Origin of the sequence: Pedobacter ghigonis (assembly GCF_903166585.1) — a bacterium.
Taxonomy (GTDB): domain Bacteria; phylum Bacteroidota; class Bacteroidia; order Sphingobacteriales; family Sphingobacteriaceae; genus Pedobacter; species Pedobacter ghigonis.
The window spans coordinates 1-57,671 of sequence record NZ_CAESCM010000003.1; the positions used below are offsets into that span (position 1 = coordinate 1).

The 57,671-nt window shown below is 39.9% G+C and carries 45 protein-coding genes, 1 tRNA gene and 1 other RNA gene (1 of these 47 running past the window's edge); 28 read left to right on the forward strand and 19 right to left on the reverse strand.

Going from position 1 to position 57,671, the window contains the following annotated elements; genetic code table 11:
* Positions 1-251: 251 nt before the first annotated feature.
* From HWV58_RS05595 to HWV58_RS05625, 7 genes are all read right to left on the reverse strand, one after another.
* Entirely contained in the window at positions 252-2,402 is a 2,151-nt protein-coding gene (locus HWV58_RS05595) for a xanthine dehydrogenase family protein molybdopterin-binding subunit (protein WP_175633151.1), read from the reverse strand.
* A 26-nt stretch (positions 2,403-2,428) separates the two neighbouring features.
* Positions 2,429-3,013 carry a nucleotidyltransferase family protein gene (locus HWV58_RS05600; protein ID WP_175633152.1) on the reverse strand — a complete coding sequence of 195 codons (585 nt, stop codon included), beginning with the start codon at positions 3,011-3,013 and terminating at the stop codon, positions 2,429-2,431.
* Positions 3,010-4,116 carry an XdhC family protein gene (locus HWV58_RS05605; protein WP_175633153.1) on the reverse strand — a complete coding sequence of 369 codons (1,107 nt, stop codon included), beginning with the start codon at positions 4,114-4,116 and terminating at the stop codon, positions 3,010-3,012. Before HWV58_RS05605 ends, HWV58_RS05600 begins: the two co-directional genes overlap by 4 nt.
* A gap of 55 nt (positions 4,117-4,171) precedes the next feature.
* Positions 4,172-4,810 carry a hypothetical protein gene (locus HWV58_RS05610; RefSeq protein WP_175633154.1) on the reverse strand — a complete coding sequence of 213 codons (639 nt, stop codon included), beginning with the start codon at positions 4,808-4,810 and terminating at the stop codon, positions 4,172-4,174.
* Complete coding sequence (locus HWV58_RS05615) at positions 4,807-5,280, reverse strand: (2Fe-2S)-binding protein (RefSeq protein ID WP_175633155.1); 474 nt, start codon at positions 5,278-5,280, stop codon at positions 4,807-4,809. The genes HWV58_RS05610 and HWV58_RS05615 overlap by 4 nt, the downstream gene beginning before the upstream one ends.
* A gap of 319 nt (positions 5,281-5,599) precedes the next feature.
* Positions 5,600-6,709 (reverse strand): acyltransferase family protein, encoded by a 1,110-nt coding sequence (locus tag HWV58_RS05620; protein ID WP_175633156.1) that lies wholly within the window; start codon positions 6,707-6,709, stop codon positions 5,600-5,602.
* Positions 6,710-7,400: 691 nt separating this feature from the next.
* Positions 7,401-8,147 (reverse strand): sulfite exporter TauE/SafE family protein, encoded by a 747-nt coding sequence (locus HWV58_RS05625; RefSeq protein WP_175633157.1) that lies wholly within the window; start codon positions 8,145-8,147, stop codon positions 7,401-7,403.
* 390 nt (positions 8,148-8,537) lie between these two features.
* On the opposite strand from HWV58_RS05625, the gene HWV58_RS05630 reads away from it, so the two are divergent.
* Positions 8,538-10,139 (forward strand): hypothetical protein, encoded by a 1,602-nt coding sequence (locus HWV58_RS05630; protein WP_175633158.1) that lies wholly within the window; start codon positions 8,538-8,540, stop codon positions 10,137-10,139.
* Between the two features lie 373 nt (positions 10,140-10,512).
* Here HWV58_RS05630 and HWV58_RS05635 read toward each other — a convergent pair.
* Positions 10,513-10,585: transfer RNA gene (locus HWV58_RS05635), tRNA-Lys, on the reverse strand.
* 182 nt (positions 10,586-10,767) lie between these two features.
* Between HWV58_RS05635 and HWV58_RS05640 the strand changes: the two genes are divergently transcribed.
* From HWV58_RS05640 to HWV58_RS05650, 3 genes are all read left to right on the forward strand, one after another.
* Positions 10,768-11,886: a formylglycine-generating enzyme family protein gene (locus HWV58_RS05640; RefSeq protein WP_175633159.1), complete on the forward strand. Its 1,119-nt coding sequence runs from the start codon at positions 10,768-10,770 to the stop codon at positions 11,884-11,886.
* A 102-nt stretch (positions 11,887-11,988) separates the two neighbouring features.
* Positions 11,989-13,275, forward strand: coding sequence for a sugar MFS transporter (locus HWV58_RS05645; RefSeq protein WP_175633160.1), 1,287 nt, complete (start codon positions 11,989-11,991; stop codon positions 13,273-13,275).
* Positions 13,276-13,415: 140 nt separating this feature from the next.
* Positions 13,416-13,922 (forward strand): D-glycero-alpha-D-manno-heptose-1,7-bisphosphate 7-phosphatase, encoded by a 507-nt coding sequence (locus HWV58_RS05650; protein WP_175633161.1) that lies wholly within the window; start codon positions 13,416-13,418, stop codon positions 13,920-13,922.
* 184 nt (positions 13,923-14,106) lie between these two features.
* On the opposite strand, the gene fsa is transcribed toward HWV58_RS05650, so the two are convergent.
* Both fsa and ffs read right to left on the reverse strand, forming a co-directional pair.
* Positions 14,107-14,766: a fructose-6-phosphate aldolase gene (gene fsa / locus HWV58_RS05655; protein WP_175633162.1), complete on the reverse strand. Its 660-nt coding sequence runs from the start codon at positions 14,764-14,766 to the stop codon at positions 14,107-14,109.
* A gap of 91 nt (positions 14,767-14,857) precedes the next feature.
* An RNA gene (gene ffs, locus HWV58_RS05660) (signal recognition particle sRNA small type) lies at positions 14,858-14,957 on the reverse strand.
* A gap of 422 nt (positions 14,958-15,379) precedes the next feature.
* On the opposite strand from ffs, the gene gltB reads away from it, so the two are divergent.
* Together gltB and HWV58_RS05670 are read left to right on the forward strand one after the other, a co-directional pair.
* Positions 15,380-19,879 (forward strand): glutamate synthase large subunit, encoded by a 4,500-nt coding sequence (gene gltB / locus HWV58_RS05665; protein ID WP_175633163.1) that lies wholly within the window; start codon positions 15,380-15,382, stop codon positions 19,877-19,879.
* Positions 19,880-19,882: 3 nt separating this feature from the next.
* Entirely contained in the window at positions 19,883-21,349 is a 1,467-nt protein-coding gene (locus HWV58_RS05670; RefSeq protein ID WP_175633164.1) for a glutamate synthase subunit beta, read from the forward strand.
* A 329-nt stretch (positions 21,350-21,678) separates the two neighbouring features.
* Here the strand turns inward: HWV58_RS05670 and HWV58_RS05675 are convergent, their stop codons facing one another.
* Positions 21,679-22,881, reverse strand: coding sequence for a DUF763 domain-containing protein (locus HWV58_RS05675; RefSeq protein ID WP_175633165.1), 1,203 nt, complete (start codon positions 22,879-22,881; stop codon positions 21,679-21,681).
* Positions 22,882-23,176: 295 nt separating this feature from the next.
* On the opposite strand from HWV58_RS05675, the gene HWV58_RS05680 reads away from it, so the two are divergent.
* A complete protein-coding gene (locus HWV58_RS05680; RefSeq protein WP_175633166.1) occupies positions 23,177-24,280 on the forward strand; it encodes a metallophosphoesterase in 1,104 nt (367 codons plus the stop codon).
* Here the strand turns inward: HWV58_RS05680 and HWV58_RS05685 are convergent.
* Positions 24,266-25,387, reverse strand: coding sequence for a sensor histidine kinase (locus tag HWV58_RS05685; protein ID WP_175633167.1), 1,122 nt, complete (start codon positions 25,385-25,387; stop codon positions 24,266-24,268). The genes HWV58_RS05680 and HWV58_RS05685 overlap by 15 nt on opposite strands.
* A 153-nt stretch (positions 25,388-25,540) precedes the next feature.
* Between HWV58_RS05685 and HWV58_RS05690 the strand changes: the two genes are divergently transcribed.
* Entirely contained in the window at positions 25,541-27,007 is a 1,467-nt protein-coding gene (locus HWV58_RS05690; protein ID WP_175633168.1) for a glycoside hydrolase family 130 protein, read from the forward strand.
* Positions 27,008-27,119: 112 nt separating this feature from the next.
* On the opposite strand, the gene HWV58_RS05695 is transcribed toward HWV58_RS05690, so the two are convergent.
* Together HWV58_RS05695 and HWV58_RS05700 are read right to left on the reverse strand one after the other, a co-directional pair.
* A complete protein-coding gene (locus HWV58_RS05695; protein ID WP_175633169.1) occupies positions 27,120-29,390 on the reverse strand; it encodes a glycosyltransferase family 4 protein in 2,271 nt (756 codons plus the stop codon).
* 147 nt (positions 29,391-29,537) lie between these two features.
* Positions 29,538-30,656 (reverse strand): alpha/beta hydrolase, encoded by a 1,119-nt coding sequence (locus HWV58_RS05700; RefSeq protein WP_175633170.1) that lies wholly within the window; start codon positions 30,654-30,656, stop codon positions 29,538-29,540.
* 133 nt (positions 30,657-30,789) lie between these two features.
* Between HWV58_RS05700 and HWV58_RS05705 the strand changes: the two genes are divergently transcribed.
* The 3 genes from HWV58_RS05705 (at position 30,790) to HWV58_RS05715 (ending at position 32,231) form a co-directional block, all read left to right on the forward strand.
* Positions 30,790-31,158, forward strand: coding sequence for a SpoIIAA family protein (locus HWV58_RS05705; protein ID WP_175633171.1), 369 nt, complete (start codon positions 30,790-30,792; stop codon positions 31,156-31,158).
* 96 nt (positions 31,159-31,254) lie between these two features.
* The gene (locus tag HWV58_RS05710; RefSeq protein WP_175633172.1) at positions 31,255-31,407 is read left to right on the forward strand and encodes a hypothetical protein; all 153 of its coding nucleotides are present in this window, start codon (positions 31,255-31,257) and stop codon (positions 31,405-31,407) included.
* Between the two features lie 17 nt (positions 31,408-31,424).
* Positions 31,425-32,231 carry a mechanosensitive ion channel family protein gene (locus HWV58_RS05715; protein ID WP_175633173.1) on the forward strand — a complete coding sequence of 269 codons (807 nt, stop codon included), beginning with the start codon at positions 31,425-31,427 and terminating at the stop codon, positions 32,229-32,231.
* Here the strand turns inward: HWV58_RS05715 and HWV58_RS05720 are convergent.
* Entirely contained in the window at positions 32,228-32,605 is a 378-nt protein-coding gene (locus HWV58_RS05720; RefSeq protein WP_175633174.1) for a response regulator transcription factor, read from the reverse strand. The two genes, HWV58_RS05715 and HWV58_RS05720, sit on opposite strands and share 4 nt — an antisense overlap.
* A gap of 149 nt (positions 32,606-32,754) precedes the next feature.
* On the opposite strand from HWV58_RS05720, the gene HWV58_RS05725 reads away from it, so the two are divergent.
* The 4 genes from HWV58_RS05725 to HWV58_RS05740 all read left to right on the forward strand — a co-directional run bounded on the left by HWV58_RS05725 (position 32,755) and on the right by HWV58_RS05740 (position 36,418).
* Complete coding sequence (locus HWV58_RS05725; RefSeq protein ID WP_175633175.1) at positions 32,755-34,968, forward strand: ATP-binding protein; 2,214 nt, start codon at positions 32,755-32,757, stop codon at positions 34,966-34,968.
* Positions 34,969-34,970: 2 nt separating this feature from the next.
* A complete protein-coding gene (locus tag HWV58_RS05730) occupies positions 34,971-35,390 on the forward strand; it encodes a response regulator (RefSeq protein WP_175633176.1) in 420 nt (139 codons plus the stop codon).
* 79 nt (positions 35,391-35,469) lie between these two features.
* A complete protein-coding gene (locus tag HWV58_RS05735) occupies positions 35,470-36,054 on the forward strand; it encodes a biliverdin-producing heme oxygenase (RefSeq protein ID WP_175633177.1) in 585 nt (194 codons plus the stop codon).
* Between the two features lie 184 nt (positions 36,055-36,238).
* Positions 36,239-36,418 carry a hypothetical protein gene (locus HWV58_RS05740; protein ID WP_010602585.1) on the forward strand — a complete coding sequence of 60 codons (180 nt, stop codon included), beginning with the start codon at positions 36,239-36,241 and terminating at the stop codon, positions 36,416-36,418.
* Positions 36,419-36,862: 444 nt separating this feature from the next.
* Here HWV58_RS05740 and HWV58_RS05745 read toward each other — a convergent pair whose 3' ends face one another.
* The gene (locus HWV58_RS05745; RefSeq protein ID WP_175633178.1) at positions 36,863-37,906 is read right to left on the reverse strand and encodes an HmuY family protein; all 1,044 of its coding nucleotides are present in this window, start codon (positions 37,904-37,906) and stop codon (positions 36,863-36,865) included.
* 25 nt (positions 37,907-37,931) lie between these two features.
* Entirely contained in the window at positions 37,932-40,007 is a 2,076-nt protein-coding gene (locus tag HWV58_RS05750) for a TonB-dependent receptor plug domain-containing protein (RefSeq protein ID WP_175633179.1), read from the reverse strand.
* Positions 40,008-40,193: 186 nt separating this feature from the next.
* On the opposite strand from HWV58_RS05750, the gene HWV58_RS05755 reads away from it, so the two are divergent.
* Entirely contained in the window at positions 40,194-41,126 is a 933-nt protein-coding gene (locus HWV58_RS05755; RefSeq protein WP_175633180.1) for a helix-turn-helix domain-containing protein, read from the forward strand.
* A gap of 24 nt (positions 41,127-41,150) precedes the next feature.
* Here HWV58_RS05755 and HWV58_RS05760 read toward each other — a convergent pair whose 3' ends face one another.
* Positions 41,151-42,167 carry a LacI family DNA-binding transcriptional regulator gene (locus tag HWV58_RS05760; RefSeq protein ID WP_039482617.1) on the reverse strand — a complete coding sequence of 339 codons (1,017 nt, stop codon included), beginning with the start codon at positions 42,165-42,167 and terminating at the stop codon, positions 41,151-41,153.
* Between the two features lie 679 nt (positions 42,168-42,846).
* Between HWV58_RS05760 and HWV58_RS05765 the strand changes: the two genes are divergently transcribed.
* The 12 genes from HWV58_RS05765 (at position 42,847) to HWV58_RS05820 (ending at position 56,677) form a co-directional block, all read left to right on the forward strand.
* Positions 42,847-43,434: an RNA polymerase sigma factor gene (locus tag HWV58_RS05765; protein WP_175633181.1), complete on the forward strand. Its 588-nt coding sequence runs from the start codon at positions 42,847-42,849 to the stop codon at positions 43,432-43,434.
* A gap of 143 nt (positions 43,435-43,577) precedes the next feature.
* Positions 43,578-44,732: a FecR domain-containing protein gene (locus HWV58_RS05770; RefSeq protein ID WP_175633182.1), complete on the forward strand. Its 1,155-nt coding sequence runs from the start codon at positions 43,578-43,580 to the stop codon at positions 44,730-44,732.
* Between the two features lie 202 nt (positions 44,733-44,934).
* On the forward strand, positions 44,935-48,303 hold the full coding sequence (locus HWV58_RS05775) for a SusC/RagA family TonB-linked outer membrane protein (protein WP_175633183.1): 3,369 nt from the start codon (positions 44,935-44,937) through the stop codon (positions 48,301-48,303).
* Positions 48,304-48,330: 27 nt separating this feature from the next.
* Positions 48,331-49,887, forward strand: coding sequence for a SusD/RagB family nutrient-binding outer membrane lipoprotein (locus HWV58_RS05780; RefSeq protein WP_175633184.1), 1,557 nt, complete (start codon positions 48,331-48,333; stop codon positions 49,885-49,887).
* A 149-nt stretch (positions 49,888-50,036) separates the two neighbouring features.
* Entirely contained in the window at positions 50,037-51,131 is a 1,095-nt protein-coding gene (locus tag HWV58_RS05785; RefSeq protein WP_175633185.1) for an MBL fold metallo-hydrolase, read from the forward strand.
* A gap of 50 nt (positions 51,132-51,181) precedes the next feature.
* Positions 51,182-51,544 (forward strand): hypothetical protein, encoded by a 363-nt coding sequence (locus tag HWV58_RS05790; protein ID WP_175633186.1) that lies wholly within the window; start codon positions 51,182-51,184, stop codon positions 51,542-51,544.
* A gap of 53 nt (positions 51,545-51,597) precedes the next feature.
* The gene (locus HWV58_RS05795; protein WP_175633187.1) at positions 51,598-52,380 is read left to right on the forward strand and encodes a hypothetical protein; all 783 of its coding nucleotides are present in this window, start codon (positions 51,598-51,600) and stop codon (positions 52,378-52,380) included.
* Positions 52,380-53,300 carry a tRNA (adenosine(37)-N6)-dimethylallyltransferase MiaA gene (gene miaA, locus HWV58_RS05800; protein ID WP_175633188.1) on the forward strand — a complete coding sequence of 307 codons (921 nt, stop codon included), beginning with the start codon at positions 52,380-52,382 and terminating at the stop codon, positions 53,298-53,300. Before HWV58_RS05795 ends, miaA begins: the two co-directional genes overlap by 1 nt.
* A gap of 128 nt (positions 53,301-53,428) precedes the next feature.
* Positions 53,429-53,932 carry a hypothetical protein gene (locus HWV58_RS05805; protein ID WP_175633189.1) on the forward strand — a complete coding sequence of 168 codons (504 nt, stop codon included), beginning with the start codon at positions 53,429-53,431 and terminating at the stop codon, positions 53,930-53,932.
* Positions 53,933-54,084: 152 nt separating this feature from the next.
* On the forward strand, positions 54,085-54,627 hold the full coding sequence (locus HWV58_RS05810) for a porin family protein (protein ID WP_175633190.1): 543 nt from the start codon (positions 54,085-54,087) through the stop codon (positions 54,625-54,627).
* Positions 54,628-54,724: 97 nt separating this feature from the next.
* Positions 54,725-55,255 (forward strand): DUF3347 domain-containing protein, encoded by a 531-nt coding sequence (locus HWV58_RS05815; protein ID WP_175633191.1) that lies wholly within the window; start codon positions 54,725-54,727, stop codon positions 55,253-55,255.
* A 132-nt stretch (positions 55,256-55,387) separates the two neighbouring features.
* The gene (locus tag HWV58_RS05820; RefSeq protein WP_175633192.1) at positions 55,388-56,677 is read left to right on the forward strand and encodes a citrate synthase; all 1,290 of its coding nucleotides are present in this window, start codon (positions 55,388-55,390) and stop codon (positions 56,675-56,677) included.
* 230 nt (positions 56,678-56,907) lie between these two features.
* On the opposite strand, the gene HWV58_RS05825 is transcribed toward HWV58_RS05820, so the two are convergent.
* Positions 56,908-57,671 carry the 3' portion of a DUF3667 domain-containing protein gene (locus HWV58_RS05825; RefSeq protein WP_175633193.1) on the reverse strand. Its footprint extends 367 nt past the window's final position, so only the last 764 of its 1,131 coding nucleotides appear in the window; its start codon lies beyond the right edge, outside the window — the gene reads right to left on this strand; it ends in the stop codon at positions 56,908-56,910.

Consider the following 57,671-nt stretch of genomic DNA (forward strand, 5'->3'; position numbering starts at 1 on the left):
CTTTAATGTATTGAGAAAAGCTATTTTTATCCTGAATGAAGTCAAATGTTTTTTTTAGGAGCCACTTTATGTTGCTCCCCAATTTGGTTCAAAGAAATTATACTCATTTCAATCTTATTGTTTAATACTAAATATCGTTATAAATATTTGAATATCAAATATTTATGACGATAAGTTAATAGCATTGGTGGGGACACCAACCAGTAGATTGTCTTATTATCGGTTGGTGTCATCACCAACCGAAACTGTTATCAATCGGTTTTTAACTCAAAAGGCATTCTTCTGAACCGCGTTCCGCTGGCAGCAAAAATGGCATTGGCAAGGGCAGGAGCAAAGGGAGGTAAGCCCGGTTCTCCAACGCCTTTAACTTTTCCGCCATCGGCTAGTATATGCACTTCAACAACAGGCGCTTCGTTGATGCGAATCAGCGGATTATCGTAAAAATTTTGCTCTACCGTTTTCCCATCTTTAAAGGTAATGCCGGGTTTTATTGCTGCACCCAGCGCCATGATGATGGCACCCTCTACCTGATTTTTAACATTATCTGCATTCACCACCGCACCGAGATCAATAACGGCATGCACCTTATCAATGCTAATGGTTTTATCGGGGTGATGGGTTACTTCTACAACCTGTCCGGCGAGGCCGGCGAAAAAATCCCATACGGCAACACCGCGACCTTTACCCTGAGGTAGTTTTTGTTCCCAGTCGGATACTTCTTTTAGTTTAAGCAGCACTTTTTTGGTATCGGAAGGTTTCGTGAGCAGCTCCAGCCGAAAATCCATCGGGTCTTTTTTGGCTTTATAGGCCAGTTCATCAATAAAGCCCTCGTGTGCAAATGCGAGTGTTGAACTCGTAACCGAACGCCATGCAGCTACAGGAATATGTAGGTCGGCCCTAACATAGGTAGTTTTTAAATTGGGTATTTCGTAAGCCTGCTCCGCAATGCCCTCCATCATAATGCTATCTACTTTTGTGCGGTCGAAATTGGCCTGCATCGATTCAAAGTAGGAGGGGCTGATTACTTTGTGCTGAAAAGTGCTCAGTTTTCCATCAGTAGAAAAGCCTGCCGAAAGTTTCGAAAAAGTCATTGGCCTGAATGGCCCTTGAGTGGTAGTATCTTCTCTCGACCAGATTAGCTTTACGGGCACATCAACCAGTTTGGCCACATTTACAGCCTCAACAATGTAATCGAAATACAACCTGCGACCAAAACCACCACCAATAAACTGGTTATTTAACTTCACATTTTCGGGTGCAAAGCCTACTTGTTTGGGTAAATCGTTCGCACCGCTACCTGTCATAGCGCTGGCTACCTGGGTCGATGTCCATATTTCCAGTTTGTTACCTTGTATATGGGCAGTACAGTTCATAGGCTCAAGGGTATGGTGCGCCACCATAGGAGTTTCGTAAAAAGCTTCGAAGGTATTTTCGGGCGAAATCTGTACTGCTTCAACCGAACCGATGTTTTTGCCGGTTATTCCAGGTTCTGCCGCGAGTTTGCGCAAATGGTTTTCATAATCAACAGTATTAAATGTTTCATTACCATTGTTTTCCCAAACTACTTTCAGTTTTTTACGCGCCTGGCTAACGGTCCAATAGCTATTGCCGATAATGGCGATGCCCGTATATTTATATTTTCCAACAATACGCTCTATCGGTCCGACTGTTTTAATACCTGCAATTTTCATCACCGCTGTAGCATCGTAACTTTTTAAAGTGGCGCCAAAAACCGGACTTCTTTCTACAACAGCATACAACATACCTGGTAGCTTTACATCAATACCGAAGCCAGCCTTTCCATTTGTTTTAAGCGGGATATCCTGCCGTTTCGTTACTTTCCCCAAAATTTTAAAGTCTTTGGGATCTTTCAATTTTGGGTTTTTAGGTAATTCTATTTTCGAGGCTTCCTCAATCAGCTTGCCGTATGGAAGTGTTTTTTTACTGGCTTTATGAATTATTGTTCCGTTTTCAGCATAACATTCAGCAGTATCAACTCCCCAAATCCTGCTGGCAGCGATAATCAGTACTTCTTTGGCTGCCGCACCTACCTTACGCATGGGCAGATAGTTGGTGCGGATTGAGGCACTTCCACCTGCACTTTGACCACCGCCAAGCGCTTTTTCACCATTCGATTGCTTGATAATGATCTGATCCATGGAAACTTCAAGCTCTTCGGCAATTAATGCCGGAAAAGATTGCAGCGTTCCCTGGCCCATTTCCGGTTTGGTATTGAAAATGGTAATCTGTCCGCTGGATTCGATCAGGATATAAGGACTAAAATTGGCGGAAGCAATATCCATCACCATTAATGGATTTCCTTTTGCCGATAAACCTAGCCAAATTGCAAAGCCCGCAGTACCTGCGCTTTTAATGAAATGGCGCCTCGAAATTTCTTCCATAGTTGTATGTTTTAATTTTGTCCTTTTCAGGTGTGTTGTTGAGTTAAATTGGTATAATCAGCCATCGTATCTATATCTATATGCCCCATTTCGAAAGCTATTATAGCTACATCATTTGGGTTTTCGGCCATAATGGCCTTTGCACCGCTATTGCCCGTTAAGGCTAAAAGTTGTGCGAAATATTTTTGGGTAAATATTACCGGTGTACCCAGGGTGCTGGCATACTGGCTGGCAACAATTCCCTTTCCGCTTATTTGCTGCGCTTCAAAAAGGGTTTTAAATATTGCAGCATTGATGAAAGGCTGGTCGGACACGGATAAGATTACGCTATCCAAATCTGAATTCCTTTGCAACATCGCACTAACACCGGCTACAATACTGGTTGATATTCCTGCTTCCCATTGCTGGTTGATGATAAAATCTGTTTTCAGTTTTGCTGCAAGTTGTTTAGCGTGCCCGCCCAATACGGTTAGCACAGGTGAAAAACCACTTTCAATTGCTGCCTCTGTTACAATATCGATCAGCTGTTTCCCATTAAAGGTAAGCAACTGTTTAGGTTGCCCCAACCGGCTCGAATTTCCGCCTGCCAGAATAATGATTCCTGTTTTCATATGCCAACATGTTGATGTATGGGTAGGATTTTGTTTTTCAATGGTTCTTTTGCAGCACCGGAAAAGAAGGCCTTGATTTCGGCAACAATAGAAACGGCAATTTCAGCTGCAGTTTCGGCACCGATATCAAGTCCAACAGGGCCATGCACCCTGAGCCTGTTTGGTTCGGTATCTAAGCCCAGCTCATCCAGCATTTTCAGAAGTTTCTTTTTAGGCCCGAGCGAACCAATGTAAGGTGTATTGGTGGCCAGCAATCTGCCGAGCAGTTCTACATCGTAATTATAATTGTGGGTCATTAGTACAAATGCGGTGCGTGCATCGCTTTTCGTTACATCAACTTCACTTGCTTTGGCAACCAGTACCTGATCTGCCGTTGGGAAACGACCTTTGGTAGCCTGGGCAGGTCTGCCATCGATAACGGTAACCTGCCAGCCCAGTAAATGGCACATTTGAGCAAGTGGCTGGGCATCATTGCCGGCACCTGCAATAACCAGGGCAATCGGGGTACTGATAAATTCGAGAAATGCTGTAACTGGCTGATTATCGAAATTATAATCCTTAAATACTGAGGTGTTGCTTAGCAGCACCTCCTGAAGATCGTCTTCAATGCTGCTGTTTATTAAACCCGGGATATTTTTGAAGCTGGTATTGGCCTTTAAAAATAATTGTGTACCGGCATGTTGCTGCTGTTCTAAAGAAAACAGAACGGCTATAGCCGCATCCTCGCGTTTGCCGGCCACTTCGTTAAGTATCGCTATCGGATTGTTATCCGTATCTGAAGTTAAGGGCTCAAAAAGAATATATACAATGCCGTTGCAGCCCAGTTGTACACCAAGGTTTGCATCATCCTCATCGCTGGTATCGTAAGTAACCAGCCGGTTTTCCTGCAGGTGTATTGCTGCCAGCGCCTTACGGAGTGCATCTCCTTCCAGGCATCCGCCACTAATGGCTCCGGTAAGCTCACCGGTTTCCGTAACCAGCATCCTGGCACCGGGCCGGCGGTAAGAGGAACCTTCCACCTTTACTACTGTAGCCAGCGCTGTCCTGATATTCGCTTTACTCGCTTTATGGTAGGCTTTCAGGATCTCAGTAATTTCGTTCATATCTGCTCAAAGTTTATCGGTTTGATAGCCAGTGCTAATATTTTATTTTGAGTGGCTATTTAGCAGGTGCATAAGCTCCCGTTTTAAGCCAGATGGTCCATTGCTTTTTAAATTCGGCATGACTCAAAGGTGGTAACGTACGGCCTTCGCCCGGGTTCCAGCCCGATAGAACCAGACCATCATCGGCATGTTCGAGCAACTTTTTCAGGTCTTTATTCCCATTTTGTTTCGGATCTACCAATTGTTTGGCCAGCTGATTGGCTGAACGACCCTGAAAAATCATTTTCATGTTTGCCGGAGGTAAATGCCAGTTCGGATTGCCGGGTGGCGTATGTTTTCCGGCCGTATTGGTGGGTTGGTGACAGTTGGTGCATTTCATGGCATACACACCTTTGCCATCTACACCGCGGCGCGGACTCATGGTATGCAAATGGCTATCATCGCCCTGCAAAGGAATATCGCCACTGGGATGGCAGTTAATGCAGCGCGGACTCTTGAGCACACTGTACACTTTTTTGAAAGCTGCAACCGAGGCCACACTATCTTTAACCACAGCTGGCGTAACGATTGGTTTAACATCGTGATGAAGCGTAAAAGCCATAAGGGTTACCAATGAAAGGATTATCCCCATTACGGTTGCTATGCGCAGCGTACCCGCATGCCCTTTAGTAAAATTTGAAAACTTTTTCCTCATCCTTTACTTTCTCCTTTCTTTTGCAGCTCGGCGGCCAGGTGTATCGCTTTGCGTATCCGGAGATAAGTGCCGCACCTGCAAATGTTACCGGCCATGGCCTGGTCAATATCAGTATCGCTCGGGTTGGGGTTCTCGCGCAACAGTACCGCCGCCGACATTAACTGACCTGAATGGCAATAGCCACATTGTGGAACATTTACCTCATTCCAGGCCAACTGCAAAGGGTGATCGTTATTTTTAGATAAACCTTCAATGGTTCTGATTTTTTGCCCCTTGGCACGGCTCACTTTAGTAACGCACGATCTCACAGCCTCGCCATTGAGGTGTACCACACAGGCCCCGCATTGCGCTACCCCACAACCATATTTGGTGCCGGTTAAGCCAACCAAATCGCGGATGGCCCAAAGTAAGGGCATATCAGGATCGGCATCAATGTCGAAATTCTGGTCATTAACGTTTAATGAAATCATAAGATTCGTTTTATGTTTTGTTAATTATTGCAGTTGCTGCACAGCTTAACTGCGCCAGGATGCGGTAACAACAGTTAAACTTTGTTCAATGTTCTAATTTACAATTTTGTACTGTAAAAGTTTGCTGATCGGTAATTTTGGTAGAAAGACCAGTAATTTGGGTAGGGTTGGCTTGTAAATGAAGGATTATTTATCTACACAAAAGGCATCCCGAAGGATGCCTTTTGTGATATTGTTTTATCAGAATTGGAAATATTGATATGGTTTAACCAGTCATTTTAGCTGCAATTTTAAGCTATAATAAGATACAAGGCTCAAATTAGCCTAGTTTTTTCCTCAGCCATTTTCGTACAGGTTCATCATACCATTTCAAAGTGATGTAAGCCAAAATAATGCTGCCAATTAAAATTAACAAGGCATAAGGCCAGGCTTGCACAATGGTAGTGCCTTTGTTGTTACTGATCCACGCAACATAAAAATACACCAGTGGATAATGCACGAGGTAAAGCGGGTAGGAAATATCACCCAGAAATTTGCATATCCGGCTTTCTGTTTGGCTATGTATTACGCAACTGGCCCCCATATAAACGATGAGCGGAAAAACAAAGATGATACATACGGATTCATAGATTCCGTTCATCAAAAGATGCTCAGCACCACCAATGCGTGGCATATATAAAACAATGGCAACCAGTAAGCTACACCATAAAAAGGCGTGTTTAATGTGCGTGGGTTTCGCTATTCGTGAGAGTAGCAAACCTGCAAAGAAAGGAAACATTGTGCGCGTTATGCCAACACGAACCTGTTCTACGTTTAGTGTCCAGCCACCGCTAACATCGCCATTAGGACTGGTGATAGCCAGATGAGCCAGCGCTGCCGCTGCAATTAATACCAGGATACTTAATGCCGTTTTAGAAAATTTTCTGATACCGATGGCATACAGGATATTGGCTATATATTCGAAAAACAACGACCAGCCCACGCTGTTTAATGGATGCATTTCTTGCCAGCCCCGTATATCCTGTGATAGGGGAACGGGCAGTATGGTGTAACCTATGAGCATTACCAGTAGCATTTTCCACAGGGGAATGGTGTGTATGAGTGGCCAGATAGTTGAATCGGTAAAATAGAAACCAATTGCTCCGAGGGTCATCCCTAATACCACCATGGGTTGAAGCCGTTCTAAACGGCGCTTAAAGAAAGTACCCACAGTCATTTTATTCCAGCGGTCGTCGTAAGCATAGCCGATTACAAAACCCGATAAAAGAAAGAAAAAATCGACAGCAAGGTAGCCATGGTTAACCAGGATGTCGAGATGTCCGGTGCCTAGTGGTTCAGTGAGGTGAAAGGTTACAACAATAATGGCAGCTACACCGCGTAATCCATCGAGTATTGGATAATGTGGCTTTGCTGAAAGATTATCAGACATTGTGGTGGTTATGTTTTCGCTTATAAATGGTTATTTGTTGAATTTGTAAAATTAAATAAATCCATATTTTGCTTTCCACTTATTGTATCAAAATACCTGCAAATAGTCTCATTCTGTACAAGCATGCAAATGTGGCTACGGTACAAAAATAAAGTAGCTCAGACAGCTAAAAGCAATACAGTTTTGTTTAAGTACCCAAATTACCTTAATTTGGAGGAAACAAATCCACAATAAGCTGAATTTCTTTAAAAAATTACTGAGAAAGAAATCTCAAATCCTAGATGAGGAAAAACTACCTGAAAGATACCCGGAAAACGCTCAGGGAGATTTTTATGTAGAGAACCAGGTGTGCATTTGGTGCCACGCACCGGAAGCCGAAGCACCAGACCTGATTGATCATTCGAAGATTGAATATGGCCATTGCTATTTTAAAAAGCAGCCACAAACTCCCGACGAGTTAAATAGGGCCATAAACGCCATGCAGGTTTCTTGTATTGCAGGCCTTCGATACGGAGGTAAAGATGAGGAAATATTAAAACGCCTATACAAAGCCGGATTAGCGAATGAATGTGATCACAAACCTAAAGGTAGGTAGAGATTAATCTCATTTTGTATGACCATGGAGGCATGGAAGGCACGGATTTAAGGAGATATTTTTAAAGTTATAATCTTGCTGCGATAAAGCCCCAAATTATTTAAAAGCCGCGCTATTAGCAATTAACAAGATCCCCAGGCCAATTAGCACGATGTAACTATAGCTAAAAAACTGATCATCCTTCATCCGGGCATTTATAAACCTGCCCAACAATATGGCGGATATTAGCGCAGGCAGCGACCAGCAATAATAGCTGAATAAAACCCAGGTAAACAAGCCACTTATTCCATATCCTATTAACCCGACCATACTTGCGATTAAAAAATAAGCTTGCAATGTTGCCCTGAAATGTTGCGCGCTCCATCTGCGTTTCGCACCATAAACCACAAGAGGCGGGCCATTTATCCCATAAGCGCCGCCCAAAACACCCGAAAGGAAACCACAGCCAAAAAGCCAGCGTTGGTCGTCATTCCTGAGCTCTGTTAGTTTTTTGCCGGTTAACAGATAAATAGCGAACAAAATAATAATCAGTCCTAAAATTACCTTTACCAACGATTCCTCCACATGCACCAACAGCCATAATCCGGTGGGGATACCCATAATGGCATAAATAGTGAGATTACCAGCGCTTTTAAAGTGTATTTCTTTATGATCCTGAACAACCACGAATCCGGCAATGGTAACCGAAACAAGCACTGAAAGTGGCACTGCCAGATCAATCGGCATGAAAAGCGCCAGCAATGGTACCGCGACAAGCGACTCACCAAAACCGAAAGCTGAACGGAACACGGTTGCAAGAAAAATGATAAGGGAAACAGCGAAAATAACAGGACCGGCAGACATGACCAAAGACACTAATCAGTGCTTGTTTTACCAATAATCAGCCTGTTAATTGGTGTGTTAAATGCCGCTTGGTATTCCTTTAATATAATGTATTTATGAGGTTAGATCCTTAAATAAATGGCTGATTAAACATAAAGGCTTGTTACAATATTTTTTTGGTGATTATGAACGGATAAGATTAGACCTGTAATTATTCATGGACGGGATTGCAAATCGCGATCAACGGAGATTACATAAAACTATAATTACTTAGTTTCAATAGTATTATAAATTATTAGTAGTTTAACCTTATTTTATATAATAATGTATATATTACGGCGTCAAAAATAGTATTTTAAAATTAATAATTGCGCATTTTTAATAATACAAATCTTAATTAACAAACTTGGAATGAAAAAAAACTACCTTTATTGCTTAAGTATCTCACTGCTAGCTATCACATCCTGTAAAAAAAATACCTCACAGGATATCTTACCACTTTCGAAACCTAAACCTGTTGCCACCATAAATTTAATAACTGGAGTAAATAGTTGTTTTAATTGGGAAACCGGACCGTATGTAACCCTAACTAATGGTCAGACTCGTATTTTACCATGGTATAACGGTGCCACTACGCAAATTCCAAACTTTATTCTTAACGACTATAAGAAGGAAGATGGTTGGGAGTTATTATATAATTTTTTATCGGGTACAGAAAATGGTCAAAATTATTTATTTTTCTATAATAAATTCACAGGCATTATTCGTACGTATTATTTTTTAGCAGATGATGTTACGTTAGGAAGCAATGGTATGTGGGGCCTTGGTTTTACCAATGAACATGCATTATTGAATAATATTGGATATTTTGCAACACCGATAGATGAAATTAGTCAAGAGCCATTGGCTATATCAAGTAATTTAAGCCTGGATGCGAATACCAAAGGCATTGCGAGAGGTTGGAATGCATTTGATACGGAAATCACATATGATCCAATTGCTAAAGATAAAGCAATCAAGATGCGTGTGTTTTCAACAACAAGTAATATATCACAAGTGAGCTTATCTGGCGATGTGCAATTAAGTTCATCCGGAACAATTGTGAGCGTTGCAACTAAAAATGGTTTACAAGATGCAGCAAGCTCTGCAGCTAAGTCTGGGGGAGATGCAGCGAAAGATTACATTAAAAGTAAGGTTAAATCTGATAGCTCTTCTTTCATAAAGAAAATATTTGGTAGTGCTGCCAGTCTTGTAGTAGGCGGGGGGGTTAAAGAAATTATAAATGCTGGTATTAACTTATTGTTTGGATCATTTATAGGAAAAAAAACTGAGACAACGGCTACTAACCAAAAGATTGAATTTAAAACTAATGGTTCAATCAGTTTAAGCGGCACAATAAGTTCGAGCTCAGCAAATAATGTATCTTCGATTACAGGTCTTTACACGCCGGGTACACGTCCAGATTTAAGCAATTTCCTGCTTCCGTGTTTCGATAAGCAGCTTGGTGTTTGGAATTTAGAAACCAAACCAGTTGTACAAACATCTCAACACGCTTTTGGGGGGAACTTCATGCCGCCTTATGATGATGTCTACCAAAGATTTTATATGTTAGATCAAAGCTCAATTAAGGTTAAGGTAAATCCGGATTTAATACCTGAATTACAATCATACGAGGTTACCTCTGATTTGTTTTACTACAATAAATTTAAGGGAAATGAAAACTGGAACAATTCTATTGTTGGAAATAAAATAACAGGAGGTATTTTAGCTTATGAGGATAGCGCAAACAAGTTCTATCAGATGCTGAGTGGATCATTTTATGAAGATATTCACGGACCTATTCCTGCTCCTGGCAACCCGAATGAGGATCAGGAAATTCCAAGTATTCTTGTAAATGGTTTTAATAAGAACTTTGTGGTAAAGGTAACAGTTACTTTGATTCCCAAGGTTGGTTATGATCAAACACCTATTGTGATAACCCGATCTTATATACCGGATTATCAGTACTACTAGTGAATTAGAAGTGGAGGGGAGTTCTTATCTCCTCCACTTATTTCAAAGGCTCACAGCATTTTCTAATATCAAAATAGAATAGCTGGAAGTAAATACTGATCGTCTATTATTGCTGAAATTTTAATAATATAAATTACTCATTAGGCAATAAACTATATATAAATTCTAATAAGAACCCGAAAATCGATCGTCCGCGTTTGTAAGGATGATGGGCGGGATTATCGACTCTATCGCAATTTCAAGTTTATATTTTTAGAACTATTATAATGCATTCGAAATTGTGCGCCCCAACATGATCCCGCCCCAGACTGCCGCGAATGCTGTCAAAATTCTTTTAACACAAAAAAGCCCCACATTTCTGTGAGGCTTTTTGTGATCCCGCTGGGATTCGAACCCAGGACCACTACATTAAAAGTGTAATGCTCTACCAGCTGAGCTACGGAATCTACTTTGTTTAAAACGTTATCCGTTTCCTTTAAAGTGGTGCAAATATAGGGTTCTAACCTATTTCCTGCAAATAAAAAATCGTTAAAACTGCTAACTGTATTGATTTATAGGTGAATTAATTATTTACCTTCTCTTTTTTAAACATAATTGATATTTTTATCGCTCAATATTTAAGTCCAGCATGTACAAATCTTTCCGTTTATTCTTTTTTCTGCCTTCGCTCTTTTTATTTTCATGTCAGTCTAATCCATCAAATGAAGCAGCACTGGCCAAACACAAGCAGGATTCGCTGGCTTCTTGCGAGAAAAATATGCCCAGCCGTTTTGGTGCAGTAAAAGATACTTCGAGTTTTGCCAGTAAAGCACTCAGTCATGAGGGCATGGTGTTAATTCCTGCCGGAACGTTTGCCATGGGCGCCGGAGATAGGGAAGGCAGGGAAGACGAATATCCGCAACATCAGGTTAAGGTGTCTTCTTTTTGGATGGATGTTACCGAGGTTACCAATGCCAGTTTTCAGAAATTTGTAGATGCTACCGGTTATGTAACCACTGCAGAGCGTAAACCCGATTGGGAAGAAATGAAAAAACAGTTGCCTCCGGGTACACCCAAACCACCCGATAGTGTTTTTGTAGCTGCATCGCTGGTTTTTTATCAGCCTAAAAGCGTTACTAGTTTAAACGATGCCTCGCAATGGTGGGCCTGGATTAAAGGTGCCGACTGGAAACATCCGCACGGGCCAAAGAGCAGCATTAAAGGCCGGGAAAATTATCCTGTAGTACATATCTCATGGGATGATGCGATGGCTTACTGCAAGTGGTCGGGCAAACGCTTACCAACGGAGGCTGAGTGGGAATTTGCTGCACGTGGTGGCTTAAACAATGCGAAGTACCCCTGGGGTAACGAAGATATTGAAAAAGGCAAACCTAAAGCCAATACCTGGCAAGGTAGTTTCCCAATAAAAAATACCGATTGGGATGGTTACAATGGCCTTGCCGCTGTGAAATTATTTAAAGCGAATGGTTATGGCCTTTATGATATGGCTGGAAACGTTTGGGAGTGGTGCAGTGATTGGTATCGCCCCGATTATTATGCTAAACTTTCTGGAATTGCCAGTAATCCACAAGGACCGTCTGATAGCTACGACCCGATGGAACCAACGGTGCCTAAACGTGTGGTTAGGGGAGGTTCGTTTATGTGTAATGCTTCTTATTGTAAAGGTTATCGGGTAACTTCCAGAATGAAAACTTCTGCCGATACCGGCCTGGAGCATACCGGTTTCAGGTGTGTTAGTTCCAATTAAGCAGGAGCCTGTTAAATTGAAAATCACGCAAACGTTTGTTAAGTAAATTATTGAAATATTTGTTTAGTTTGGCGCTATCAAATTAAACCGAACCGAATATTTATGCAACAAACAACAAAACCAGGCCAAACGCAGGGGCCAAAACCGCTCATTATTATATGTGCCTTATTCTTTATTTTTGGCTTTGTAACCTGGGCAAACGGAACCTTAATTCCTTTCTTTAAGTTATCTTTTGGCTTATCAAATTTACAGGCATTCTTTGTAACCTTTGCCTCGTATATGGCTTACTTCTTTTTGGCTTTACCATCATCGTGGATACTGAAAAAAGTTGGTTTTAAAAATGGAATCGTATTAGGTCTGGTTATTTTAGGCTTAGGCTCCCTAATCTTTATACCGGCAGCTCAAACCCGTACTTTTGGTCTTTTCTTGACTGGTATTTTTGTTCAGGGGGCAGCTTTGGCTTTGCTTCAAACAGCTTCAAATCCATATTTAACTATTATTGGCCCAATTGAGAGTGCTGCAAAGCGTATCAGTATGGCTGGTATCTGCAACAAGTTCGCAGGTATGATTGTGCCATTGGTTATGGGTAGCCTGTTCTTAAAAAATGCATCGGAGGTTGAAAAGCAAATACAGGCAGCAACAGGAGCAGCGCACGAGCAATTGTTAAACGAGGTTTTAGGCCGCGTTAACATGCCTTATATTGTATTGGCTATTGTGTTTTGTCTGTTTGCGGTAGTTATTAAATTTACCGATTTACCAGAGGTCGAAGTTGAAGAAGATGTGGTGGATGAAACCAAAGGCGAAGTGGTAAAGCACAAAAGCATATTCCAGTTTCCGCACTTGTTTTTAGGCTCACTATGTATTTTTGTATATGTAGGTGCTGAAGTTATGGCCGGCGATATTATCGGAATTTATGGTCGTGAGTTAGGTATTAGCGCTGAGATTAGTGGGAAGTTAACTTCGATTACCCTTTTTAGTATGTTAATTGGTTATATTGTAGGTATTATAGCTATTCCAAAATACATCTCTCAGCAAAAAGCACTTAGAATTTGTGCTATTTTAGGTATCGTATTTACCGTTCTATCTTTTGCCATTTCGACCTGGTTTGCCGTTATTTTTGTAGCCTTATTAGGTTTGGCCAACTCATTAATGTGGCCGGCAATTTTCCCGCTGGGAATTAGCCACCTGGGTAAATTTACCAAAATAGGTTCAGCAATTATGATTATGGGTATTGCAGGTGGTGCTTTAATGCCTTTATTGTATGCTTTCTTAAACGAAAAATTACATGTGCACTTCCAGCTGGCTTACCTTTTAACGGTATTGCCTTGTTACCTGTATATTCTTTACTTTGCTATTAAAGGACATAAAGCCGGATTAAATTTAAAATAACCCAAACCAAATAAATTTTATGAGTTAAGCCCGGTCTGAAAAGATTGGGCTTTCTTTTGCCATTAATTTTCAGTTATTTTGGCGAATTATAAACGAGGTCCGAATCTCATACCTCAAATTACAATACTCATATCTCAATAATGAATAAAGCTATTTTTCTCGATCGCGATGGTGTACTTAACCACGAAATATACGATTACATTACGCGTGTTGAAGATTTTAAAATCCTTGATTATCAGATTCCCGTATTAAAGCGTTTTTTTGATGAGGGTTATCTGTTAATTGTAGTCACCAACCAGGGTGGTATTGCCTTAAAACGTTACAGCGAGCAGGAATTGGCCATTATGCACCAGATGTTGCGCAATGCTTTCGTAGCCAAAGGTGCAGATATTGCTGGTTTTTACTATTGTCCGCATCACCCAACTGTAGGTGGCGAGTGTAAATGCAGAAAGCCGGCATCAGGAATGGTTCTGGATGCTATTGATATGTACGATATTGATCCAAAGCAATCGGTAATGATTGGTGATAAACCGCGTGATGTGGAAGCAGCCAACGGAGCAGGAGTGAAGGGAATTTTAATTGACCCGGATGAGCAGATTAGTTACGAGAAGGTTAAAGAGGTTCTTAGTCGTGAGTCTTTGGTTTAGTTTAGAGTTTTAAGATTGGGAGTTTGGAGTCGCCAATTGCCTAAACCCAAACAGAACATTTGATAATTCCTTAAATGCACGGGCTATTCTTTTAAAATGTAGCGCATAAAAAAGTCCTAAGTTGTTTTAACTTAGGACTTTTTTATGCGCTTAGAACTCAAAACTCCAAGCTTAATTCTCCAGACTATTTGCCCGCTGCCTTAGCGTGGTCTGCTAAGAAAGTAGCTAAGCCGCTATCAGTTAAAGGGTGTTTTAGTAAGCCTACAATAGCAGCTAAAGGAGCTGTAATTACATCAGCACCTAATTTCGCGCAGTTTACAATGTGTAATGGTCCGCGGATTGATGCAGCTAAGATTTGTGTTTCGTAACCGTAGTTATCAAAAATAGTTCTGATATCTTCGATTAAAACTAAACCGTCGCTCGAAATATCATCTAAACGGCCTAAGAACGGAGATACGTAAGTTGCTCCTGCTTTAGCAGCCAATAAAGCCTGTCCGGCAGAGAAAATTAAAGTACAGTTGGTTTTGATTCCTTTTGAAGAAAAATATTTAATGGCTTTAACACCATCTTTAATCATTGGCACTTTAACCACAATTTTAGGGTTTAAAGCAGCTAATGCTTCACCTTCTTTGATAATTTCATCGAAAGTGGTCGAAATAACTTCAGCACTTACGTTGTCATCAACGATATCGCAGATGGCTTTATAGTGGTTAATTACATTTTCATCGCCGGTAATACCTTCTTTAGCCATTAAGCTAGGGTTGGTAGTTACACCATCTAAAATGCCAAGATCTTGCGCTTCTTTGATTTGATCAAGATTTGCTGTGTCAATAAAAAATTTCATGCTTATAAATTCTTAAAGTGATTATTAGGTTCTGCTGTTAGAACCCCTGAAGAATTTAATATCCCCCCTTCAGGGGGTTAGGGGGTAAAAAAAAGGGCAAGCACCTTCTATCGCACCGCTACAACCTTCTACCCTTGCTATGTTCCCATCCTGGGGGAGTTCAAAGGGAGCTGGTCGTAAAAGACTTGCCCGGCCACAAAGGTAGAAAAAGAAGTTGTTTTGCAAAACCCATTTCTTTAATTTTTTATAGATTATTGCTATCTGACTGATTAGTAAATTAATAAAATTTAAATGTGTACTTTTAAATAGGCTATATAAAATCAAAAATAACGGTTGGGTTTATTTATTATTTATATTCGAGTTTTATATTTATATATGAATTAATAATTAAATCGATTTAGGTTTGATTTTACCAGAAAAAGTGAAATTATTGTACAATCTTATCATTATGGTAATTGTAATTATGTAGCTGTTTAATTATAAATTTTCTATTTTAACTGCTTTTAATTGAATAAGGGATAAAATTTTTCAAAAAATTATGTCAACTCTGTAATTTACCAAAAATTTTTTCTATCTTAGTGTTTCCTATACACTAACAACTAACGAGCAAAGAATGGAACCAAACAGTGGATTGTACGATGCGCAATTTGAACACGATGCCTGCGGTATTGGGTTTGTTGCACATGTGAAAGGGCGAAAATCGCATCAAATCATCTCCGATGCACTTACTATTTTAGAGAATCTAGACCATAGAGGGGCAAGTGGAGCAGAACCGAATACCGGCGACGGCGCTGGGATTATGATTCAGATTCCTCACGAATTTTTTTATGATGAATGTTTAAAAGCTGGCTTCAGCTTACCAGAAACCAATAACTATGGTGTAGGTATGCTCTTTATGCCAAAAGATATCAGATCAAGAGAAGAGTGCAGAGAACTGATTTACCGTGCTGCAGAAAAACTTGGTCTGGAGATTTTAGGTTTCAGAAAAGTTGATGTAGATACAACAGATATAGGTAGTATGGCGCTTTCTGTTGAGCCGGAAATCGAGCAGGTATTTATTGCCCGTCCGTATGCCGTAGCTCCAGGAGCAGATTTTGAGCGTAAGCTTTATATTTTTAAGAATTACCTGATTAAACTGATTGTTAATACTGTACATGGCGGTAAAGATTTTTATATCGTTTCGTTATCGGCGCAGACTATTATATATAAAGGTCAGTTAACTTCTTTGCAGGTTCGTACTTATTTTAGCGATTTAAGCGATAAACGTGTTGTTTCGGCCTTAGGTTTGGTTCACTCACGTTTCGCAACCAATACATTCCCGTCGTGGAGACTTGCACAGCCTTTCCGCTTTATTGCACACAACGGGGAGATCAATACTTTACAGGGAAATTTAAACTGGTTCAGGGCAGGTGTTAAATCACTGGCTTCTTCGCATTTTACGCCTGAAGAGCTGGATATGCTTTTGCCTGTTATCGACGAAACCAACTCCGATTCTGGCTGTTTGGATAACGTAATCGAATTGTTATTCCATGCTGGCAGAACCTTACCTCATGTTTTAATGATGTTAGTGCCTGAAGCATGGGATGGTAACGATGATATGGATCCGGTTAAAAAAGCCTTCTACGAGTTCCACGCTACTTTAATGGAGCCATGGGACGGGCCGGCTGCAATTGCTTTTACCGATGGTAAATTAATTGGTGCCACCTTAGATCGTAATGGTTTACGTCCTTCGCGTTATGCTATTACTTCTGATGATCGCGTTATCATGGGATCTGAAGCTGGAGCATTAGCGATTGATCAAAGTACAATTATCGAAAAGGGTCGTTTAACGCCTGGTAAAATGTTCGTTGTGGATATGGAGCAGGGCAGGATCATTAGCGATGAAGAAATTAAAACACAGGTTTGTGGCGGAAGTCCTTATGCGGATTGGATTAACCAATATCAGATTCGTTTAGAGGAGTTGCCTGAGCCGCGCTTAATGTTTACCGGCTTATCAACTGAATCTATTTTTAAATATCAGCAGGTTTTTGGCTACAGCAGGGAAGATGTAGATCTTTTGCTTAAGCCAATGGCGCTTGAAGGTAAAGAACCTATTGGTTCGATGGGTACCGATACGCCACTTGCTATTTTATCACAACGCCCGCAACATTTATCTTCATATTTTAAACAGCTTTTTGCTCAGGTTACCAATCCGCCTATCGATCCGATTCGGGAGAAAGTGGTGATGAGTTTGGCTAGTTTTATGGGTAGCAACGGTAACTTGTTAGATGAAAATCCTAGACAAGCACACTGTGTAGCCATTAAACATCCAATTTTAACCAACCAGGAGTTAGAAAAACTGAGAAGTATCGATACCGGGGTTTTCCAGGCTAAAACTTTACAAACCTATTTCAGGGCCGATGGTAAACCGGGTGCAATGGCAAAAGCTTTAGACCGCTTATGCCGTTATGCAGTAGATGCCGTTGAAGATGGTTTCCAGGTAATTGTGTTAAGCGACAGGGCTATCGATTCTGAACACGCTGCAATGCCTTCTTTATTGGCTGTTTCTGCAGTACACCACCACTTAATCCGTAAAGGTTATCGTGGTGCTGTTGGTATCGTTATCGAAGCTGGTGATATCTGGGAAGTACATCATTTTGCTACGTTATTGGGCTTTGGTGTTACGGCAATTAACCCTTATCTGGCGCTAGAAACTATTGGTGGTTTCCAGGAAGAATCTGGTTTATCGGCAGAGGAGTTAACTAAAAATTACATCTATGCAGTAAACAGCGGCTTGTTAAAAATCTTCTCTAAAATGGGTATCTCTACCTTGCAGTCATATCAAGGCGCACAGATTTTCGAAATTTTAGGTTTAAATAAACAAGTGGTTAATACTTATTTCACTGGTGCTGTTTCGCGTATTGGTGGTTTAGGCTTAGATGAAATTGCAAAAGAAACATTAATTAAGCATCACCGCAGTTTTGGTCCGGCAACGCAGACCGAAAACTTATTGCCTGCTGGTGGTACCTATAAATATCGTCGCAGAGGTGAAGCGCATTTATTTAATCCGCAAACCATCCACTTGTTGCAAAACGCAACGCGTAAAAACGATTTCAACATTTTCAAACAATACTCTAAGCTGGTAAATGAGCAAACTCAACAGGCTTATACCATCAGAGGTTTGTTCGAATTTAATTATACCCGTCCGGCGGTCCCGTTAAATGAGGTAGAATCTACTACCGAGATCTTAAAAAGATTTGCAACAGGAGCAATGTCGTTCGGTTCTATCTCGCACGAGGCTCACTCTACTTTAGCTATTGCCATGAACCGCATTGGCGGAAAGAGCAATACCGGTGAGGGTGGTGAAGACGAGATGCGTTATACTAAATTGCCAAATGGCGATAGTATGCGTTCGGCCATTAAACAGGTAGCTTCTGCCCGTTTTGGTGTAACCAGTTATTACTTAACCAATGCTGATGAGTTGCAGATTAAAATGGCTCAGGGTGCAAAACCGGGTGAAGGTGGTCAGTTGCCTGGTCACAAGGTGGATGACTGGATTGCAAAAGTTCGTCACTCAACACCAGGTGTAGGTTTAATTTCTCCTCCTCCGCACCACGATATTTATTCGATCGAGGATTTAGCCCAGTTAATTTACGACCTTAAAAATGCCAATCGCGCTGCAAGGATCAACGTTAAACTGGTATCTAAAGCAGGTGTAGGTACTATTGCAGCCGGTGTTGCAAAAGCACATGCCGATGTAATTTTGGTATCGGGTTTTGATGGTGGTACAGGTGCTTCACCGTTAACTTCTATTCAGCATGCTGGCTTACCTTGGGAGCTTGGTTTGGCAGAAGCACACCAGACTTTGGTTAAAAACAAATTACGTAACCGGATCATCCTTCAAACAGATGGTCAGTTAAAAACAGGTAGGGATATTGCTATTGCAGCGTTATTGGGTGCTGAAGAATGGGGTGTGGCTACTGCTGCATTGGTTACTTCGGGCTGTATTATGATGCGTAAATGCCACCTGAATACTTGTCCGGTTGGTGTGGCGACACAAGATCCGGAATTGAGAAAATTATTCACTGGTGATGCCGATCACGTAGTAAACTTGTTTTATTTCCTTGCCGAAGAATTACGCGAAATTATGGCTGAATTAGGTTTCAGAACCATTCATGAAATGATCGGTCAGGCTGATGTTTTAAAAGTACGTGAGTTGCCTGCAACCGACTGGAAATTAAAGCACCTTGATTTATCGGCTATTTTATATAAAGCGGAAGAGAATGGCTTGCCTTTATTCAATACTGAGGCGCAGGATCATGGTTTAGATCACGTTTTAGATCATAAACTAATCGCAGCTGCACAATCTGCTATTGAAAACAACGAACCTGTTTTTGCAAGCTTCGAAGTTAAAAATACCGACCGTTCATTAGGCACTATGTTATCTAACGAAATCTCTAAGGTGCATTTAAGTGCAGGTTTGCCGCCTGATACCATCAACTTTAAATTTGTTGGTTCGGCCGGACAAAGTTTTGGTGCATTCAATACCCGTGGGGTTACTTTATCACTGGAAGGTGAGGCGAACGATTACGTGGGTAAAGGATTGTCGGGTGCAAGATTAGCCGTTTATCCTTTTGCAAATTCGACTTTTATACCTGAGCAGAATATCATTATCGGTAACGTGGCATTGTATGGTGCTACTTCGGGCGAGTTATTTGCACGTGGTAAAGCTGGTGAACGTTTTGCCGTACGTAACTCTGGTGCAACAGCAGTTGTAGAAGGAGTTGGCGATCACGGTTGTGAGTACATGACTGGTGGTGAAGTGTTAATTCTTGGTGATACAGGAAGTAACTTTGCAGCTGGAATGAGTGGTGGTGTAGCTTGGGTTTACGATGCAAACGGAACTTTTGCACGCAAATGCAACAAGGAAATGGTTGATTTAGATCCGTTACAGGCTGAAGATGAAGAACGCATTTTAGCTTTGCTTAAATCGCATATTCGATTAACAGACAGTAAGGTAGCTGAGTTTATCTTAAGCGATTGGAAAACACAATCAGCTCACTTTGTAAAAGTATTCCCTAAAGAATACAAAGCAGTTTTAGCAAAACGTAACCAACAAGTAAAAACACACTAAGCCATGGGAAAAGTAACAGGATTTCAAGAATACGATAGAGTTGCGCCCACCAGAGAAGAGGCTGCAACGCGTGTAAAACACTATGGGGAATTTTTAAACGAATTGCCCGCAAAAGAATTAAATAATCAGGCTGCGCGCTGTATGGATTGCGGCGTACCTTTTTGCCAATCGGGGTGCCCGCTGGGTAACGTAATACCTGAGTTTAACGACGCAGTTTATCAGGGCAAATGGGAGCAGGCTGCCAACATTTTATTAAGTACAAACAATTTTCCTGAGTTTACGGGAAGGATTTGTCCGGCACCTTGTGAGTCGGCTTGCGTACTGGGTATTAACCGCCCGCCGGTTTCTATCGAGGAAATTGAAAAGCATATTATCGAAATCGCTTTCGAAAAAGGATTTATCAAAGCAAAAGCGCCATTAATCAGAACCGGTAAAAAGGTTGCAGTTATTGGTTCAGGTCCGGCTGGATTAGCCGCTGCTGCTCAGTTAAATAAGGTTGGTCACGAAGTTACCGTTTTCGAACGCGACGATGCACCAGGTGGTTTATTGAGATATGGTATTCCTGATTTTAAGCTTCAGAAAAATGTAATCGATCGCCGTATCGATTTAATGAAAGAAGAAGGAATAATTTTTAAATGCAATGCCAACGTTGGCGAAAACGTAGAGATTGGTACCTTATTGAGAGATTATAGCGCCATTGTATTGGCCGGTGGTTCTACCATTCCACGCGATTTGCCAATTGACGGTCGTTCGGCTAAAGGTATTCATTTCGCAATGGATTTCTTAAAGCAACAAAATAAGCGTGTGGCTAACCGCAAGGTTGAAACCGAAGACATTATGGCTACAGGTAAAAATGTAATCGTAATTGGTGGTGGTGATACCGGTTCAGATTGTATTGGAACTTCTAACCGTCATGGTGCAAAATCGGTAACGCAGTTTGAAATTATGCCAATGCCACCACAAACCCGTAGCGAAAATATGCCTTGGCCAACTTATCCGATGCTATTGAAAAATACTTCTTCGCATGAGGAAGGTGCGCAAAGAGCCTGGTCGGTAAATACCAAGAACTTTATTGCCGATGAAAACGGTAACCTTAAAGCATTAAAAGTGGTAGATGTAGAGTGGGAGATTGATGCAAATGGTCGTCCGGTTACTTTTAAGGAAGTTCCGGGATCGGAAAAAGAGTTGCCTTGCGAATTGGTACTGCTTGCAATGGGTTTCTTATACCCACAAAAAGAGGGATTAATTGAAAAATTAGGTGTAGAGCTTGATAACCGTGGAAACGTAAAAGCTTCTGAACACACTTATCAAACCAATATTGCTAAGATTTTTGCAGCGGGCGATGTTCGCCGCGGACAATCGCTGGTAGTTTGGGCCATTTCAGAAGGCAGGGAAGCTGCCCGTAAAGTAGATGAATACTTAATGGGAGCAACCAAACTGGCATCGAGAGATGCTATTGCTTATGCTTAGTAGGTTTTAAATTCTATATTTTTAGGGTCGTGGTGCAAACCACGACCTTTTTTGTTTAAAGATGGCAACCGATTCATGGATTGACACGGAATTTATGCTATGGCCTGGTGTCTAACCAGACGCTTATCCTATCGGTCGGTGTCCACACCGACCGAAACAAATAGAGGTGTTGGTGGAGGCACCGACCTTTAGATTATAGAAAAAACATTCCGTGTAGTCTGCGTCTCCGTGGCTATATTTATCCTATCGGTTGGTAGAGACATCAGTCTTTAGATTATATAGAGAAAAACTCTTCGTGGCTATATTCTAGTTCAATCAAAACAGCAAACCTAAAACAACTTCAACTGTTTATCCTTTGGTGGTTTCTCTTTCCCAAACACGGTCCTTCCACCGTATTTCCAGCTGTTTTTTCTTTCCAGCTCAATCACTTTCTCAAAATCCATGTTGGGCACAAAGTCTTTTTCTGCATTACTGGCAATACGATGCAGCGATTTTATCGCTTCCTGTTTATCGGTAATGCCAATTTTAGCTTTCTCAACTGCCTGGCGCAAAAAGCTTATGGTTTCATCGTAAATATTTACCGGAACCGGAAAAGGGTGACCATCTTTACCTCCGTGTGCAAAAGAAAACCTGGCCGGATCGGTAAAACGTGATGGCGTTCCATGGATTACCTCGCTCACCAACGCCATCGATTGCAGGGTGCGGGGGCCCATACCTTCAAGTAAGAGCAGTTCTTCGAAATTATCGGGCTTTTTCTCTTGTGCCAGCCACAAAATACTACCCAATCTTTTTAGGTCTACATCTTTGGCTTTTACCTCATGGTGCCTGGGCAATACCAGTTTTTGTATTTCGGCGATCATTCGGGTAGGTGCTTCAGTAGTCAGGTCCATCATGGCTGCTCGGGTGGGATTGGCTGCTGAGGCAGTTAGGTTTAATATTTGACCCTGGTTAATTCCACAAATTCCCGTATGCGGTTCTTCTACAAAAGATTTTAAGTTTTCAGAGTGCCAGTGGTAGCGTCTGGCTGTGCCGCTGAAATCGCTCATCCCTTGTTGCACTATGGCCCAATCCCCATCACTGCTTAAAATAAAATTATGGAGGTAAAGCTGAAAACCATCCTGAATAGCCGTATTATCTACTTTTGCACTAAGCTTGCTCGATCTGACCAGCATTTGCCCATCCAATCCGGTTTTTTCTGCCACGCGCAAAAGTTCGTTTGGAGTTTCGCGACTTAGCTTCCCTTTGCCACCACAAATATAAATGCCCAGTTCTTTTGATAGTGGGTTAATGGCTTTTTTCAAGGCACCCATTACGGAAGTAGTAATACCCGATGAATGCCAGTCCATGCCCATTACTGCACCTAAACTCTGAAACCAAAACGGACTACTTAAGCGGCGTATTACTTCTGCTTTGCCATATTCAGCTAAAATAGCTTCAGTTATCGCAAGACCAAGTTTGGCCATACGCTGTGCCAGCCAGGGCGGAACGTGGCCATAATGTAAAGGTAAATCTGCGCTTCCTGATCTTTTCAATGCTAACAAATTTAGTAAAAATATTGCAATATAAATTATATCTCTTACCACAGATGCACAACATCCATGGAGTTCTAATAATATTTCCGTGCTAATCTGCGTCTCCGTGGCTGTTGATCTAATGGGATAATCTATTTGCTGCCAATGATGCACGGAACTCACAGAGCAATACCTATGCTAATGTGTAACTTCGTGGCTATTTTATAATTGATCTTCTAAAATACTTCCGTGCTGGTTAAACGATTGGCCTTATATTTTGTTATCTTCAACCGGAGGCATAAATTTAAACCAGCTGATGCGCAAATTTCTTCAACGTTTATTAAGCAATTGGATTATCCGCATGTCTAATAAATACAGCTCGCGTCCCAACCGCAGGCGTATACATGGCGCATTAAACAAACTTTTCAAAACCATTGTTAAAACCCCTGGAAAGCGGGGTCTCATTTTAGAAATCACCGAAGCAAACCGGTTTATCATTCTCTCCGATCAGCATAAAGGAGCACGTGATAACGCCGACGATTTTACCCTTGCTGAAATAAACTATCTTAAGGCACTTGAACATTATGCCATAAATGATTTTCATTATATCAACCTCGGCGATAGTGAAGAGCTTTGGAAAAACTTAATGGAATCGGTTATCAGGCACAATAAAAAAACTTTCGAGGCAGAAAAGATTTTCATAAATAAAGGCATGTTTACCAAAATATTTGGCAATCACGATCTGTATTGGGACAACGACCCGCTGGCAGGCTTTAACCTCAACCGCATTTACGGGAAAAAAATACCCATTTATGAAGGAGCTATCTTGCGCATGCCCGTTGGTTCGCAATTGCTGGATATTTTTCTTACACACGGTCATCAAGGCGATTTGCAAAGTGATGGCAACTGGTTTAGCAAATGGTTTGTTAGTACGGTATGGGCGCCGCTGCAGGCTTACCTTCAAATTAACCCCAATACGCCGGCCTACGATAACCAGCTTAAAACTGCGCACAATATTATGATGTACAGCTGGGTGGCTACGCAAACCAATAAAGTGCTGATTACCGGACATACTCATCAACCAGTTTTTGCCTCATTAACACACCTGGAAAGAATTTACCTCAAATTGCAGCAGGCCAAAAGAGATAATAAGCAGGAAGTTATCGCTGCTTTAAATGCAGAGTTGGTAAAACAAACCAGTGGAGGCGATAAAGCTCCGCGCTTTAGAAAATATAAACCCAATTATTTTAACAGCGGTTGTTGCTGTTTCAATGATGGCGATATTACCGGTATAGAAATCGAAAAGGGATTAATCCGCCTAATTAAGTGGTCGTGCCATAAAACCGGCCAGCCTGAACGGATTGTACTCGAAGAAATGAAACTTGATCTACTTTTAGAAACTGATTTACCTAAGCGGTAGTTTCACATAAAAAGTTGTACCTAAACCTTTACCCGGACTTTCGGCCCATAATTTCCCTTTATGGATATCTATGAATGCGCCAGCCGTAATCAGGCCAAAGCCATTGGCACTTTCTGTACCGGTGGGTTTAGCACTTAACGGTGCAAATTTGGTGAAAATTTTATCCAGGTCTTCGGTGGTTAAACCAACGCCCTGATCGTTAACCGAAACGGTAAGTTCGGTTGTGGTAAGCTGATGCGATATATTAATGGCTGTTCCCAATGGAGAAAACTTAATTGCATTATCAATCAGCTGGCTAAAAATTACAGTAAGTTTATTTACATCTCCAAATATTAAGATGGGCTCGTAAATATTTATCGAAATAGATTGTCCTTTGTGTTTAAGGGGCAAGTCAAAATTTAGTTTTACCGCTTCGAGTACTTCTTTTAAATCGATCTGGGCTTTCTCCGGTTTATATCCGCCTGCAGCTTTTTTAGCCGGAATTAAAATTTCATTCAGGCTATCGACCATTTTTTTCGACTGTGAATTGATTTTACTGGCAATTAATACCGCCTTATCATCAATAGCAGGTATTCTGCCCATCAACTCCGATTGCAGGGAAATGGTTGTCATTGGGTTTTTAAGGTCATGGATCAGCACATGGAGGCGATCATCATAGGCCCTGAACGCATTGCGTGTCGCTATTCTCGATGCCAGGATATCCATCACCATTTCTGCCAGCAGGCTAAGCATTTGGGTTTGTGTTTCAGTTGGTGCTATAATTTCAGCCGTAGAAACATAAATTACACCTAGCAAATAACCCTCCGGTGTTTGAAGCGGAGCTGTAATGATCGAGCTGCCGCCTTCGTTTACAACATTAAAATTATGGCAAAGTGGCAATTTAGGATTAACTGGTGGATGACCAACTACCGATTTTTGAAAAAGTAATGCATTCCCTTCAAAACAGATGCCTGCGCCAGGGGCTTTAAATATGCCGGTGGCTAAGTGGGATATCCTGTCGAAAGTGTATTCGGCCTCGGTATCCAGAATTTCGTAATGCATCAGTTTAGCTAAGCGCAGTGCTTCATATTGGGGTTTGGTATTTTCAACTACTTTTTCACTGTGCATGGCCTGGTTGTTTTGAATGAAGAGATGTTGCAATAAAGGTAAAGATTATGATTAAACTGATAAATAATATAAACAATTAAGTAGTAAATTTAGTTAATATAAAGTTGCAGGTAAGGGAGGCCAATTGTTTAATTACCACCAAATAAATAAATAATGAGACTATATATTGAACGTAAGCCAGTTAAGGTTTATCCTGATACTAAAAGAGTTATTGCCCGGTTTTTTTTTAACGGAGAGGAACGCGCATTAGAAGTAATTAAAAAAGTATTGCTGTTTTCTGATGAAAAAGTATTCTCGCTGGTATCGCCAATATTGCAGGAATATTCTAAACGGCATAGAAACATAACCAAAATTTTAACGCGTCACTGTAAAAAACTGAAGAAGCAGTTTACCGCACTTGGTACCTCGTTCGAGCATATTGACGAATATACACGCTTGCTGATTGGCGCTTACTTTACACACGAATATTCGATCGAATCGGCTGCTTTTTTTAATCCAAGCATAGTCGAAGATCCCGATCAAACCGATCTGGTTGAGGGAGAGAAAAGGGTAATCATCAGTTTTAGGGCTGTGGGAGAAGGGCATATATCTTCCATTGTCTTCCGCCGGGCTTTAATTGATAAAAACAACAATATTCAGGTTTTGCCTGTAGGTAATTATGTAGATGAGGCCGAGGTGGTTAAGAATGCCATTTATGCTAAAAAACTATTTTTAAAAAAGGCTGCTTATGCACAGATCGATCCGTCTGTTTTGGAAGAAATTGAAGCAAAACTCGACGATAAATTTGAATACACCAGTTTAAGCAATCTCATCAAAGATTCTAAAAGTCTGAATAAAGAAAATCCGGAACGCTTAATTGAATATGATAAAGTGCTTTGGCTTTCAGATACTTATCATACCATCAGTTTTTCGAAAGACACCGATATTTCTGACCGCGTTATTTTTCCGATCTCGGAATTTGAACGCAAAGGCATTGAGGATGCCCGCTTTGTAAAATTTGTAAGAGAGGATGGCAAGGTTTTATACTATGCCACTTATACTGCATTTGATGGCTCCCTGATCATTCCTAAACTGGTACAAACAGAGGATTTTTACGAATTCAAAGTTATTCCCCTGTACGGCGATGGTGCCCAGAACAAGAACCTGGGTTTGTTCCCGCGAAAAATTAACGGAAAATTTGTGATGATGAGCCGTATTGATGGCTGGAACAATTACCTGATGTTTTCTGACAAAATTAACGTTTGGGAAAACCCGATTTTATTAAAACAGCCACGTTATGATTGGGAACTGGTTCAAATCGGAAATTGCGGTTCTCCAATTGAAACAGAAAAAGGCTGGATTGTAATTACGCACGGTGTTGGCCCTATGCGGCGGTATTGTATTGGCGCAAGTCTGCTCGATCTTGAAGATCCAAGAAAAGAAATAGGTCATTTAAAAGAACCTTTAATTATACCCAATGGCGATGAGCGCGAAGGTTATGTACCCAATGTAGTTTATTCTTGTGGGTCCATCATCAGTAATGGCGAACTGATCATTCCTTACGGATTATCGGATTACAGTTCTTCATTTGCTACCGTAAATTTAGAATTATTACTAGATCGCTTATTGGAGAATAATTAAGTTATTGGCGAGCCAATATATCCTGCTTCGAAACTTCAATGAATCCGTCACCGCGAAGCAAGATTGTGTGAACTGATGCAATCTGGGTAGAAGGTTAATTGGTAGAATCAACCTAACTACACTTATCAGCCTCAACCAGAGGCGATGATAAAGTTTCGTATTCTGCCTCGGCAGCTTTAAGTATAGCCAAATGTGAAATGAAGTAAGCTAATGTACTTTCTGCACCCTGGTTTCTGTTTACACTGTTAAACTGCAGGCCATCGGCACAACCATTCGTTTCAAAATCATATAGCGGAATATGCAGACTGTTTTTTCCCAGAAACCATTCGTAGCTGGTGTGCATTAAACTTAAATACTGATCATTTTTAGTGATTTCGAAAGTTTTGGCATACAATAATACCATGGCCATAGTTTCTATAGCCTGCTGGTCGTAAACCGGGCTTTTACCATGTTTCTTAAGCCATCCGGCATTTCCAACCGGGTTTAAGTATCCATTCTGAAAAGAAAATGTATTTAAAAATGCAATACTTTCCATTGCTGTTTTGTATGATGCCGCGTTGCCGGTAACTTCGTAATGGTGTAGCAGCGCCAGGGGTAAAATGGCATTATCGTAAGTTAGAATATCCTCAAACCAGTGCCAGTCACCATCTTTGTTTTGCTGATAGGCGCTTATTATTGCATTGGCCAGCTGGTTAATTTCATTGATAATCAGCTCATCGCCCGGATGTGCGCACAGGTAGTACGACAAACCAATTAGCGTATTGGCTTTTCCGCGGATGTATTTCAAATTTTTAAAATGAGGAACCGCGTGCCAAAAAAGCTCGCGTCCAAACTCACGGTAAGAATTGTTGGGGGCACTACAAATTAAGTGACCAAGTGCCCAGATGGTACGCCCGAAGGAATCTTCGGAACCTATTTCATCCAGATACTGCCTGTCAAAGCTTAAAAAATTGCGGAAATTGCCATCCTCCACCTGCATGTATTGAATAAAGCTGAGGTATACCGGCATAAATTTCAGTGCATTAGGGTTCTTGTCATACTCGCAAGCCATAAGCGACATGATCAAAGCCCGAGCATTATCATCAATACAATAGCCTTCTTTTAGGTTCGGTACGCCAAAGCGCGCATGCTGAATGATTCCGGTATCATCAGTTAATAATGCAATATGGCTAAGATTAAGGGCAGGCATCCGCTCTACATCTATAATTGGCGGAATAGCTCTTTCCGGTTCCTTTTCAGCGTTTAATGCGTCTTGCAAAGCCTTAAGATATACATTGCCAATAGCAGGCCAGCGCAAGTTTAAGCCATAAGCGTAAGCATTTTGCTTTAATTGCTGGTAGGTATCGTTATCGCTTAATAATTCATTTACGATGGCGGCGAGGTGGGTATCATCTTTAAAATTAAACAACCTGCCCCGGTTGTCGGCCAATAATTCCTGAGCGTGCCAATAGGGTGTAGAAACCACGGCAGCGCCTGCACCGATGGCATAAGATAAGGTGCCACTGGTAATTTGTGCTTCGTTTAAATAAGGGGTGATGTAAATGCTACAGGCGGTTAAATACTGGTGCAATTCGCTTTCGGATACAAATTTGTTGACGAAAGCAATATTGTTTTCTACGCCCAGTTCTTTTGCCAGGGCTTTTAAACTGTCGCGATACTCTTCTCCATTGTGTTTAACCACGCCGGGATGGGTATTGCCTAAAATTACATATAAAACTTCAGGGTGTTGAGCTACAATTTCGGGGAGTGCCTTTATAACCGTTTCCAGGCCCTTATTGCGACTAATCAAACCGAATGTAAATAAAACTTTGCGACCCTTAAATAAGCTGCTCTGCGTAATTTCATTATTTACGATAGGCTCTAAATCAGGTACGCCATGTTCTATTAGCTTGATAGATGCTTTGGGAATCTGGTAAATACTGGTTAAAAACATTACTGCTTTTTTGCTCATCACGATAATTTTAGCAGCTTTAAATGCAAGCTCCTTTAAAATGGTAAGCTGCATAAAATTAGGCTCTTTTAAAACCGTATGTAAAATGATGATAAAGGGTTTCTTCAACCTGTTAACCAACGATAGCAGAAATACACCACTGTTACCGCCATATATCCCAAATTCGTGTTCTATAATACAGGTATCTACCTCACTATTATTGATGAAATCGGCTGCCTCAATGTAATCCTGCTGATTTTGCTGTCGGATAACAAATTTAACCTCTTTGCCATAAGCATGTTCATGGATATTATCTGATTCGTTTAGGGCAACCACAAAGCTTTTTTGAGGATCATAATCTGCATTTAAACTTAAAGCGGTAACCAGGTTATGGTTAAATGTTGCTAAACCGCACTCGCGGGGTGGACAAGTAGAAATGTAGGCAATTTTCATAGTTATCTCGGGTAGATTAGTATTTAAATAACATGGCTAAGCCTAAATAGTTTGTGCTTTCGATAAATGAATGAAAACAAGTACAAGCCAAGTAGCGCTTTGAGCCAAATAGGAAGCGGGAAAATACACCCGCTTTATAAAAAATAATTATTTGAAAGCTGCTTTTAACTGTTCTGCAGCGTAAGCCTGTGCAGCTTTAGCTTCCGGAACAACAATGGCCATTCCGAAGAACTCGTGCGTTACACCATCGTAATTTTTACTTGCCACTTTAACGCCATCGGCTTTAAGTTTATCAGCCAGTATTACTCCATCATCTTGCAGCGGGTCTATTTCGGCGGTAATAATAGTTGTTGGGGGCAAGCCCTTTAGGTTGGCATTTACCAGCGAAATTGCAGGATCCTGGGCTTCAATCATCGTGTTTAAATATTTTTCTGTAAACCAGCCCATCATGGCTTTATTCAAAGGTTTGGCCTTTTCGTATGTTTTGTACGATGTGGTATTCATATTGGCCTGTGCAATGGGATAAACCAAAAGCTGGTGTACCGGAATCATAATCTGTTTATCGCGTGCCATTATCGAAACATTGGCCGCTAAATTTCCTCCGGCACTTTCGCCTGCTACAGCAATTTTGCCAGGATCGGCCTTTAAATCAAAAGCATTTTTAATCGCCCACTCGTAGGCTGCAAAAGCATCGTTATGCGCCGTCGGAAATTTATTTTCGGGCGCTAAACGGTAAGCTACCGAAATTACAACCGCCCCAACCTGTTCTGCCAAAGCCTGGGCCGAAGCATTATACACATCGAGGTTCGCAATTACAAAACCACCTCCATGGTAATAAACGATAAGTGGGTAAGGTCCATTGCCTGTTTTTGGGGTGTAAATCCGCAGATGTATCTTTCCTCCGTTGACAGTTATATCTTTTCCGGTAGTGTCTACTTTGGAGGCAGGCACGCTAATGTGGTTTTGTTCAGCCAGATCCATAACAGCATCCGTAGGTGTGTGGTTTTTGCGGGCATCGGTAGCGCTTAATGTTTCGAGGGGCTTATCACCATAACTGGCTAATTTTTCGATAACCGTTTGCATTTCAGGTTTAATGGTTTTGCCCCATTCGGGTGGTGGACCAGCAGGTTTTAAACTGGTAACAGCAGCCGAATCAGTTAAGGTAGTATCGGTCGTACTACCCGTTTTGGTATCGCTGCTACAAGCCCAAAGCAACGTTGTACCCGCAAGTAAAAATGCTGTATTTTTTAAATGTTTGATTTTCATGAGTTTAATTTTATTTCTGTTGCTTCTATAACAGTATGAATGAGTTAAGAGTTTTTACAGCCTTACAACTTTGTAGAATCTGATCGAAATCCAAACATCTTTAACTTCTAAGGTGTTCTAACTGTAAAAAAATATGCTAGCAGAAATTACGGGCTTACCCGATCAGGTTTTTGGGGTAAGGGCCACAGGTGAAGTAACCAGCGAAGATATTAAACATGTTTTGCTGCCAGGCCTTAAAAGAACCGCCGATAAGTTTAATGAAATCAGGTATTTACTCGTTTTAGATACCGATGTTAAAAATTTTACAGCAGGTGCCTGGGTGCAGGATGCCAAAGCAGGACTACAAAATTTTACCAAATGGAAAAAAATAGCTGTTGTAACTGCCGAAAAAGGAGTGGAGTGGTTTACCGATATTTTTACTGTAGCCACCCCCGGTTCTTCTAAAGGTTTTAAACCCGATGAAATTGAAGCAGCCAAAACCTGGTTACTCAGCAACGATTAATAAATACTAGCTATGAAACCTCTATGATTTTTTAAACCATACTTTGGGATGAATAAATCTGGTAGCTTCATCACAATTGAAAATAAATTGAAACGGATGAAAAATTCAAAAACGCCGGCTGAAAGTAGCAAGGCTACAGCGCCGAAAAATGCAAAAGCAAAAGGAGCCGATGAAAAAGTAACATCGGCCAAGGATGCCAAAAAAGTAGAGGTAACTAAAGACACTCCGGTAAAACATAGGAAACCGTAATTTTTTGAACCAGTTTTATGACATTAGACACCGATAACCTAAATAGTTTTTACAATAAAGCTTTCGATTGGATTATAAGCAGAGGACCATCTGTAATATTGGGTATTGCTTTATTCATTTTAGGGCTATGGTTTATTAAACTGTTGGGCAAATGGTTGCAAAACGGAATGCACCGCAAAGATGTAAACCCATCGTTGCGTCCGTTTCTTACCAGTTTAGTATTGATTACTCTCCGCATTTTACTGGTGCTAACCGTAATGCAGATCATTGGTATTCAGCTTGCCTTTTTAACCGTACTGATAGGTGGTATAGGCGTTGCAGCTGGTTTGGCTTTATCCGGAACCTTGCAGAATTTTGCAAGCGGTGTACTTATTTTATTGCTTAAGCCCTTTATGGTAGGCGATAATATTATTGCACAAGGGCAGGAAGGAACAGTAACATCAATCCAGATATTTTATACCATAGTTAAAACTTTCGATAACCGTACGGTAGTTATTCCGAATGGAAAATTATCTAACGAAGTCATTATCAATATTAGCAGAGAAGGCAGCAGACGGGTAGATATTGAAATGAAGTTTAGTTACGGAATAGATTACGAGCTTTTAGTTGGGGTTTTTAACAAAACGGTAGATGAATTTAAGGCTTGCTTAAAAACGCCCGAACGAAGAATAGGGGTATCGCTTTTAGAAGAAAGCGGTTATAAAGTGATTTTCAATATCTGGGTAAATGCACATGGTTTTACCGATACAAAATTATCTTTTCAGCAGGAGTTGATGAAAAACCTAAAACTAGGCGGAATAAAATTACCCGGAACAACTGACTAATTTACTCCTTTTTTGAGTAAGGCATAAATCTTATCCATCAGATCGTCGATGTTAAAAGGTTTGGCCATAAAATCATCAGCTTCAATTCCATCAAGGGTATAATTAGTTGCATTATAGCGTGCCGAAATCATTAAAACCGGAATGTGCTGTGTAGTATCGGTAGCCTTAATTTCCTTCAAAAGTTCCCTTCCATCGGTGTCTGGCAGCATAATATCCATAATAATCACGTCTGGATTAAATTCGTGAACATGGCTGATGAAGTCTGCACCTTTGTTTAAACCGGCCACATTAAAGGCCTCGCTTTCTAAAATCAGGGTAATAACATCAAGGATTGCATGATTATCTTCGATAACCAAAATGTTTTTTTTTGCCAAAATAGGGATGCTTTTTTTATTAGTTGCAACAAATATAGAATAAAAAACAATCCTTAAAACCGAATTTGCAGAATTCGTACATCATGCTAAAAAATAAACTAATATTTGTTAATTCGTAAATTCAAATACGTTTGTCTTATCTATAATATATGAATAAATTTTCTGTCGACTTAACCAATTGTGATAAAGAACCGATTCACATTCCTGGTAAAATTCAGTCGCATGGTTTTCTGATAGCCGTTGTTAAAAAAGACCTTACCATAAGTTACATCAGCGAAAATGCAGGAGATTTTTTTAATGAGCAGGCTAAAAACCTGTTAAATAAACCTCTTGCCGTGGTTAATACATTTATTAGGCAGCAAGATCCTGAATTTAATATAGAAGATCTGCTTAAACTGGGTATTATCCGCGATAATTTCGATGCCATTAGTCCGCACCCGGTTGAGCTGGATGGGAATCCTTTTTACCTGATCATTTCTCCATCGCCTAACAATTGGTTGCTGGAATTCGAACCGGTAACGCTGCAATACGATATACAAAGTTCGATTGGCCGCTCGGCATCATCCATGCTGCAGGGAAAGAATGTTTCTACATTGCTAAGGGGTGCAGCACTCGAGGTTAAAAAACTGATCAATTACGATAGGATCATGATCTACAAGTTTTTAGACGATGGTCATGGTGAAGTAGTTGCTGAAGAAAAAGAGCCTGATCTAGAGCCGTTTTTTGGCTTGCATTATCCTGCTTCCGATATACCAAAACAGGCACGTGAGCTGTACAAACTGAATCTCACACGTTTAATTGCCGATGTAAATAAGCTCGATGCACCTATTTTAACCTTTAAAGAAAATGAACCACTCGATTTAACCAATGGCGGATTAAGGGCTGTTTCGCCTATACATGTTCAGTATTTGAAAAACATGGGTGTTCAATCGAGTTTTAGCATTTCGCTTATTTCGCATGGCGAATTGTGGGGATTAATTGCCTGCCACAACTATAGCCCGAAATTTATCGATTATAAAGCGCGTGAAGGTTCTAAACTGGTAGGACAAATTCTGTCGTCGGCCTTAGAATACCGCCAGGAAGAAGAAGAGGCTGAAGTTGTTGAGCTGTTTAAAAATACGGCCAATGTGCTTTCAGAGCATTTAACACGCGATAAGTATTTAATTGAAGCCATTACAGGGCATAAAAGAACAATTTTAGACGCTACAACGGCATCCGGAGTAGCCATTATTTTCGAAAATGAACTCAAAACCATTGGCGAAGTGCCGGTTGATGAGGACATTCGGGAACTGGCCGACTGGTTAAAGAAAACCACCGATGAGTCTATTTATTACACCCATCGTTTATCAGAAATACATTCTCCGGCTAAAAAATATAAAGAGATTGCATCGGGTATTTTATCGTGTACCCTAAATAAAGAATTGGGCGAAATGATTATCTGGTTTAAACCCGAACAGATTACTACTGTTAACTGGGCAGGTAATCCTGAGAAACCGGTAAGTCCTGATGAAAATGGTTTATTAAATCTATCGCCCAGAAAATCTTTCGAAACCTGGTCGCAGGTGGTAAACAATACCTCCGAAAAGTGGCGCGCCGAAGAAATTTCTTCAGTACTGCGTATCCGTGAGATCATTATTACCGATATCAATAAAAAAGCGAACGAGATCAGGCTGCTTAACGAGAAACTACAGGCTGCATACGAAGAGCTGGATACCTTCAGTTATACCATCTCGCACGATCTAAGAACTCCGTTAACTTCGATTAAGACATATACCGAACTGTTGCTTAAAAACAAAAGTGTGGATGATAACGACAAGAAGATGCTCGACCGCATTTTGCATGGTGCCAATAAAATGAATTTCCTGATCAAGGAGATTTTAAATTTAGCCAGAGTAGGACGTTCGGATATAAATTTTGAAACAGTTGACATGCCTTTGTTGTTAAAGGAAATAGAAGCCGAAGTTTGGAATGCCTTTAAAGCAGATAAAACCGAACTGGTTTTAGGTCAGTTGCCTAATTTAAAGGGAGATAGGACGATGATTGCGCAAGTGTTTACCAATTTAGTTGGCAATGCCGTAAAATACTCATCAACGGTCGATAAACCCAGAATTGAGATATCGGGGCATGTTGATGGAGAAGAAACCATTTATGCCATTAAAGATAATGGTATAGGGATTGATAATAGGTATTACGATAGGGTTTTTGAATTGTTTAAACGCATGGACAATGTAAAAGACATTGAAGGGACAGGAGTAGGATTGGCTATAGTTAAAAGGGTTGTGGAAAGGCATAACGGAAGGGTTTGGTTCGACAGTAAGATTAATGCTGGTTCGACCTTTTATGTAGCATTTAAAAACAGATAAAAATGAAAACACCAGATATATTTTACGTAGAGGATGATATAGATTACGCATTCTTTATGCAGAGTGCAGTGCAGGAAGTTAAAGAGACTTTGAACCTTACAATTGTAGAAGATGGGAGCGAGGCCTTATTGAAGCTGCAGAGTTTTGCCGACAGTAAAATTAAACCGAAGTTGATTTTACTCGATCTAAACCTGCCAGGCTTATCGGGGCTTGATTTATTGAAATTTATCAGGGATATTCCTTACCTCAAATCCATTCCGGTAATTTTGTTTTCTACCTCCGATAATCCGGAAGATGTAAAAGCTTCGATGGAGTTTGGTGCCAATGCATATTTAACCAAACCCAGTGGCTACAATAATCTGGTAAAATGCGTACACTCGGTGCACGATTTTTGGTTTAATCAACACCTCAGGTTAAATTAGCAAAACAATTGTATTAAAAGATCCGGTGGTAAAAGCCGGATCTTTCTTCTTTTATTAATACTTTACTTAAATACACCTTATGATTGCCAGTTTATTGAGAACCGAAACGGCCGCCAACCACAAAGCGCTCGAATCGTTAATGTTCGTAAATGAAATAATGAATAACACTTTAAGTGTAGAACAATATAAAAAACTATTAACTATAAATTACATCATCCACCAGAAGCTCGAAAACGAATTGAGCAATATGCTTGATGCAGACATAGCCGCCGAATTGGATATGAACAGCAGGCTAAAACTCACTGCCCTAGAAAAAGATCTTAATTACTGGCAGATTGATAATTTAACACTGCCAGGCCTGGATTTCGAACTCTTTATTCCACAGAAAAAAACCGGTGAAGTTTTGGGTGCCTTGTACGTGCTTGAAGGGGCTACATTAGGCGGAAACGTAATTAAACGCCATATTTTAGCCAATAAGCACTTTAAAGGGCACGAAGAGGGCTTAAATTACTATGGGGTTTATGGCGAAGAATTAAGCGAAAAATGGAAAACCTTTATTTCTATACTCAATAAAAGGGTTGCTGAGGCCGATTATGAAGCTTGTATAAAAAGCGCCAATCTTACCTTTAATAACCTCATTAACCTGGCTAAGCAATTTAACTAAGTCGCTGAATTTTAATCACGAAAAACGAAAAAATACGTCTACAATAGTGCCAGGGCATTTTTTTTATTTGTGTAAATGTGCAAAACTTATTTTAAATTAATATTTGCTTTCTGTTGTAAATTCAAGGTAAATATGTATAATTGAAAAAAATAAATTTTTTAAACCTTAAAAACATCAATTAGCGATGGAAAAATTCTCAAAAGTTAAAGCTGCTGTTGCTGCGATTGAAGCAGATGTAGAAAAATTTTATAATGCTGGCAATGCAGCTGCTGGTACTCGTGTGCGTAAAGCAATGCAAGATCTTAAAGTTTTAGCACAAGAAATCCGTGCAGAAGTAACTGACAAGAAAAACTCTGGCAAATAATATTTCGCGAGTAAGAAACAAAAAGGGTTCTGGTACGCCAGAGCCCTTTTTGCGTTTAAGCCCTGCTATTTCGGCCATCTTCCTGAACTTGTTTCAGGATCTTTTGTATAGATTGTTTGATAGGCTTAAATACACGTATATCCAGAAAGATATATCATCATGTATTCTTAATTATTCAAGTGCTATTTCGGTCGTCTTCCTGAACTCGTTTCAGGCCCCCTTTTATAGATTGTTTGATAGGGCTTAAACACCTGGATATCCTAACAGATGTTTCCTCATGTCTTCTGTATTATTGAAGAGATGCTGAATCAAGTTCAGCAAGACGCATATTTCATTTTTTTTGCTGGAGCTTGCCCCCTATAAAAAGATAAAGCTCCCCATCGCGGAGAGCATCTATCCAACTAACAAAACATATTTTTTATTTGATTGAGTATTTACTCAATTTTATCCTTTTTTAATCAGTTTGTATTCAATTACCGGTTTACCACGCTCACCGCCATCAGCAGAGATATAGCTGTTGAATTTTAATTTGTAAACATTTCCGGCTGAATCCTTAATTACGTAAAACACATCTGTTTTAACGCTACCACCGACTCCGGCCTGACTTGGTGAAGTTCTCCACGAAGAACCTATTACATCTCTTGCTGCTGAAAATGTAAGACTAGCAACATCAGATTCCGCAAATGCAGCATAAGCTTTAGTTGTTGTAGCAACCTTTGCAGCAGTAACATTACCTAAGTTATTAGTGGCAACATAATCCTGAAACCAATATGGTGATCCTAAGCCTGAATTATATGTGCTATAGCTCCATGAAATATCCCAACTTGCTTTAACCGGCTCTGCCTGCACAATTTTGTTGTTCTCTAAGGATACAAATACTAAGTTGTAGTCTGAACTTTTGGCTACATCCAGTGTTTTGATGGTGGTTTCACCTAATCTTGCATACTGTATTTTGTAACCAGAACCATTACGGGTTACTTTTAGCTTGAACCATTTATCTTTATCCTTATTTCCTTCATAGCTTAGAAGGTACACTTTATTTTCTGATTCGGTTGCACTTACTTCTGCAAAAGCTGTTTTGGCAATGTCACCATCCCAGTAATCAACCAGAGATACAGTAAGTGGATCAGTTATATCATGGTTTAAATTAACCGCTGTTCCCGGATCGGCCAGTGTTACTGCATTAATGTCGGTTTTTGAAGTAGCAGTTGCTGTAGTTTGATAAGAAGGATTTAAAACAACTCTAAATTTACCGTCAGAAGTTAAACCAATATTGAAACTTTTTCTATCAACAGCGGTTTGCTTGTCAGCACTAAAATCTACATATACAATATTGGTATAATTAGATTCAGCTGTTTTACCGGAAAGGGTTAAAGTACTTCCATCTGAAGGGGGTACTACAACTATAGGCTCTTCAGTGTTCTTTTTACAGGCTGTAAAGGTTACCGCTAAAAAAGCGATTGCAATCATTGAGTTTAATTTATTCATGTTTATTGTAATTATGTTGTTTTTGTTAAAGTTTCTCCCAGTTATAGCTTAATCCTAATACATACGAGCGTCCATAACTGTAAGGAACAGTAGCGCCACCGGTGCTATGTGCACCACCGCTTGCCGTTGAGCTATTGGTTAATTGAGTAACATTGAATAGGTTTTTTACGCCTGCATTAATGGTAAGCGATTTAAAGAGGTTTTTGCTGAGCATTAAATCTGCGGTATGGAAATCACCAATTTTTACCAGCTTTGCTGTACTGGCATTGTTTTCTGTACTCAGCTGGTAGCTTGGTAAACTACCAGTATACTTGTAGAACAGGCTAATACTTCCACGTAGTTTAGGAAAAGTATAGCTAATGTTTGAGTTTAGCTCTGTAGCCCAGGCAAATTCAGGGGTAGAAAGGTTATTGTTCTCGCTTAAATCATTATAACGGCCAATGTAGGACAGGCCCAGGGTAGCCTGAAGATTCTTTTTAAAAATAAGTACATTATCCAAAGTACCACCTGCAGTTTTATATTTCGACACATTGATTAAGGTCGTTACCGAATTATCAGTTGGAGAAGTTGCAAATTCAATTCTGTTCTTAACCAGGTTGTAGAAACCGGTTAAAGTAGATCGGAATTCAATATCTTTTTCCTGAATGCCCGACCATACCAGTGAGCCATTAAAACTGTTAGATTCTTCCGCCTTTAAATCAGGGTTACCTAAAATATTATGACTGGCATCGACAAAATCATAATATAGTTCCCTTAACGCCGGCGAACGGAAACCTTTGGCATAGGCTAAACGTAAATCGAGGTCTTTGGTTAAAATGAACTTCGCATTTAAAGATGGAATTACCGGAGGAGCATCATAAATAGAATTTTTAATGAATCTTAAGCCCGGTCTCAGGTTTATTTTGTCTGTTAGCTTTAATTCTGCGGTAACAAAAGTGGCATAATCGTTAATCACTGGCGATCCATTAATCCTTTGCCCGCTGGCTGCATCTCTACTGTATTCGAAACCAGGCTGAAAGGTTACCGATTGATTAAGTACATAAATAGCTGTAGCCCTAAAATTAGTAGAGTTAAATTTGGCAATATCCTGTTCTCCAGCTCCGGTGCTTAATTCTTCCGTATTGTTCGTAAAGTCATGTATTACCGTTCTGGTTGCGCGATCTAGATTAGTAAAGCCTGCAATTGCGGCTAACTGTAGCTTATTACTGATTTTATATTCCGATTGCAATTGTTGGGTATAGCGGTGGGTCGTGTAGGTTTGCAGCCTGCCTTTATAATTGTTGGGGTTTAATCCGGCACGAACATCAATATCTTCTTTAAGTCCATCCAAACGGTACCAAATGCTAAAATTATTATTACGATAACCAAGTTTAGTGTTAGCCAAAAACTGCTCTTTAGGTTTCCAACGGTTGGTAATCACATTAACTTCATCTATTGTAGCCGTTTTTGCCGCTAAATTCCATCCGCCAAAATCATTGTGTGTAAAACCTGCCAGTACACTCCAGTGGTTATTTTTCCAGCTGGCAGTAATATTCTGAATATGGTTACCTTTTCCGGAGAGTGCTTCGTACTCGTCGCCAGCAGTCTCTTCCTGTACCCGTGCAGAGAGATTAAGCAATCGTTTTCCCGGGTTTTTGGTAATGATATTGATAACCCCTGCCAAAGCATCGGCACCATATACCACAGACATTGGCCCTTCAACAATCTCAATCCGCTCAATAGTATTAATGTCAATCTGGTTTAAACTTTCGCGCGTGTCTGAGCGGTCAACCATAGGTATACCGTCTAAAAGGATCTTAACGTTTCTGCCCGTCATACCCATTAACTGAATATCCGTCGTACCGAGGGTTAAGTCGTTACTAAAGCGAAAGCCCAGTTCAGTATTTAAAATTTGCTGCACATTGGTGGCTGCCCTAAGCTTTATCCGCTCGGCAGTAATAGTGCGTACATTGTAAACAGAATTGCGTAGTGTTTGCGGCCCGTACTGCCCGGTTACGACCACATCTTTTAAATCATTTGCCTTTGCGGTATCAACTTTAATTTCTTGAGCCACAGTAACAAATCCACAAAGCGATAAGGCAATTGATAAATATATTCTCATTTATTTAGACTAATTATAAATAATTGTGCAAATTTGTGCATTATCACTCAAAGGAGATAACGTTAAACGGATAATTAATGCCGCGAAACGGATTAAATAGAAAGCAGAGGTGGGGATGAGGCTTTTTATATCCCTGAACAGTATATGTAAGTCTCATAAGTGAGAATTAAAACAAACAAGTTATCAATGAAGATTAAGCGCTCAGTAAAGGCTAAAGGAACGGTATGCTATAAGAATGTTTATCCGGCAAATTTTGCAGGCTTAAAGGATATAGAGGAAACAGAGATTGCCATTAAAACACCACATACGCATGTAGATGTTAAGGAAATGTGGTTCGAAGGCATTCACATCAGTTTGGTAGAGCTTGAAAGTGATCAACCTGAAGATTTATGCTTTGAATCGTCACAAGCGCACATTGGGCTGTTGTTTTGCTTAAGCGGGAGCTTAACCCCTTCAGGAGAGGAAGCACAAAATTTTTTATCGCTCACTAAAAACCAGCAAAATATTAACCTGGGGAAGATCAATCATATTACTTTCCGGATTACAGAGAAAACAAATTTGGTATATATCCAGTTAACCGATACCTATTTTCAGAAAGCAATGGGACGCGATTTCCATCAGGATACACTTTTGTCTTTAAGAGAACCTATAACACCCGAAGTGAACTCAATTTTGCAAAGCTTAAGTCAGGCCAATCATTCGGGACGGGTAAAGCGTTTGTTTTTGGAAGCCCGCATGCTTGATCTGATTGTGATCCACAGTAACCAAAAGATTGAGAAGCAGCGGGTTACTTTAAAGGAAGAAGATTTAAAGAAGATTATTTATGCCCGGCAACTGGTAGAGCGCGACCTGCAAAAGCCCAGCTCTTTAATTGAGCTCTCGCGCAAAGCCGGCATTAACGATTTTAAACTTAAAAAAGGTTTTAAAGCGCTAACCGGCCATACGGTATTCGGCTATCTGTATAAAATCAGAATGGAAAAAGCGCATTATTACCTGGCTAAAGAAAAGCGAACAGTTAATGAAGTCGCTTTTCTGGTAGGTTATAAAAATGCACAGCATTTTATTGCTGCCTTTAAAAAACAGTACGAGATTTTGCCTGGTAGTTTAAATAAGCATTAATTATAGCACAAACGTTTGCCTGTACTATTCTTTAACCTCATTAATAATCAGGTCTGATTCTACAATGGTATTGTAATAAGCCTGATTTTCAGGAACCGGGCTATGAATCAGATCCAGCAGGATATTAGCAGCCTTTTGTCCTTGTAAATAAGGGTATTGTTCTACCGAAGCAACCGGCGAATTATCCAGGTAACTGATAATAGGCAGGTTTGCATAACTCACCACATCGAAATCGTTAATTACATTTAACTTTTTAAAATACTTGATTAAAAATAAAGCCACATAATCGTTAAAGGCAACAATCGCGGTTGGTTTCCTCTTGTGGTTTAAAAACTGCTCGGCAGCTTCGATGGTGCCTTCTTCTGTTAAATCGCAGTTTACTACTAAAGAAGGGTCGAACTTTAAACGGTTAAAGGTAATGGCCTGCATGTAACCATCTTTACGCTCTTCGCTGGCATACAGGGTACTTGGTCCGTTAATCATACCAATACTTCTGTGTCCTTTTTTAAGCAGGTAGTTTACCGCCTTAATGGTTGCGCTCTCGAGGCTGCAAGCTACATAGTGTACATTTTTAAAAGGAGGGATCCGATCAAAAAACACTACGGGAATATTGAAAGAATTTAATTTTTCAAAATGATCGAACTTAGAGGTGTCTTTACTGATGGATACCAGTAAACCATCCACCCGTTGGTTTTTCATTTTTTCTACCAGTTTTACTTCCTGTTCGTAGTTATCGTGCGACTGCGCAAAAATTACCGTATAGTTTTTCTTGATCGCTTCATCTTCTATTGCAGAAATGGCAATAGAGAAAAAGTGTTCAGAAAGTTCGGGTAAAATTACACCAATAGTGTAGGTTTTGCCTTTTTGAAAAAGTATAGCCGCATTATTAGGCTCATAGTTCAGAGACTTGGCCAGCTGTTTAATCTTCTCACGGGTTACTGCTCCAATGCTCGGATGGTCATGCAGCCCTCTCGATACACTTGAGGGTGAGATGTTTAAAATTCTGGCTATTTCCTTTATGGTTGTTGGTTTCGATTGCATTCTAAGTGCTAAACTACATTAAATTTCTTCAATATGTAATAATACAAAATTAATCAAACGTTTGCGTTGTTTTTTTCTTTCAAATCTTTTCTTCAAAGCATTAAATATCGATACATTCGGGCCGCAAAACAGATTGCCTGATTAATACTTAATAATATAAAATTTATAGATAGAAAGCAACTCGCGGGGACTAAAAAATGGTTTTAGCATATTATTAGTGTCGGCGTGTATAAAGAAACACCCCCAATGATTAACAGAAATGCCCCTTGTAATGAGGGGTGTTTTAAAAAAAAACGAGAAGTGTTCGTACCACTCCTCGTTAAATCGGGTTTATTCCTGCAAGCAGGAAACAATAAGTTATCTAAGCTATATGTTAACCCTTTTCAAAGGTATAAATTTTAAGCATTTTTTAACAGGATAAATTGTTGCAGAAATTGCTATCTTGTGAAGCAATATATTTTTAACCAAATAGATAACCAATACGTCAAAAGGATAAGTAGAAGCCCGTTTTACGCCAAACAATCATCACTCCGTTATATCAATTGTCCTTTTTTTGTAGCTGTAAATTTTTAATTTAACTGTATCGTACCAAATAATTTAATAAATTTAACATTAGGTTAATAGTGATGTTATTTCTTTGGCGCACCTTAAAAACCTTAACCGTCATCCCAGATTGTTTATGTACAAAGCATTAGAAAGTAATTTTTTTCTTCTGGTCAAATTAGACAAAAATAAAGCATTTAACCTGGTGTTCGATGCTTATTGGAATGCGCTGTACAAACAAGCTTATAAAAAGGTACACTGCACCGAGCTGGCACAGGATCTGGTTCAGGATGTATTTGTAAGCTTGTGGGATAAGATCGAACTATTGGATGCCGAGGGTAGTGTGCTGGCTTATTTATTTGCGATCCTTCGCAACAAAATCCTGAAACTTTACGAAAAAGACAGCGTACGCTTAAAATATGCCGTAAGTGTAACAGCAAATGTAGCTCCATCCGATGTGCATTCGCAAAATACCATCTTAGAAAAAGAACTGAAAGCCATTATCGATGCCGAAGTAGAGCGGATGCCGGTGCGCATGAAAGAAATTTACCTGCTTAAACGGGAAGACGATCTCTCCATCAAACAAATTGCGCAAGATTTGTCGTTATCCGAACAAACCGTCAAAAACCAGTTGCAAATGGCTTACCAGCGTCTGCGTGCCCGGGTTAAGGATTATGATTCTTCGCTGGCTTTACTGGCTCTTTTTATTGCGAAACACTTATAATCTCACTTTTCTTTTTGCGTAATAACCGGTAATAATGCCTTTAATAAGGTTATAGGCAGGGTTTAGCATTTATTTATAAAAAAAATAATAATGCCATGGTACTTTATGCCAGGCAACCGTATACACATATAAAAGCCACTATTTTGAATACGAACGAAATCAAATATTTAATCGGAAAATACAATAACCAAACTGCCACACCAGCCGAAAAAAAGCTGGTAGAGGAGTGGTACGAGCGTATTGATGGTGCTGATTTAACACAAAATGAGCTAGCAGATATTGAAGTCAAAAAACAAATTTTAAATCGGGTAACTGCTAGAATAAACCATGTCGATAAACCAAAACCTAAGCAGATTAAATTAAATTATGCACTGTTTTTTAAAGCGGCGGTTATTTTAATCGCTTTAATTGCGGGTACATATAGCTATTTCAACCAAAGCGATCGCTCTCCCGTTTTGGCTACCTCAGTTAAAACAAATACAAAACCAATTATTCCGGGAGGCAACAATGCAGTACTGCAACTGGCCGATGGTTCTCAGGTTATACTTAATAAAACTGCTGATGGGCAAGTGGCAAACCAATCGGGGGTGCAGGTAATTAAAACGAAAAGCGGTGAGTTGCTTTATAGGTTTACGGGTAACACAACTGCAAAAGCAGCAGCCATCAACACAGTAAGCACCCCACGCGGTGGCCAATACCATTTAATTCTGGTAGATGGTACTGAGGTGTGGCTTAATGCAAGCTCGTCGGTTAAATTTCCTTCTGCTTTTGTTGGCAACGAACGTAAGGTAGAAGTTACTGGTGAAGTGTACTTTGAAGTAGCTAAAAATAAAACAAAGCCATTTATTGTTCATACCGATCAATCTGATATCAAAGTGCTGGGCACTCATTTTAACGTAAACACCTATGTTGATGAAACTTATCAGCGTACTACCTTGCTCGAAGGAAGCATTGAAATTAAACGTGGCAATAAAAAGGCACTTTTAAAACCTGGTCAACAGGCTAGCCTGAATGGTAAAATTGATGGTATTGCAGTAAATGAGATAGCAGATCTCGAAGCTGTAGTTGCCTGGAAAAATGGCTACTTCCAGTTCGAAAAGTCAGATCTCCCATCAGTGATGCGCCAGGTTTCGCGCTGGTATGATGCAGAGGTGATCTACAATGGCAAAATTCCGGCAAAACAATACTCAGGCAAAATACCTAGAAATGTGAGTATAGCAAAATTAGTCGAAATGCTGGCTTACAGTGGTATTCATTGCAAAGTAGAATACAATCAGATTACAGTGAACCCTAAATAAATAACCAAACCAAATCAAACTATAAAGTGCAGCATATGAAGATATAATACTCCAGACATTCGATTTCAATCCGCTTAAAAGCAATGCAAAGTGTTCGTACCACTTTATTTGCAATGAGTGGGTTAAAAACCTGCGCCAGCTAATCTGCAGCAGGGACACAATAAGTTATCTAAGCAATTATGTTTTAAACCCAAATTCAATCATGAATTTTAGTACATTTTTTATGCCCGGATCATTAATCCGGCGTAAGCCCACACAATTAATATTGGTGATGAAGCTAACCGCACTATTTTTATTCGCTTGTCTGTGCCAGGTAAGCGCAAGTGTTTATAGTCAGAACATCACATTGAAACAAAAAAATGTTTCGATGGAAGTGATATTTAAATCGATAGAAAAACAAACCCAATACGTTTTTCTTTACGATAACCTTGAACTGCAAAATGCACACAATATAAGCATCGATGTGAAAAATGCGCCACTTGAGCAGGTGCTTAATTTATGCCTCAAAAATCAGTTACTGAGCTACAAAATATTTGATAAAACAATTGTACTCAGAAAAAAAAATGAGCTGATCTCAAATCCGTTTTTCGAAACGATTAGTGGTAAGGTTTCAGACGAAAATGGCTTGCCTATTGTTGGCGCAAGCATAATGGTTAAAGAAACGAAGTCCGTAACTTTAACTGATGCTAATGGTTACTTTTCAATTAATGCCAACGTGGGTACCACGCTGATTATCTCGTTTATTGGTTACACTACCAAAGAAATTGTTATTGACAGCAAACGTGATTATAAGATTTCTTTACAAGCTGCCACAACCGAATTAACAGATGTGGTAGTTACAGCTCTGGGGATAAAACGTTCAGAAAAATCGTTGGGTTATGCCGTACAAAAAGTAGCGGGTAAAGATCTGCAAACCGTTAAAGGTGTAGATGTTGCTACTTCATTAACCGGAAGGGTTTCAGGTTTGGTAATCAAAAACTCAACGGAGTTTAACGCCAGGCCAACCATTGAGTTACGGGGCGAAAGTGCTTTGCTGGTAATTGATGGTGTACCTTATGGTAACATGTCGTTAAGAGATGTACCAACTGATGATATTGAAAGTGTCGATCTGCTTAAAGGTCCTACGGCATCGGCTTTATACGGCTCAAGGGCTGCGGGTGGTGTACTTTTAATTACTACTAAAAAAGGCCCTGCAGGTAAGGGATTTTCAATCGATATCAACAGTAATACAATGACCTCGCTGGGTTACCTGGCCATACCAGAAGTGCAAAGCTCATACGGCAGGGGACAGAACGGCGTTATTGATAACGATTACGTTTGGGGACCCAAACTTGATGTCGGTAAAACTGCCAGAGACTGGAACCCGGTTACCAAACAGTTTGAAGATAATATGCCTTTGGTATCTAAAGGTAAAGACAACCTGAAGAACTTTATGTCAAGCGGCATCATTCTTAACAACAATGTAAGCATTGCCCAAACTGGCGAGAAAGGGAGTTTCAGGATTGGTTTAAACGATATTTACAATAAAGGCCAGTTTCCAAACCAAAACCTGAATATGGTAAATTTAACCATGGCAGGAGAGATGAAGCTGAGCGATAAATTTAAACTGGAAGGACACATGGGCGTAAGTCGCCGCTGGGCCGACCAAATTTGGGGCGGAGGATATAATAACCAGGGCTATTTGTACCAGTTAATTATGTGGACAGGTACTGAATATGACATACGAGATTACAAAGATTACTGGAAAGTGCCTTACAAAACACAGAACTGGATGTACACCAACTGGTACGATAACCCGTATTTAATTGCGAATGAAAAATTAAATGGTATCGAAACCAATACGCTGAATGCCAATGTTACAGCCAATTACCAGATCAACAACGATTTTAGTTTATTGATACGATTAGGTTACGATAACTACAACAATAAAACAACCTTCCGCAATCCAACTGCCAACATATATTCTACCCGTGGTGGTGCTGTAAACGGTAGTGGCTGGAATGCCAGAGGAATGTATTCTATTCAGGATGCAAAAGGTTTCAGTACCAACGATGATGTAATCCTAAGCTATAAGAAGAAACTAAACAAGTTCACAATCGATGCTTTGGCAGGTGGAACAGTTTATTATTACATTGACGAATCGTTAAGTGGAACAACTAAAAACGGATTAATTTCGCCAACTTTTTATTCATTAGCTGGTTCGGTAGAGCCACCTACAGTATCGCAGGGGTATAGCACCAGACAGATCAACAGTTTGTATAGCAGGGCTTCTATAGGTTATAACGATGCCATCTTCCTTGATTTTACGGGTAGAAACGACTGGAATTCTGCACAACCAAAAGCATCTCGTTCTTATTTTTATCCGTCAATTGGTTCGAGTATCGTAGTTTCAGAATTGGTAAAACTGCCTAAGGTAATCGATATGTTCAAAATCCGTGGTTCGTGGGCTGTATTTAAAACTGCTTTGAGCGTATATGCCAACAACCGAACTTTTGGCACAACAACTGCCGCATGGAATACTTTAAATTCTGCCAGTTATCCGTCTTCGTTATTGGGTAATAGCTTATTGCCAAGTTCGCAAAGAACATACGAAATCGGTGCTGCGGGTTATTTATTTAAAAAACGTTTGCATTTTGATGTAGCTTATTTTAATAAATATTACTACAACCAGCAGGTAAGTACCTCAATTCCTTCATCATCGGGTTTCTCATCAACTTTGGTTAATACACAGGAAACTTACGAAAGAAGAGGCCTTGAAATTACAGTTGATGGTTCAGTAATCCGCAATAAAGATTTCGAATGGAATTCTACTATCAACTGGTCTAACCAGCACCGCTATTACGTAAATCTCGATCCGGTATATTCGGCCGATAATTTATGGGTTAAAAAAGGTGAAAGGCTAGATACCTATACCGATAATTACTGGCTTAAAGACCCTGAAGGTAATGTAATACACGAAAGCGGTTTGCCGGTTTGGAGCGATTACGTAAAGAAATTAGGTTATGGTGAACCCGATTTTAGCTTTGGTTTTATCAATAATTTCAATTACAAAAACTGGTCGTTAGGCATTAATATTGATGGCCGTATTGGTGGCTTAATGTACAATTACATTTACGATAAAATGTTCGATTCTGGCACCGCTCCCGAAACAGATAACGAATACCGTTACAATCAGGTAGTATTAGGACAAAATAATTACGTAGGCCAGGGTGTTAAGGTGGTATCAGGCAGTGTTACTTATGATAAATATGGTCAGATTACCAGCGATACCCGTAAATATGCAGTAAATGATGTGCCAATTGGTTACCAGGATTATGCACAATGGTACCGTGGTGGCGATGGAAGGGTACAGAACGAATCTTTTGTAAAGCTGCGCGAAATTTCATTGGGTTATCGTTTGCCGTCAAAAACAGCAAGCAAACTAGGCTTAAAGAATGCATCTTTCTCGTTAACAGGGCAGAACCTGTTTATGTGGACCAATTTCAAATACTCAGATCCCGATGTTGATACCGAGAACCTAAACTCGCCATCTATGAGAATGGTAGGTTTTAACGTTAAGGTTGGTTTCTAGTTATTTATTGTTTTTAAAGAAGATTTTATGAAAAGTAAATTTTTAAAATATAGCTTATTATTGCCTGCATTGGCACTATTAAGTAACGGTTGTAGCAAGTTCGAAGATATTAATACCAATCCAAATGCAACTACCCAGGTAAACTCGGCTATGCTGGCTACCGGTATGATCTTAAATATTACACGTGGCGATATCAGCAGTACCAAATCATTTATGCAGCCATTCTTACTGGGTAAATATCTTACCTGGGGAGAAGGGCAGGAGAACTTTCAATACAACAAAATTAGCCGTACAGATTTTAGTCGGATAACCCTCTTGCGTAATATTACCCCAATGGAGAATTATGCCACCAGCGATGGATTGAAAAAATCCTATCAGGCATTGGGCCATTTTATCAGGGCATGGCAGTTTTTTATGACTACCATGCAGGTTGGCGATATTCCTTACACCGATGCAGTTAAAGGAGAGTCTGATGCGGTATTACAACCCAAATATGATAGCCAAAAAACAGTTTTCCTGGGTATTTTGAACGAACTCGATCAGGCCAATGCCTTATTTGCATCGGGAGCAACTTTTGAAGGAGATCCTATTTTTGCCGGCAGTACCGACAAATGGAGAAGGTTAACCAATAGTTTTGAGTTACACGTTTTAATCAATCTCCATAAAAAAACAGGAGATGCCGATTTGAAAGTGATTGAACGCTTTAAAGATATTGTAGCTAACCGCCCATTAATGCGCGATTACAATGATAATTTTGCACTGGCTTACAATGCAACTGCCGGACAGAATTATCCATGGAGCGACGTTCCTGCCGGATCGGGTAATTCATTCGTTAAATCGAATTATACCATGTTAACCAACGTGCTGCTTGATCCTTTAAAAGCAGCTAACGATAAAAGGCTTTTTTACTATGCCAAACCATCGCCGGTTAAAATTACTGCCGGTGTTTCGCAAAGCGATATGGCAGCTTACCCTGGCGTAGAGCCTTCCGATTCGTTTTCGAGTTTGCAAACCAGAAGGGTGAATAAAGATTATGCCGATATTAACGCCCGTTATGTAAACCTTGTAAATGCAGAGCCTGTAGGTGTTTTTAACTATTGGGATTTACAATTTATCCTGGCTGAGGCTGCTATTCGTGGCTGGATAACAGGTACACCGGCGCAAACTTATTATGCCAACGGTATTACTAACTCAATGAAGTTTATAGCACAATATACCCCTGATTTGGCCGACTATAACCATAACATGAAAATGGATGCGGCTTATATCGATGCCTTTCCTGCTACAGTGGCTTTAACAGGAACCACCGAGCAACAAATAGCACAGGTAATTACACAAAAATATGTAGCCAGCTTTTTGCAGGGAAACAAATACCAGGGTTGGTTCGAAAACAGAAGAACAGGTTATCCGGTATTTAAACTTAACTCTACAACCAACTTAAATTCCCCATCTACTAATTTTCCTTTAAGATGGCTGTATCCTTCAAACGAACTGAACTACAATTCGGCTAACCTTTCAGCCGCAGTTGCCAGTCAGTATGGTGGTAACGACGATGTAAACCAGGCCATGTGGCTTTTAAAATAATACGCGCTCAAACCAATTTAAAAAAGTTCTCCGGCACTAAAACCGGAGAACTTTTTTGTTTTAAGGCACAAGTAATCCATACGTCATTTATCTTAACAGTATTATATTTATAAAAGCATATTCATATTTTGCTTCGATTTATAAATAACATGATAGCCTTATATATAGTACTTTTTCTCGTTATCGCATTTTTAGTAATAACAAATCTGCCTGTTTTTGGTCGCTTACCAAGAGGATTAAGGCTGGCCAAAACCCAAGAGTTGCCTAATTATAGTAAGGGAGCCTTGCAAAATCTTTCCGTTACGCCTATGCAACCCGAAGGTGTGAGTTTCTTTACCATTTTAAAAGCCTTCTTTTTCGAAAAGCATCCAGATAAAATACCCGAACAGGCACTTCCCTTTAATCAACCTGATTTAGATACCAAAGCTAAAAGCGATGCACCCGAAATTATCTGGTTTGGCCATTCTTCCTATTTAATCAAAGTTGATAGATTACGCGTTTTAGTCGACCCGGTTTTTAGTAAAGCACCATCGCCATTTTCTTTTATTGGCAGCAAGGCCTTTCCGGGTACCGATGTGGTAAAAGCAGCTGATTTTAAAAATATTGATGTGCTGGTAATTACCCACGATCATTACGACCATCTCGACTATCAGAGCATATTAACCATTGCACCCGCTGCAAAAACAATTGTTACCTCGCTTGGCGTAGGCGAGCATTTAGAAAAATGGGGAATTAAAGCCGATAAAATCACCGAACTGGCCTGGAACCAATCGATAACGCTATTTGAGAAGCTCGAATTAACTGCTGTTCCGGCAAGGCATTTTACAGGAAGGAAATTTAAACGCAATCAAACACTTTGGTCGGCCTTCGTGCTGAAGACTGTTAATTATAAACTGTTTTTAGGCGGCGATTCAGGCTATGATACACATTTTGCCCAAATTGGCGAAACCTATGGGCCATTCGATCTGGCTTTATTAGAATGCGGACAGTATAATGCCTATTGGCCTTACATACACATGTTTCCTGAAGATACGGTACAGGCAGCGATTGATTTAAAGGCAAAAGTTTTAATGCCGGTGCATTGGGGGAAATTTAGCCTCGCCATGCACCCGTGGAACGAACCGGTTAAAAGAGTAGTAGAAGCGGCTGCTGTTAAACATTTGCCCCTGGTTACCCCACGCTTAGGCGAAACAGTAATTTTAAACGAGCATATGCCAACAGAAAAATGGTGGCTGGAAGCATAAAAACTAAACAATAATTAAGGAACGGTGTTTAATTGAAAAATAATACCATCATGAAAACCGATCTTGTAGAAATCTTTCAAACCATTAGGGCTGGTATGCAGCCTTACGCTACACGTGGCTACACCGTGCACGAAAATTCTGAAACAGGCTACGATCTGTACAGTGAAAAAAATATAGCCGTTAACGGTGAAAAGATAACCGAGCGTTTTTTTGCCGGTGTTTATATTAACGGCAATGCGGTAGAGGTGAAGGTTAACACCGAGGAATTTTCTACGTCGAACCAAAACTTAGCCGATTTTGGAGAAAATAAAGCAGGTTTAAAAAATAGCAGTCTCGACGATGTAAAACTCCGTGAATTGGAAACCCTTGTAGAGATTATACACACTAACTTTAAAGAAAAGGAGTGGATTTAATAATTTGATGCTAAATTTGCACCTGAATTTTTTCTGAACTAAACTTCTGGTGATTGAGCATTTTAACTTCCGATAGCAACTGGCACAATGAATTAATAAAGGCACTTGCCGCTAGTCAGGTTAATGGCAGATTCTTTTCAGAAGGACCATTTCAATTGTTAAAGTTAACCGATCAGCTCATCATCCATTTGGTGAGTTTAAATCATCCGTTCAGCCCGCAAAACCTTATTCAGCTTCAGGAAAAATATGCCATAGCAAATATCAAGCTTATTCACCTTTGGGAAGACATTTGGCGTTCGAAAACTGCACAGGTATTAGCCAGGCTTACTTCATTACTTGGCCAGAATAAACGGATTCACGGCCGTAAAACAAAGGTTCAAAAAATAGCCAAACCAGTAGCCGATACTTTTTTAAATGATAACCATTTGCAGGGCGCGGTGAGCAGCCGTTATAAAATAGGTTTGTTCGAAAAAGAAGAACTCGTTGCCGTAGCAACTTTTTCTGCCCTCCGTAAAATGAACCATACCGAAAACTATAAATCGGCAGAGCTGATCAGGTTTGCTGTGAAGGCAGGCTATTCCATCACAGGTGGCCTGAGCAAACTCATTTCGTATTTTGCAGCATTACATCAGCCTAACGATGTAATGACTTATGCCGATCGGGATTGGTCGGCAGGCGAAGCGTATTTGAGGCTCGGCTTCTTACAAACAACAGCTATAGCCCCTCAATACTACCGCTTAAATGAACAGCTTCAGCGCCAGTTGATTAAAGATGCGCAAACTGTAGCTGCACAAATATTTAATACCGGAAGTTTAAAATTCATACTTCAATTTTAATGGATCAGCACAACCTCATCATCATTTTAGGCGCAACGGCATCGGGCAAAACCAAGCTGGCTGTGCAGGTGGCGCATGCTTTAAATGGCGAAATTATCAGTGCCGATAGCCGTCAGGTTTTTAAGCAAATGGATATTGGCACAGGGAAAGACCTTCAGGAGTATAATTTAGCAGATATTACGATTTCTCACCATCTGATTGATATTTTAGAGCCCGGCGAACGATATCATGTAGATGCTTTTAAGAACGATTTTTACGAAGCTTTTGAGCAGATTACCAGCCGAAATAAAATACCGATCCTTTGTGGTGGTACCGGGATGTACATTCATAGTCTGCTGCAGAACCAAACTTTTACCGCTATCCCTGTCAATCAGTCTTTTAGAGATCAACTGGAGTTGCTTTCAAAAGAAGAACTGATTATGCAACTGCAAAACAATCCCAATCAAAATGTAGGGCATGTTGATCTATCTTCTAAAAAAAGGTTAATCAGGGCATTGGAAATTGTAGCTTATTTAAAGGAGAATGCGCTCGAAACGATTGACCGGCCAGTACTCAAGCCTATTATTTTTGGCTTAAAGAACGAGGTAGAAGTTACTCGTGCTAAAATACTGGCCCGCTTAGACGAACGTTTTAAAGCAGGTTTAATAGAAGAGGTGCAACAATTGCTGCGGGCAGGCATAAGTAAAGAGATGCTCATCTTCTACGGACTCGAATATAAGATTATCGTGAATTACCTCGATGGGTTACTCACACTAGAAGAGTTGAAGCTTAGGTTAGGCATTGCCATTTGCCAGTATGCCAAAAGGCAGAATACCTTTTTCAGGAAGATGGAAAAGGACAATGTCGACATCATCTGGCTCGATGCTTCGGCAGATTCCAATCAGTTAAAACAGCTGGTATTGCAAAAAGTTTTATCGTAGTTTAATTAAGTCAAATTAGTTATTTTAAGGCTACTTTATGGGTTAAAAAGTGCTTAAAAAGCCCTTTTGGCACAGCCTTTGTGTTTGTAGAAGCATATTAGTTTAACTCAAAAAACAATATCTTAAACATGAAAACAATTACGAAAATTATTGCTACATCAGCAGCTGTTGTGGCTCTATTCTTTACTACAAATGTCAATGCGCAATCAAGTCGGAATTTAGGAATAGGATTAAATGTAGGAGCGGGAACATCAACTGGATATGGTTTAGTGATAGGTGGTGATATTAGATATCAATTTAATGTAGATAAGCAATTATCTATTCCGGTAACCGCTGGTTATAATAACTTTTCTATTAAAGATTCATACGGTGGTGGAAGCTTTGGTGTAATCCCTGTTAAAGCAGGTGCCAAGTATTTCTTTGACGATTCTGGTGCAGGTGCTTATGGTCTTGCAGAAATTGGTGCTGGTTTCGGTACCAACAAAGGTTCGGGTACTTCATTCGTTTATTCGCCAGCAATAGGTTATGCCTGGAGTAATGGATTAGATTTAGCAGCCAAATATGAAGGTTACTCTAATAATGGCAGTATTGGTTTTGCCGGAATTAGATTAGCTTACGGATTTAGTTTGTAATCATTCCCTTTATTATAATGAGAAGCCTCCTTTTTTAAAAGGAGGCTTTTTTATTTCATAGTATTCTGAAAAAAATGAAAATTTAAAATCTGGTAGCCTGGTTTTGTCGTATATCATTTAAACCTTTATTTGATAACTTAAATACTCTACCAATGAAAACAATTACCAGACTTTTTGCAACGGCATTAACCGCACTTGCAATATTAAGCACCAGCAGTTTAAAAGCCCAAGAAATGAGCCAGACAACGAGTACAAATGGCATGGCCTTTAAAATAGGAGTTGGTGTTAACGCCGGATTGTTTCCAGATCGTTCTGAAATGGATTATGGCTACGGCGCAGACGTAAAATTGCAATACGATTTAACTAAAGATGTTGCTTTAACCGCTTCTGCAGGTTATACCCGGTTAAGATGGAAAGGCAGCCCTTTAAATTTTCAGTTTATTCCGCTAATGGGTGGTGTTAAAACCTATGTAATAGACAGGATGTATTTGAGCGGTGGCCTGGGTACAGGCCTGGCCGTTAAAGAAAGTGCGCAAATGAACTTTATTTACACCGGTGGTTTAGGCTACGAATGGAACAATGGACTGGAAATTGGTGCCCGTTACGAGGGCTACGTAAACAATAGCGCGTCTGATCTGTATTTCATGAAAACAGGCCAATACAACCTGCGTATAGGTTATAATTTTAAATTATAATTAAAATATCATTTATTTTAAGAAGCCCTGCAATTAGCAGGGCTTTTTTTATTAATTTAACATTTTAATTGCTATTTTGAGCCGAAAACCAAATACAATGAAAAAAATATTCGGAATAGCCATCATAACCGCACTAATGGCCTGCAATCAGTCAGAAAAAAAGACTACTGAAAATAAAGATTCCGTAAAAACAGATTCGGTAAGCGTTAAAAACGCTGTAACGATAAAAGATGAAAAAAAATCGGTAATTTTTGCTCAATATGTTGAACTGAAAAATGCATTGGTAAAATCTGATGCTGCGGTTGCACAAAAAACAGCCGAAGCTTTGAAAAATAGTTTGGCAGCTTACGAAGGTTGCGAACTTACTGCCGAGGTTGCGGGTAAAATTGCAGGCAGTAGTAATCTGGTAACACAAAGAAAAGACTTCACGGTTTTAAGCGCCGATTTAATTGCTCTGGTTAAAAATGCTGAAATCGAAAATGGAACCATTTATGTACAGCATTGCCCGATGGCCAATAAAGGCGACGGTGGCGACTGGCTATCAACTGAAAAGGAAGTTAAAAATCCTTACTACGGAAACGAGATGCTTGAGTGCGGAAGGGTAGTGGAAGAAATCAAATCGAAATAACAGGCACGATTTGTTTTATTAAGCATGATTGTTACGTCATCCTGACTAATTATTCATATTAATTTAACAGATTTGTTATGCATGTATATTAATTTTATATAATTTAGAAAGCTATAAACACAATACAATAATATGTCAGATATTGCAGAGATCAAAGTTGATGGTAAGACAATAGAATTGCCAGTAATTACAGGAACAGAAGACGAAAAGGCCATTGATATTTCAAAATTAAGAGATCTTACAGGTTTTGTAACTTTAGATACTGGTTTTAAAAATACAGGTTCTACAAAAAGCAAAATCACTTTTTTAGATGGTGAAAAAGGCATACTAAAATACAGAGGTTACGGCATTGAGGAGCTTGCCGAAAAGTCGGGATTTTTAGAAGTTGCTTACCTGGTTATTTATGGAGAGCTTCCAACACAAACGCAATTAGACGACTTTCAGAAAGAGATCAGCAAGCACACCCTGATTCATGAGGATATGAAGAAATTCTTTGATGGTTATCCGTCAAGATCTCATCCAATGGGTCAGTTAGGATCTCTAATCTTCTCTTTATCTACATTTTATCCTGAATGTTTAAAGCCAAACCAAACTGCAGAAGAGCAAAACCTAACCATTATTAAATTACTGGCTAAGTTGCCAACGATAGTTTCGTTTATCTATAAAAAATCATTAGGCCACCCGCTTATCTATCCAAAAAATAAATACGATTATGTTACCAATTTCCTTTGGATGACATTTGGCCAGCGTACTGAAGATTATGAAGTAAACCCGATTGTGGTAAACGCGATGAACAAATTGCTGATCCTGCATGCAGATCACGAGCAAAACTGTTCAGCATCTACCGTACGTATTGTAGGTTCGTCTGATTGTAATTTATACGCATCTGTTTCGGCAGGTATTGCTGCACTTTGGGGGCCGCTTCACGGTGGTGCAAACCAGGCAGTTATCGATATGCTCGAACTGATTAAAGCAGATGGTGGCGATACTGAAAAATGGATTGCCAAGGCTAAAGATAAAAATGATCCTTTCCGTATGATGGGCTTTGGACACAGGGTTTACAAAAACTTCGATCCAAGAGCAAAAATCATTAAAAAAGCTTGCGATGATATTTTAGAGAATTTAGGTATCGACGATCCGATTTTAGAAATTGCTAAAAAACTGGAAGAAGCAGCCTTAACCGATCAATATTTCATCGACAGAAAATTATATCCGAACGTAGATTTTTATTCAGGTATTATTTACCGCGCATTAGGCTTCCCATCAGAAATGTTTACCGTTCTTTTTGCTTTAGGACGTTTACCGGGATGGATTGCACAGTGGAAAGAAATGCATGAGAACAAAGAACCAATCGGCCGTCCGCGTCAGGTTTACGTTGGCGAAACTGATAGAGAATTTGTGGAGATTAAAGACAGAAAATAGTTTCATTAAGCATAAAAAAAACCACTCGAAATCCGGGTGGTTTTTTTGCGTAATACTTTTTTATAATAGCCGTCATCTCGATCGGATAGCTATCAGATGAAGTGCAACGGAATGTCTGCCCGTACAGGCGGGGAGAGAGCTATTCCGATAACACTTTTGAATTAGATCTCTCCGCTCCACTGCGTTCTGGTCGAGATGACGACTCTTCTTCAGTAGTAACGAAGCGCGGGTTACGTAGCTACGTAATAAATTAAATTAATCATTACCATTTCCGATACTTTAAAGGCAATCCAGTACAGTGCAAAGATCCAGAACATTTTAACGATAATGCTGCCGGTTTTACGTTGATAGAATACTTTTAATGCGCTAAACATGTACCAACAGATCCAAACCAGCACGCCCAATTCGATAATTGTGGTTAAAAACCCGGTGCCTTTCAATACATGTTTCATTAAGGGTTGAGTGAAAATTTCAACAATGAAATAGGCTGTCATTCCATGGATGGTAAAAATCAGGTGATTTAAATAATAAATGTGATTTTTCCTGAAATTCCACATGATAAAAAGCGCCAGTAAGGGCATCAGTAAAAAGTATTGTTTTGGCCGGTTATGCTCCAGGGTTTCATTAATTACCTCCGATTTTTCGCCAATGGTGATCGCCCTCTTTTTGATTAGCTTTTCGTACCAGCTATCCTGATCGGCCGAAGGAAGTTTTTGCTGGCGTACCAGATATGCTGCATAAGTACTGTCGTTCCTTTCGATATGGATATCACTGTACTCATCAATAATCTCTTCGAGCGAATCAGATTTAAGTGTAACGTTTTCAGCTTTTAACCGGCTCAGCTCAGTTTCCTGATCTTTAAAGCCCAGCTTTTTAAATTCTTTAATCTTTATCGCATTATCTAAAGATTTTACTGTCTTTTTAATAATGGCATTATCAGCAGGCATTCCTGCAAGTTTAAGCGCTCTGCTTACACTATCGGTTACATTCTGAT

What these genes read in the sequence shown, in the direction of transcription:
- HWV58_RS05595 (WP_175633151.1), bottom strand. Translation starts at nt 2,402, where the DNA reads ATGGAAGAAATTTCGAGGCGCCATTTCATTAAAAGCGCAGGTACTGCG.
- HWV58_RS05600 (WP_175633152.1), bottom strand. Translation starts at nt 3,013, where the DNA reads ATGAAAACAGGAATCATTATTCTGGCAGGCGGAAATTCGAGCCGGTTG.
- HWV58_RS05605 (WP_175633153.1), bottom strand. Translation starts at nt 4,116, where the DNA reads ATGAACGAAATTACTGAGATCCTGAAAGCCTACCATAAAGCGAGTAAA.
- HWV58_RS05610 (WP_175633154.1), bottom strand. Translation starts at nt 4,810, where the DNA reads ATGAGGAAAAAGTTTTCAAATTTTACTAAAGGGCATGCGGGTACGCTG.
- HWV58_RS05615 (WP_175633155.1), bottom strand. Translation starts at nt 5,280, where the DNA reads ATGATTTCATTAAACGTTAATGACCAGAATTTCGACATTGATGCCGAT.
- HWV58_RS05620 (WP_175633156.1), bottom strand. Translation starts at nt 6,709, where the DNA reads ATGTCTGATAATCTTTCAGCAAAGCCACATTATCCAATACTCGATGGA.
- HWV58_RS05625 (WP_175633157.1), bottom strand. Translation starts at nt 8,147, where the DNA reads ATGTCTGCCGGTCCTGTTATTTTCGCTGTTTCCCTTATCATTTTTCTT.
- HWV58_RS05630 (WP_175633158.1), top strand. Translation starts at nt 8,538, where the DNA reads ATGAAAAAAAACTACCTTTATTGCTTAAGTATCTCACTGCTAGCTATC.
- HWV58_RS05640 (WP_175633159.1), top strand. Translation starts at nt 10,768, where the DNA reads ATGTACAAATCTTTCCGTTTATTCTTTTTTCTGCCTTCGCTCTTTTTA.
- HWV58_RS05645 (WP_175633160.1), top strand. Translation starts at nt 11,989, where the DNA reads ATGCAACAAACAACAAAACCAGGCCAAACGCAGGGGCCAAAACCGCTC.
- HWV58_RS05650 (WP_175633161.1), top strand. Translation starts at nt 13,416, where the DNA reads ATGAATAAAGCTATTTTTCTCGATCGCGATGGTGTACTTAACCACGAA.
- fsa (WP_175633162.1), bottom strand. Translation starts at nt 14,766, where the DNA reads ATGAAATTTTTTATTGACACAGCAAATCTTGATCAAATCAAAGAAGCG.
- gltB (WP_175633163.1), top strand. Translation starts at nt 15,380, where the DNA reads ATGGAACCAAACAGTGGATTGTACGATGCGCAATTTGAACACGATGCC.
- HWV58_RS05670 (WP_175633164.1), top strand. Translation starts at nt 19,883, where the DNA reads ATGGGAAAAGTAACAGGATTTCAAGAATACGATAGAGTTGCGCCCACC.
- HWV58_RS05680 (WP_175633166.1), top strand. Translation starts at nt 23,177, where the DNA reads ATGCGCAAATTTCTTCAACGTTTATTAAGCAATTGGATTATCCGCATG.
- HWV58_RS05685 (WP_175633167.1), bottom strand. Translation starts at nt 25,387, where the DNA reads ATGCACAGTGAAAAAGTAGTTGAAAATACCAAACCCCAATATGAAGCA.
- HWV58_RS05690 (WP_175633168.1), top strand. Translation starts at nt 25,541, where the DNA reads ATGAGACTATATATTGAACGTAAGCCAGTTAAGGTTTATCCTGATACT.
- HWV58_RS05695 (WP_175633169.1), bottom strand. Translation starts at nt 29,390, where the DNA reads ATGAAAATTGCCTACATTTCTACTTGTCCACCCCGCGAGTGCGGTTTA.
- HWV58_RS05700 (WP_175633170.1), bottom strand. Translation starts at nt 30,656, where the DNA reads ATGAAAATCAAACATTTAAAAAATACAGCATTTTTACTTGCGGGTACA.
- HWV58_RS05705 (WP_175633171.1), top strand. Translation starts at nt 30,790, where the DNA reads ATGCTAGCAGAAATTACGGGCTTACCCGATCAGGTTTTTGGGGTAAGG.
- HWV58_RS05710 (WP_175633172.1), top strand. Translation starts at nt 31,255, where the DNA reads ATGAAAAATTCAAAAACGCCGGCTGAAAGTAGCAAGGCTACAGCGCCG.
- HWV58_RS05715 (WP_175633173.1), top strand. Translation starts at nt 31,425, where the DNA reads ATGACATTAGACACCGATAACCTAAATAGTTTTTACAATAAAGCTTTC.
- HWV58_RS05725 (WP_175633175.1), top strand. Translation starts at nt 32,755, where the DNA reads ATGAATAAATTTTCTGTCGACTTAACCAATTGTGATAAAGAACCGATT.
- HWV58_RS05730 (WP_175633176.1), top strand. Translation starts at nt 34,971, where the DNA reads ATGAAAACACCAGATATATTTTACGTAGAGGATGATATAGATTACGCA.
- HWV58_RS05735 (WP_175633177.1), top strand. Translation starts at nt 35,470, where the DNA reads ATGATTGCCAGTTTATTGAGAACCGAAACGGCCGCCAACCACAAAGCG.
- HWV58_RS05740 (WP_010602585.1), top strand. Translation starts at nt 36,239, where the DNA reads ATGGAAAAATTCTCAAAAGTTAAAGCTGCTGTTGCTGCGATTGAAGCA.
- HWV58_RS05745 (WP_175633178.1), bottom strand. Translation starts at nt 37,906, where the DNA reads ATGAATAAATTAAACTCAATGATTGCAATCGCTTTTTTAGCGGTAACC.
- HWV58_RS05750 (WP_175633179.1), bottom strand. Translation starts at nt 40,007, where the DNA reads ATGAGAATATATTTATCAATTGCCTTATCGCTTTGTGGATTTGTTACT.
- HWV58_RS05755 (WP_175633180.1), top strand. Translation starts at nt 40,194, where the DNA reads ATGAAGATTAAGCGCTCAGTAAAGGCTAAAGGAACGGTATGCTATAAG.
- HWV58_RS05760 (WP_039482617.1), bottom strand. Translation starts at nt 42,167, where the DNA reads ATGCAATCGAAACCAACAACCATAAAGGAAATAGCCAGAATTTTAAAC.
- HWV58_RS05765 (WP_175633181.1), top strand. Translation starts at nt 42,847, where the DNA reads ATGTACAAAGCATTAGAAAGTAATTTTTTTCTTCTGGTCAAATTAGAC.
- HWV58_RS05775 (WP_175633183.1), top strand. Translation starts at nt 44,935, where the DNA reads ATGAATTTTAGTACATTTTTTATGCCCGGATCATTAATCCGGCGTAAG.
- HWV58_RS05780 (WP_175633184.1), top strand. Translation starts at nt 48,331, where the DNA reads ATGAAAAGTAAATTTTTAAAATATAGCTTATTATTGCCTGCATTGGCA.
- HWV58_RS05785 (WP_175633185.1), top strand. Translation starts at nt 50,037, where the DNA reads ATGATAGCCTTATATATAGTACTTTTTCTCGTTATCGCATTTTTAGTA.
- HWV58_RS05790 (WP_175633186.1), top strand. Translation starts at nt 51,182, where the DNA reads ATGAAAACCGATCTTGTAGAAATCTTTCAAACCATTAGGGCTGGTATG.
- miaA (WP_175633188.1), top strand. Translation starts at nt 52,380, where the DNA reads ATGGATCAGCACAACCTCATCATCATTTTAGGCGCAACGGCATCGGGC.
- HWV58_RS05805 (WP_175633189.1), top strand. Translation starts at nt 53,429, where the DNA reads ATGAAAACAATTACGAAAATTATTGCTACATCAGCAGCTGTTGTGGCT.
- HWV58_RS05810 (WP_175633190.1), top strand. Translation starts at nt 54,085, where the DNA reads ATGAAAACAATTACCAGACTTTTTGCAACGGCATTAACCGCACTTGCA.
- HWV58_RS05815 (WP_175633191.1), top strand. Translation starts at nt 54,725, where the DNA reads ATGAAAAAAATATTCGGAATAGCCATCATAACCGCACTAATGGCCTGC.
- HWV58_RS05820 (WP_175633192.1), top strand. Translation starts at nt 55,388, where the DNA reads ATGTCAGATATTGCAGAGATCAAAGTTGATGGTAAGACAATAGAATTG.